This window comes from Terribacillus saccharophilus (assembly GCF_046592595.1).
GTDB classification, from domain to species: domain Bacteria; phylum Bacillota; class Bacilli; order Bacillales; family Amphibacillaceae; genus Terribacillus; species Terribacillus saccharophilus_C.
This window is the reverse complement of the sequence record NZ_JAWVPF010000003.1, coordinates 1-56788: the sequence shown is the minus strand read 5'-3', so window position 1 is coordinate 56788 and position 56788 is coordinate 1. Positions and strand designations below refer to the sequence as shown.

Below are 56788 nucleotides of genomic sequence, written 5' to 3'. Positions count from 1 at the left end.
CACGTATAACATTGTGAACCGTGCACTAGAATACTATTATGAGCATACAGCTCCAGAAGACGAAGACAAAAACGAATAATAGTATACCCAGAGAATCACCCCAATAAACGGGGTGATTCTTTTTTTTTCAACAAATTAATACTTGAATTTACACAACCTTTACATTCTGTTTATTTTTCCTTAACGAAGACAAGTTAACATTGTACTTGTAAGGCAAATGAACTAATCGAATCACGTAGGGGGAAAATTAAACATGAAGAAGATGAAACTATCTGTATTGCTTGCAATGTTCGCACTAGTCATCGGTGTACTTGCAGCATGTGGCGGTAACGCTGGCGGCACCGAATCAGAAGGAGACACAAGCGGGAACAGCAACAGCGGCGGTGGAGAAGCTTCTGAAACTTCCATCGTTGTAGCAGGTTCGAGTGCAATGCAGCCTCTAGTAGCAGCAGCAGCTGAACAGTACAAAGGTGAAAATGCTGATGCAGATATTCAGGTTCAAGCAGGTGGTTCAGGTGCTGGACTAAGCCAAGTTCAGGAAGGTTCTATCGACATCGGTAACTCTGACGTATTCGCTGAAGAGAAAGAAGGCATTGATGCTGGAACTCTTGTTGATCATCAAGTAGCAGTTGTTGGTATGACTGCAGCTATCAACCCTAACGCGGGTGTAGATGATCTTACTAAACAACAGCTAATCGATATCTTCACTGGTAAAGTGACGAACTGGTCTGAAGTAGGCGGAGAAGATCAAGAAATCACACTTGTTAACCGTCCTGATTCTTCAGGTACACGTGATACTTTCGTAAAATACGCACTTGATGGCGAAACGCCGGCTGAAGGTATTACAGAGGATTCCTCCAACACTGTTAAGCAAATCGTTGCTGATACAGACGGAGCGATTGGTTACTTGGCACTATCTTACTTCGATGATGAAAGTATCGTAAAAGCAAAAATCGATGGTGTTGAAGCAACAAATGAAACAATCGGATCTGGCGAATTCCCAATCTGGGCTTACCAGCACTCTTACACAAACGGAGAGCCTGAAGGCCTAGCGAAAGAATTCCTGGATTACATGCTAAGCGACGAAGTTCAAACTACAATCGTACCTGAACAAGGTTACGTTCCAATGACTGATATGCAGGTTGAGCGCGACGCAGAAGGCAACCTTACTGAAAAATAATATCTAAAACATAAGGTAGATGCAGTGTCATGCTGCATTTACCTTACTGTGGTTATAAATTAGCTATCACAGACAGCGGGAGGCCATTTTTCAGGGTGTTCCTTTCCGCTGTTTTTATGAGGAGTTGTACAAGTTGGCAAAAGCATCAGTATCTCCATCAGCCGAAGAAAGGCTGATCCTGACTAAGAAAAACAGAAGATGGGACGAAGTACGCGGACGTTCCCTCGTTACTATATGTGCAGTTATTATGATTGCAGCGACCATCGCTGTAACTGTATTCCTTGCTCAAAAAGGGCTGCAGTCATTTACTGTAAACAATATTAATCCAATTGCATATTTAACTAGCACGAACTGGAACCCTACAGGCGGCGAAAATGCTTCCTTTGGTATCTTTCCTTTTATTTTCGGCTCATTGGCAGTAACTTTCCTATCTGCATTGATTGCAGCACCGCTTGGTATTGGTGCCGCGATATTCATGTCGGAAATCGCACCGAAATTCGGTAAAAAAGTACTGCAGCCAGTTATTGAACTATTGGTAGGTATACCATCTGTTGTATATGGTTTCATCGGACTCGTCGTTCTTGTGCCATTATTAAGAGATCATTTTCCTGGTATCGGTTTTAGTTTGTTTGCAGGTGTTATTGTCCTGACTGTTATGATTCTCCCTACGGTTACTACTATAGCAACAGATGCCATGCGCTCATTGCCAAATAGCTTGCGGCAAGGTTCGCTCGCATTAGGTGCGACACGCTGGCAGACAATTCGCAAAGTATTGATTCCGGCTGCATTGCCTTCCTTACTTACAGCTATTGTATTGGGAATGGCACGCGCATTCGGAGAAGCACTTGCTGTGCAGATGGTTATCGGTAATACACGAGATATCCCTGGCAGCATTTTTGACACAGCTGGAACATTGACTACAATTGTTACGTTGAATATCGGACATACGACATATGGCAGCATCGAGAACAATACACTTTGGTCAATGGGTCTCATCCTGCTCATCATTTCTTTCGTATTCATCTTTATTGTCCGTTACTTGTCCGGTAGGAGGAAAATCTAATGAACAGCCGAATCACAGATCGTATCGCAACAGGTGTATTTTACACGATTGCAGCAATCATGGTTGCATTGCTGCTTTACCTATTCTATTTCATCTTATCCAATGGGTTGCCTCAGGTAACATGGGATTTCTTAACGTCTCCTTCCAGCTCCTATCAAGCTGGAGGTGGAATTCGTGATCAGCTGTTCAACTCCTTGTATATCCTGTTTATCACGATGATTATCACAGTGCCACTTGGTGTATGTGGCGGGATTTACATGGCAGAATACGCTAAACCGGGTAAAATTACAAATTTTATTCGTACGTGTATCGAGATGCTGGCTTCCTTGCCATCTATCGTTGTTGGATTATTTGGTCTTTTGATTTTCGTTAACATTACAGGCTGGGGTTACACCATCATCGGTGGTGCCTTGGCACTTACTATCTTCAACATTCCTGTAATGGTGCGTGTAACAGAAGACGCAATCCGCAGCGTGCCAAAGGAACAAAAAGAAGCAAGTTTGGCTTTAGGAATTACAAGATGGCATACAATTAAGACAGTCATACTTCCATATGCCTTCCCTGGTATTCTTACAGGTGCAATTTTAGCTTCCGGCCGTGTGTTCGGGGAAGCAGCGGCCCTGCTTTATACAGCAGGCCTTTCGACACCGACTCTTGATTATGGAAACTGGAATCCATTCGCAGAAAATTCTCCGCTGAACATATTCCGTCCAGCTGAAACACTTGCGGTTCACATCTGGTCTGTTAATACACAAGGGCTTATCCCAGATGTACGTGAAGTAGCCAATGGTGCTTCAGCGGTTCTAGTCATTGCTGTACTAGTGTTCAATCTCCTCGCTAGATGGTTGGGCAGTGTCATTCATAAGAAACTAACAGCAGGTAAATGATGAAGAGAGGAGTTCGTGACATGAACTATACAGCAGAAAAACCGGCAGAAACGAAAACAGAAGATTCAATGGCTGCATCCAATACGACAGCTTCCAAGAAAGAAGTTGTGCTGGATGTAAAGGATCTCAGTATTTTTTATGGTAATAATGAAGCGGTGAAACGGGCTAATATGGGTATTGAGAAGAACGCAGTAACAGCACTGATCGGTCCTTCCGGATGCGGAAAATCTACTTTCATCCGTTCCATTAATCGGATGAATGATTTGATCCCTTCCAGTCGTGCAGAAGGTGAAATCATTTATGAAGGAATAAATATCCTTCGTGATGATATTAATGTAGTTGCATTGCGTTCCGAAATCGGAATGGTGTTCCAAAAACCGAACCCATTCCCTAAATCCATCTACAACAATATTACACATGCATTGAAATACAATGGTCAGAAAAATAAGAAGGTCCTTGACGAAATCGTCGAAGAAAGCTTGCGTAAGGCTGCACTATGGGATGAAGTTAAGGATCGTCTGCATCAATCTGCTTTGTCATTATCCGGTGGCCAGCAGCAGCGTCTATGTATCGCACGTACGTTGGCAATGGAACCGCAGATCCTTCTATTAGACGAACCGGCATCAGCGCTCGACCCAGTATCCAATTCCAAGATTGAGGAACTTATACTCCAGCTGAAAGAAGATTATAGCATCGTTATCGTTACACACAACATGTCACAGGCATCCCGTGTTTCCGATAAGACCGCCTTCTTCTTAAGTGGGGATGTCGTGGAATACGATGATACGAAGAAAATCTTCACCAATCCTTCTGAAACGAAAACAGAAGAATATATTTCCGGTAGATTCGGGTAGGAGGCACAACATCATGCAAGTAGCAGCAGCGAAAGAGACAATTTTCCAAGTAAATGATCTGAACCTATGGTATGACGACTTCCACGCGCTGAAAGATGTTAGCCTGGAAGCATTGAATAACGAGATTTATGCTATTATCGGCCCTTCTGGCTGTGGTAAATCCACTTTCATCAAAACACTTAATCTAATGATTAATATGGAGCCAGGTGTTCGAATGACTGGTGAAATCAATTATAAAAACAAGAACATTCTTGATTCCAGAGTTGACTTGGTTGATTTGCGTCGTAAAGTGGGGATGATTTTCCAAAAAGGTAACCCTTTCCCGCAGTCAATTTACGATAACATCGTATACGGACCTAAGATTCATGGTGTGAAGAAAAAAAGTGAATTGGACGAAATAGTGGAAACAACTTTGAAAGATGTTGCGCTTTGGGATGAAGTGAAAGATCGTCTGAAGTCTTCTGCAATGGGACTTTCCGGCGGTCAGCAGCAGCGTTTGTGTATTGCGCGCGCACTTGCGACAAAACCAGATGTCGTCTTGATGGATGAACCAACATCTGCATTGGATCCGATTTCCACATTGAAAATCGAAGAGCTGATGACGGAGCTTAAGAAGAAATATTGCATCGTCATCGTGACACACAATATGCAGCAGGCTTCCCGTATTTCAGATAAGACAGCCTTCTTCCTGCATGGCCGTGTTGTGGAGTCCGCAGAAACGGGTAAGATATTCTCTAACCCGGAAGATAAACGGACAGAAGATTATATTAGCGGCCGTTTCGGTTAATTACGTATTGGAGGAGAATGTATGGTAGCGAGAGAGCAATTTTCAGCAGATTTGGAAGCAATTCAAAGATCAATCATTTCTTTTGCATATGAAGTAGACACAGCTTTAAAGCAGGCTATCGACGCATTATATGAGCGAGACAGTGATCTTGCTTATAAGGTAATTGAAAATGACGATATGTTGAATGAACGTGATCAGGAAATAAATGAGGCAACGATTCAGTTAATTGCAATGCAGCAGCCTGTTGCAACGGATTTGCGACGCTTGGTCGCTTTCCTTCGTGTATCCTCCGACTTGGAGCGAATGGGTGACCATGCTAAAAATATCGCGAAAAGCGTAAACCGATTGAATGTGTTAAGTCCGTATGACATTCCGCCAGCTATCCGTGATATGCAGGAAGTTGTCAGCAAAATGATTCATAGTGCTGTTCAAGCCTTTGAAGAAGAAGATATTACAAAAGCCAAAAAACTGGCTGATTTGGATAATGTGGTTGATAGTATGTACGGAGAACTGTTCCGTGACATGCTGGATGAGCGGAAGGCACAGTCAGGCAAGCATCAACAGACGATGCAGCTTGTTTTTGTCGGTCGCTTTGTCGAACGCGTAGGAGATCATATCACAAATATCGGAGAAAGTATCCTTTACCTTGTAAAAGGAACAGCAGTCGATCTAAACAAATAAAAAGCAGCGGTATATGCCGCTGCTTTTTATTTTGTCATCAATTTAGAAATGTCTTTGTATTCCATATCCGAACTCACATGATAAGTACCGACTTGGAGTGATTCACTTGCTTCTGTAATGTCCAGATATGTTCGGAATGCGGATGCATCCTCGATAATGTCTGCTTTCTCTAGTGCAGATGCCACATCTTCGCTGTTCATGCCGGACTCCAGCTTAAGAGTATATGTTTTAGGCTCCTCTTTTTCGGGTTTTTCTGGAGCCTTCTTTTGTGACTCTTTTAGCTTGTCATAGTCTTGATTAGACAGCACGTAAAAGTCGTTTTCTTCAAGCTCTTTTTTCATTTCATTGATACTTGGTTTCTCAGTTTCAACTGCAGCAGATGCTGTTTCTGTTTTTTCTGCTTTTGGAGTTCCTGTGAAATGAAAGGCCAACATGCAAGCACCAGCTAACAGGAGGGCCGTTGCAAAACCTTGGATGACTTGCTTCATAGCTGAACTCCTGCCTGTTTAGCAATGCGGTATACATCGTCCTCAGCTAAACTTGTTTGCTTGGAAATCTCCTTGATGCTATAACCCTGCTGTTGAAGCTTAATTATTTGCTGGAAGATAGCTGGTTTTTGGGATAGGTTATTCGTTTTTTGCTCATGCTGTACAGTTGGGAGCAGCTCTTCTTCAAGAATCTTGACTTTCTTATTCAACGTATATGTCTCCTGCATAGTTGAAAGGGTCAATTGTTCAATTTGTTGATCCATTTGTTTAAATTTATCTTGCATGAAGAACGAGAAAATCCATAATATGATTCCGGCTGCAAGAAAAGCGATAGCAGCAATTAACATGATAGTATAAACCTCCTACTTATTGCTAACTTAGTTATACCATACCAGGCAGCTGTCGGGTATATTGTTTTCGACAATTTTCACTTTTCTCCTGAAATAGTTTAGCGTTTATGGTTGATTACCTAACATTATTCTGCTATTATTAGATGGTCTGAAGATCGTTAAGTTTTCATACACTTATTTAAGATTGTTGGGAGGGATTATACATGCGTGTAAACATTACTCTCGCCTGCACAGAAACAGGAGATCGTAACTACATTACAACAAAAAATAAGCGTAAACACCCAGAACGTATGGAGCTTAGAAAATATAGCCCACGCTTGAAAAAGTATACGCTGCACCGCGAAACAAAATAAGTTCGACCAAAAAACTCCCCCATATTGGCGGGAGTTTTTTTACATAAGGAGGAGGCAGGGCGGCAGATGGAAGAAAAAGAAAAACTACGACAGGAAGGGCTTCGTTTGCTGAAAGAAATGACGGAAACGGATAAACTGTATATCGAGCATCGGCTGGCAGAGCATCTCTTTGCTTCCTCCCTTTGGAAAGATGCAAACAGCATCGGTCTTACGATGGCTCTTCCGCATGAGTGGGATACAACTAAAATAATCCAGCAAGCATGGCTTGAGCAAAAAAGAATATGTGTCCCGCGCACAATCGCGAACCGGGCTATGCAGTTTTACTACATCGAAAGTTATAATCAATTATCGGACGGAGCTTTCCGCATCAAAGAACCGATTGCAGATCGCTGCGAACCCGCCTCAAAGGATGAAATTGAGCTTCTTATTGTTCCTGGCCTTGTTTTTGATATGTCAGGTTACCGTATTGGATATGGCGGGGGCTACTATGATCGCTATTTATCCGTTTTTCATAATAAAACATTGTCCTTAGCTGGCAGACAGCAGATCAAGCAGTCGTTACCAGTGGACCCATTAGATCTTCCAGTTGATCATCTTCTGACAGATGATGGTTTTCTGTTTTAATCGAATAGGAACATTCGGCTTCGGGTTAAACTAGGCTTATCCCGGAGGAAAGGAAGGGTGCCGATGTGGAAATCCCTCATCACAACGTTAACGTTAGCAGCAAGTATTGTATTTTTGATACGGGAGCGGTATCGGGTGCTGAATGCACTTTTAGCCGTAACGGTTCTTCGTAAAGGTCTTATTCGGCTTTCAATGGGATTTGAGCCCCTGCGTTCCCGGATGCTGCCGATTTTATTTAAGCGCTCAGTGTAAACTGGGCGTTTTTCCATGACTTTTTTGATACACTGTAGGCAAGAGGGGGAGAGGTATGACCTACAACGAAGAGACGGCCTATTATAGGATGATCAATCGTTTGTTAGCCGTGCATGGTTTTACATTCGTGAGGGCTGAAGAAAACTTGCGAGTTAGTTGGCTCGAGAAGAAGCAAAATGGTATCACTCATGTTGTGAAACTTAATTATAAAACGTTTACTTGGGCTAATCATTTAAAGCAGGATATTTTAAAAACAGCTAATCAAATACAAAATATGAGTAAAGGAATACTTCCGAAAAAGACACGCATCTATAATGTCTATTTCGGAGAACAGGAACCAGCTGACAATTGGTCGAAGCTGAAGAAACCAATGATCATCAAAAGTAAGCGACCTATTCCAATGCAGCTTTATTATCTGGATGGCGGCTCTTATGAAAAGGAATCGGAGAAGCTATTCCGTCACTTGAAGCTGGATGACAAGTTTATGTTGACTTCAGCGGGTGAAGATGAACAGGAGCTGGAGATGGAAAAGAGCAGACTCCGAAGCTTGCTAACCCAGCAGCAGCAAGCAGATCAAGCGGTTTTCCATCGTAAAAAACCGCTGCTGGTCTACATTCTTATTGGAATCTGTGTCTTGATGTTCTTTCTTGAAACATTGTTTGGCGGCTCGACTAATACTGCTGTGCTCATTGAGCTTGGAGCGAAGTACAATCCATTGATTCTGGCAGAGAATGAATGGTGGAGAATCGTTTCCTCGATGTTCTTACATATCGGGGCGCTGCATCTTTTGACAAATATGCTGTCATTGTATTATCTCGGTACATTGACGGAGCAGATATTTGGTCATCGCCGTTTCTTCTTCATCTATATTTTAGGGGGAATCGTAGGCGGACTGGCAAGCTTTGCTTTCTCGGAAAATCTTAGTGCCGGTGCATCTGGTGCGATTTTCGGTATGTTCGGAGCGCTGATTTATTTTGGTGTTGTTTATCCGAAGCTGTTTTGGCGTACGATCGGTAACGGTTTGATCGTCATTTTACTTATTAACTTGGTGATCAGTTTCTCTGCTAGTCATGTGATAGATGTATTTGCGCATCTGGGCGGCTTGGCAGGAGGCTTTGCCAGTGCCCTGCTTGTCGGCTTGCCAGGCAAGAGAAATACAGGAGCGCGGCTCAGCGGTACCCTGTTATCAATCGCACTTATCACGGGTCTCATCTGGTATGGCTTGACTGGGCCAGTTAATGATACACTGCGCCAGGTTCTTAAAGTGGAAGATGCCGTTCAACAGAATGATTATTCTGCTGTCATTTCAAATGCAACGTTAGCTTTGGATGAACCGGATTCTGTTTATGAACCGATGCTCCTATTTAATCGTGGTTTGGCTTACTTCAAGACTGGCGATAGTGAAAAAAGTGCACAGGACTATGAGCGGCTGGTGGAACTGACGCCGGAGGATCACGCTGCCCACTATAATTTGGCACTTGTTCTGCAGACGGAAGGAAAGGAAAAAGAAGCATTGGAGCATGCTAAGAAAGCCGTAGAGCTTAAACCTGATGAAAGTCAATACGAACAGCTTCAGCAGGAACTTTCTCAATAATATTGCAGCAGTTCCCTATGCTGACCCGTCTCATCCTGATAGAGGACACGTAGATGCTTTCCGGATTTGTCAAACAGTAAAAGCGGGATGTACGTGGATACTGTGCCTTTTTCCACTGCAGGACCAATCGGCAATATATAATTTCGATACAGTCCTTCCCACAGCCGGCTGATGATTTCCTGACTTTTTTTATCTTCTGTTAGACCTGGAATAGTCGATAGGTCAGCAGTCGGAAGGGAATTGAGCGGTATTTCTGTATACTGACCGTCAGGGATAGCTAATTGCCGTTTCGCGTCGGTCCAGACTTGCTGCAGTGTCCGGCTTGTCTCTGTTTTGGCTATCTGCCGGGACTGCATCTCTTTTTCATTTTTGGGAAAGGAAAAAAGTTCGTACGTATCAGACGTGTAGGACCGAACACCTGTCATTTTGAATGTACTGGTGATGTGATCCTTATGAAGTTCAGCAAAATGAAATGAAACCGCATCAAGCTGCTTATTCGGCCGCAGGATATGTGTTTTTTCCTGTATAAGACGGCTTGCAGGATGCAGCCATTTATTCATCACTCCAACCAATTTGCCATTTTCGTATAATAGCCCTATATCCTGCCGTAAGTAAGCTTCCGTGTCGAGTGTACTTGTCAGACGCCAATGAATGCGCCGGAAATCAACTTTTTTCATCGAGGTGGCGGTGTCGGTGAAAGCGGCAGAGCTATCAAGTGGAAAATGCTGAATCACAGGCTGTGGCTGCTGCATGCGAATAATATAGGTGGCGCATAAGACGATGAAAAAAAAGACGCAGCCAAGTATAAGGCCTTTTCGCATTTGTTTTCCTCCTTATTGGACAAACTCTCGCTTATTGATACTATGTAATAGACCACAATGTTATGAAAGAGGGGATACGAATGAAGCAAATTGATCGAATATCAGAAACATTGGAAAACTTAGTCCATATCCCAAGTCCTTCCGGTTATACAAAACAAGCGATAGATTTTTGCAGCAGTATTGCGGATTCACTTGGATACCAATCAAAAGTGACGAATAAGGGAAGCCTGCTGATTACGGTACAAGGTAAAGATTCTACACGTCACCGTCTCCTGACTGCCCACGTTGACACACTAGGCGCCATGGTAAGAGGAATAAAAGCTGATGGTACATTGTCATTGGCAATGATCGGCGGTTTCCGCTGGAACAGTGTGGAAGGGGAATATTGCACGATACATAGCAAAGATAATGCATTCACTGGCACAATCCTTATGCACCAAACATCTGTTCATGTTTATAAGGATGCAGGAGAAGCAAAACGGGATGAAAAGAATATCGAAGTACGGATCGACGAACAGACAGCATCTCGTGACGAAACAGAAGCACTCGGCATTCGTGTCGGGGATTTTGTGTCATTTGAACCGCGTTTTGTCCGTACCGATTCAGGATTCATCAAATCCAGGCATTTGGATGACAAGGCAAGTGTTGCTATCCTGCTTGAGCTGCTTCGTGGTCTCAAGGAAGATAACCAGCAGCTGCCATACACCACGCATGTGCTTATATCCAATAATGAAGAAATAGGGTATGGAGGGAATTCGAGCATTCCATCGGAGGTAGTGGAATATATTGCAGTCGATATGGGCGCGATCGGGGACGGACAAGCTACTACAGAATATGATGTTTCTATCTGTGTGAAAGATTCGAGCGGTCCTTATCATTACGAATTAAAGGAACAGCTTGCCGAACTCGCTCAATCCGCAGGGCTTCCATATAAGCTGGACATATACCCGTATTACTCGTCAGACGCGTCCGCAGCGATTCGTGCAGGATATGATATCCGTCATGGACTCATCGGCCCCGGCATTGCTGCATCACATGCTTTTGAACGTACACATGAGAGTGCTTTGACAGCTACGTATGTGTTACTGGATGCTTATGTAAAAAGCAATATGTTTTAATTGTAAAGAATGGACCTGAAGTCAACAGACTTCAGGTTATTTTTTTTACATTAAGGCATATTGTTAAGAAGGTGTGAACGTAGTCTTAAATCATTTTCAATTTTAGGTGAAGGTTGTTATAATAACTTAGGTGATGTGTATGAAAACGGTTTATGATGTAATGCAGCTATTGAAGACGTACGGTATTTTCGTATACATCGGAGACCGCAAGCTCGATTTGGCGATGATGCTGGAAGAGCTGCGGGAGCTGTATGACAATAACCTATTGTCCTTAAAGGAATATGGACAAGCAAAAGTAATTCTTAGAAAAGAGATAAGTGCTTTATCGGATAGTCGAGAAGGAGCGGGAAACAATGAGTAAGGACGGATTAATGGTCGGCGTCGATATCGGCGGCACAACAATTAAGCTCGCCATTATCGATGAAACGAGCGAAATAGTGGAAAAATGGGAAATCAAGACGGATAAATTCGAGCAAGGTCTGCACATACCGAAGCAGATCTGGGAAACAATCCAAGCAAAGCTTGCTGAACTCGGCATAGCGAAGGATAAAATCCAAGGCATCGGTGTCGGTGCGCCGGGATTCGTGGTGCCTCGCAACGGTGTCATCGCTGAAGCAGTCAATGTCGGGTGGCGTGATTTTCCTCTTTCTGCCGAGCTAGGAGTACTATCCGGCTTGCCGGTTTTCATTGATAATGACGCTAACCTAGCTGCGCTTGGTGAAGTGTGGAAAGGTGCAGGAGCACAGCAAGGCAATATCATTGCCATCACTCTAGGCACCGGCGTAGGAGCAGGTATCATTGCTAATGGCCATATCGTGAATGGAATCAATGGTACGGCAGGAGAAATCGGCCATGTAACCGTTGAAGAAAATGGTGCTCCATGCAATTGCGGGCGAAAAGGCTGCTTGGAGACAATCTCTTCCGCAACAGGTATCAGCCGTTTGGCAACCGAAGCAGCCACTGTTCATCCAGAGAGTGGGCTAGGCAAACGGTTTGCCGAAAACGGACGCGTCTCTTCCAAGGACGTTTTCGAACTGGCTGCCGAAAATGATGCAGAAGCACAAAAGATTGTGGACAGAGCTACCAGCATCCTGGCACAAACCTTGGCGAATGCGGCTATCCTTACCAATCCTTCCCGGATCATTATCGGTGGCGGTGTATCAAAAGCAGGGGAAGCTTTGTTGGAACCTATCAGAAAAGCGTTCAAGAAAGCAGCCCTGCCGCGAACAACATATGAATGTGAAATCGTGCCGGCTCAACTCGGCAATGATGCAGGTGTCTACGGTGCTGCTTATTTAGTCAAACAGCACTTGGAAGAGACCGCAAAATAAATAAAGAAATGCGTGCATGGCAGCAGCGCAAGTTGCTGCCATCTGTTTTACGCTTGGTTCTATAATGAGGAGGATTTTTACTTGAAACGAACATTCACTGCACCATTATATATTTTGGCGACAGTTTTGTTTGGACTGAAGACGTATATCATTTATCGTTTCTTATTCAATATCAGTTTGGATAATGCGATGCAGGAGTTCATACTGCTATTGAATCCGTTTGTCAGTGCCTTTTTGGCTTTTGGTCTCAGCGTTTTATTCTCACGAAAATGGCAAATACGGTATATCCGGATAATCAGTCTCGTGGGTTCTATCATCTTGTACATCAACTTGATTTTTTACCGTCACTTCAGTGATTTCCTCACAGTGCCGGTCCTCATGCAAGGAAGCAATGCCGCAGACCTTGGCGGCAGTGTACTAAGCCTCATTTATCCACAGGACATTCTGCTGTTCTTGGATTTGGCTATCATCTGGTTCCTCAGCTATCGTTATAAAGAGAAAATGACGGTTGACTACCTTCGCAGAAAGAAAGTATCAACAATGGCGGCTATCGCAGCTGTTGTCGTCATAAACATCGGACTTGCGGAAGCAGAACGCCCGCAGCTGTTCACACGCGGATTCGACCGGGAATATCTGGTCAAGAATATCGGTTTGTTCAACTTCCATGTATATGATGCAGTCATGCAATCGAAAACGGAAGCGCAGCGCGTATTTGCTGACGGAAATGAACTTCCTGAGATCCTTTCTTATGTTAATGAAGAAGTGGAAACAGAGAAATCAGCTAAATTCGGGCAGGCAGAAGGAAAGAATGTCATCTTCATCTCCCTTGAATCCATGCAGAGCTTTTTGATCAACAACGAGCTCAATGGGGAAGAAGTAACGCCATTCCTCAATAGCCTGACAGAAGACAAAGATACGTATTACTTCGAGAACTTTTACCATCAGACAGAACAGGGAAAAACCTCTGATTCTGAATTCTTGGTTGAAAATTCCCTATATCCGCTGCCGCGGGGAGCAGTATTCTTCACCCACGGTCAAAATGAATATAACGGAACACCTGAAATTTTAGGACAGAGTGATTACACAACTGCTGTATTCCATTCCAATAACGCCAGCTTCTGGAACCGAGATGTTATGTACGACAGCCTTGGCTATGACACCTTCTATGATGAAAACAGCTATGATGTCATCACAGAAGGAGAAGACCAGAATACAGTTGGATGGGGCTTGATGGATAAGCCATTCTTCGAACAGTCCATTCCATATCTTCAGGAAATGGATAAACCGTATTATTCGAAGTTCATCACGTTGACGAACCACCATCCGTTCGATTTGCCGGAAGAAGATGCGACGATCGATCAATTCGATTCCAATTCCCAGACACTGAATAAGTATTTCCAAACAGCGCGTTACACAGACGAAGCAGTACAGGAATTCTTTGAGCAGTTGAAGGAATCTGGTGAATATGAAGACAGCATCATCGTGATGATGGGGGATCATTATGGTATCAGTGAATATCATAATAAAGCGATGAGCCAATACTTGGGCAAAGACATCACACCATACCAGCAAGTGCAGAATCAGCGCGTTCCGTTCTTCATCCACATTCCGGGTGACGGAAACGGACAGGTGATGGAAAAAGTAGCTGGTCAAATTGATGTGAAACCAACGATCCTGAGTTTGTTGGGAATCGAAGCTGAACATGACATCCAATTCGGGAATGATGTGTTCGCAGAAGACCGCAAAGACTTCACTGCCTTGCGAAATGGAGATTTCATCAGTGATGAGTATGTGTTTACCAATGATATGTGCTACGACAGGCTGACGGGTGAACCAGCTGAAGATATGGAAGGAGAAGAAGCAGAGATATCCGGTGAGACTGGTGAACAGATTGAAAGTGTCTGTGAACCGATTCAGGAACAAGTAACAAAAGAACTGAATTACTCTGATCGGATTATCTATGGCGACTTGCTCCGGTTCTACGATTTCCAAGAAGGTAAAGAAAAAGCAAGTTAACAAAAAAGGATCGCTGCAGATGCAGCGATCCTTTTTAATGAATTATAATAAGTTCGTAATGGAGACTAACGTGATGACGATCACAGATATGAAAGTAAAAATCGCCTTTTTCACTTGTCTTTTTTTACATTCAGTAACGAGTGTACAAACACAAAGAAATGCAATAAAAAACAAGATGATGGATAGAATCACTTGCTTGCCCTCCTATGAGCAAAATGGTATGTTTCCTGCTATACTTGTTATAAGGAAGCTTGGCAATTACCTTCTATATAGTAGTACACACACATATGCTTGTCGAGCCCTTTTTTAAAAGAATTCATAGGAAAGGAGCGGAACAGATAATGAAAATACATACACTTGGTCTTGGACCGATGGGAACAAATTGTTACATACTGGAATCAAAGAACGACTGCCTGGTTGTTGATCCCGGCGGAGATAGCGTCAAATTGATCGAATGGATAAAGCAAAGAGAGCTGCGACCGCAGGCAATACTGCTGACACATGCCCATTTCGATCATATCGGTGCAGTTGACGATGCACGGGATATTTACCATATTCCTGTTTATCTCCATGAAGAAGAAGCTGACTGGCTTGGTGATCCGGGAAAGAATGGTTCAAAGATGTTCCCGGTCAAACAGATAACTGCGAGAGACGCGGACGAAAAACTGGAGCCAGGTTCTATGAAGCTTGGTCATTTTGAATTTGAAGTACGTCACACACCAGGGCATTCACCTGGAAGTGTATCCCTAATATTCCACAAAGAAAAGTACGTGATCGTCGGAGATGCGTTGTTCCAGCGCGGTATAGGCAGAACGGATTTGTATCGTGGAGATTTGCCGACGTTGATGCAAAGCATAACGGATCAATTATTGACGCTGCCTGGTTTTTACGAAGTATATCCAGGTCATGGTCCGAAAACGACGATAGGGGAAGAGCAAGCAAAGAATCCTTTCCTTATATAAAAGAAGATCCCGCCTGTATGGCGGGATCTTTTTACTGGGCTAGCTGGATTCGAACCAACGATAACGGGACCAAAACCCGCTGCCTTACCGCTTGGCTATAGCCCATCGTACATAGACTATTTTGCACGAGATTGTCCGTCTTATACATCAAGAAGGATATTTTTTATAATAAATAATTGATTCTAGACTTTCATCTGTTTTGATTTCGTATCGTACAAGTGTCTGCTGGTCTTCTCTGTTGATCGTTATCTCAGCTTCTAAAGCATCGTTATGGATTTTGACGGTTTTATTTTCTCCTTGTTGTAAGTTCGGAAGGTAGTGGTTTTCAACTGTTTTGAAGGCGATTGATGCAGCTTGTTCTAATTTGTACTGTTCAAACAGCAGGTCAGTTGATTGTACTTTGGTTTGAAGCAGCAAAGTGCCTGAAGTGAGTAAGAGCAGAAAGAAAGCTGTCAGGAACAAAAGGAATGGATGAAGGAATCCTTTTTCATTCCAAAGCAATCCGTTTTTCATATAACTCTCCTTCTTTTCCTGTGACTGATATGTCTATAGAGCTGCTGTCTTGAGTGATTTTTAAATCCTCTATGTGGTGTAAATAAACTTCATGTCCTTTCTCCTCAACTTGTCTCCGTATCATATCTTTATATTGCTCAAAAACAGCAGTTCGACCTTGTTGATCCTGAATGTAGAGTCTATCTCCTGCAATATATACAGTACTGCCTTTATGCACTTCCATAGATATAAAATGAAGTGCTTGCCTGACAGACACCGCCTCTGATTTTGTGTCTTGAGTCAGGGGGGCCAGAAGGAGTGGGACCGAAGCAAGGATTAGCATCAATATACCCAGTGCAAATAATGCTTCAAGAAGCGTGAAGCCTTTATTGTTCGAGATAACCATATAAGCAACGCTTCTCCTCTCGCCTTTCTTCCCTTATCTCCAGGCAGCCCTTCTTAAGCCCATCCTCTTCACTGAATCTTAACGAGATAGTTAAATTACCCTCATTAAAATATTGATCTTTTGGTGAAGATTTTGCTAATTCATTTTGCAGAAGGCTGTAATACCATGATTTTTGCTCCTGGATATAATGTTCTTTTTTTACGTCAATACTTAATGGCAGCAGTAGCGTACATAACAGCAGGAACATGGCGAAACAGAAAAAAGCCTCGAGCATAAGGAACCCATCCTGATTATCCGCTGTCTTCATAGCGGCCTCTTCCTTTACCTAGTGGAAATACAAGCTTATCGGTTCCATTAGGAGTACGTATTGTGATATTTCCCGGAGCAAGTGCTGTACCTGTTTGATTGAAACCAAATGACATTGCTTGGGGGTAAATATCGATCGTATATCCTTCTGGAATCTCCTGTACTAAAAGAACTTTCTTCAATCTGCTCGAAAATATTTCATATTCGTCCTTCTCTAAGTAAAGCTTTGCTGACCTGTCAAATTGCGTGTATTGCTGCAAAAAAAGCAGGTCTTGTTCCAGTTGCTGTTTGAATTGTTTTGCTTTTGCTTCTACTAGTAAATGGTTGTATACTCCTGTGCCGATGCTAACCAGTAAAGAAGCAAGTCCGAGTACGATGATCAATTCAAGCAAACTAAAACCTTTATCTTTAAGAGCCGGATGCATTAGTCAAAGAAACCTCGCCTCCAGGACTTAGTACCAAGGAACGCTTACCACCCTGGCATGTAGTTTCAGTCAAGTAGCCGTCTTGAAGCTGCTCAATTGAAGTTGGAGCTGTGCCGTTATCTATCTTAAATGTTTGTACTTGGCTTTCCGCCAATTTTAAGAGGGCATCACAGCCCTGCGTTTGTACGCGGTCATTTTTGTCTGCTAGATTAGGTACAACAAGAATCATCAGCACAGAAATGACAAGCAAGACGATAAGCATTTCAATTAAAGTAAATCCTTTTTCATTTCGCATCAGATTACCTCTTTCTATAATGTATGGACCATTTGGAACATAGGGAGAAGCAAAGATAGATAGACAATGATGATACACAGTGCCATGATGCAGAGCAGAAAAGGTTGAAGCAAGTAGAGAGCGGTTTTTGTCCGTTCCTCCATTTTAGTCGTCACTAATTCCGCGTACATAAGCAAATCTTTCGATTGCGATGCTACATCATTTTGTTTGACCAAAATACTTTGAAGCTGGGCATCAAGCAGCGGAAAGCTGGTCAGACATTCATTCAATGAATAGCCGGAGGATAACTGAGATAGCAAGATGCTGCTATATAACTGAAGCATGTCATGATATTGCTGTTTGGATAAAAGCTGCAGACTTTGATACAGGGAAAGTCCCGCTGAAAGAAGATTGCCAAGCTGTATGGCGAACTGGAAACTTGTTCTTGTACGGGCTACAGTGCGAATGACAGGTACTCGTTCCAAGCAATAGCGTTTTTTTGCCGAGGGCCAGCGTTTTTTGAAATATTCCTGGAGAAAATATAGACTGAATCCCACAACACCTATAAGTAAGCCTGTATACAAAAGTAAATTAACCAAATTGGAGAAGAAATGGAGAAGGTTTGCGGAGTCTGCAGAATAGGCAAAAAGAGATAGAAAGGAAGGATAGACGTAAAGCTTGACGAACACCAGGAGCAGCAGAATGCTGAATAAAAGAAAAACAGGGTAACGAGTGACTTTCTTGAACTTGGCAAGCTGCTGCATCTGTTTTTGCATTGTAGTGTAGCTTCTCGCCAATGCATCTTCTAAGTTCCCGTCATGATGCGCCACATAAAAATGGATGACGATTGCAGGAGAGAAGCGAGCGTGTGAAAATGCCTCATCAAGACGCAACCCTTGCCGCAGACCTTCCTGTAATTTTTGAGTTGCTGCTCGCCACTTCGGCTGCCAATGCAGGAAATCAAGTGAGCGAGCCATATCATATCCTTGTGTTCTGAGTCGATGAAGCTGCTGGAGAAAAATCATTTGCTGTTCCATAGACAGCAGCTTGTCGTCCTTTCTGAACTTGAAAATTTTCTTTCGTGATAAAACCATATGCATAGGCTTTCCTCCTAAGTTTCTCAAAAGTCAGGAAAGATGTTTTTTTGGCTTGCATCATGCTGCTGATTTGCGCAGAGTCGGCAAGCTCCATAATGGCAGCGCGAGAAGGGCGGGGCTTTGTGATAGGAATAAGTTCCAGCGAGGCGACACCAATCAGCGTGTGCTCTAAATCAGCTGTGGGGATTCCCATCTCCTTCAAGCGGTGAATGGCTCCTGCTGCATTTTTGGCGTGCAGGGTACTGATGACGAGATGTCCGGTCCTTGCCGTTTCAAAGGCAAAGCTGGCTGTAGCTTCATCACGAATTTCCCCGATCATCAGAATATCTGGATCATGCCGCAGCGCTGCTTTTAAGCCTGCTTGATACGTAAGACCAGCCTTTTCATTCACTTGCACCTGCAGCATGTTTTCCATCCTTTTTTCGATCGGATCCTCCAATGTGATAGCCTGGCATGCTTTGATACGCAGCAAATCCTGCAGGATGCTATACATGGTCGTCGTTTTCCCGCTGCCTGTTGGACCTGTAAATAATAGAATTCCATTACTTTCCGTCAATATCCGCCGAAGTGAACTTATTTGGAAAGGGAACAAAAACAGCCGGTCGAGCAAGGGAGCTTCACTCTGGGGAAGTATACGAATTGCCAAGCTTTCTGTTTGCTTGAGCGGCAGAGTGGAGAGACGGAGAGAGTATTGCTTTTGCCCTTTAAATGAAAAGGGCATCGCCCCATCCTGAGGTTTTTGCATTTCTCCGATATCCATGCCGCTGACAAACTTAAAATAAGCAATCAGTTTGCGAAAGCTCGCAGTAGATAAGCGGCTGTGCAGAACACGTTTTCCGTGTATCCGGATAAATACACTTGTTTCATTTTCTTCCGGTGTAAAATGAATGTCAGATGCCTGCTGCTGTATTGCTTCTTCCATCAGTCGTGTAGCAAAGGCTGAAGGGCTATCCAGCACTACATCACCTCCTTTGCGGCTATAATACTACAAGTTCAGAACAGCAGTCATACAGTGAAAATGCAGAAATCAGCAATTCCTTTACGCAGAAAAATGATCTTTCTCTATTAAGGCAGCTATCTTGAAACAAATTGTATGGAAAGAAATGAAATTGGCTACGCTACAAGTAAAAGTAAGAGGGGCTGTAACATATGTCTTCGAATGATTATTTCCGATTCGTAACCCAGGAGCTGGTGAAAAAAATGGATGCGCCGAAACAGGAGAAAAAACAGAAGGAAAAAGAAAAACATCAGCTGCATGGAAAGTGGTTTGGCGTTTTGCCATTTGCTTTCAAGCTATTCTTCCGTAGTCGTAAAAAGTAAGAGGCCTGAACATGATTCAGGCCTCTTTTTTATGGATCAGTTTCCGGGCTGTCTCTTCAGAAAGATAGAAGATACCCGCATTGATTGTTTCCATTTGAATACTGGGTACCAGTCTTTTATGCACTGCATCCAGCTCGTTCTTATACAATGTTGCTCTTTCTTCGCGGATTTCTTCCTCTAACTCTTCCTGACCGCTTTGGTCGAAGAAATGCGCCAGTAATTCTTCTTCTTGTTTGAGCGTTTCTGCTGTTTCCTTCACCCAGCTATCATCGACAGTATCCAAATAAGACTGCATATAGCTGCTTATCCGCTGGTAGCCGCTTTGGTATCGGATGATAGGGGAGATGCAATAGCATTGATCGCTGATTTGCTGTTTGAATTCCACCTGGGAGAAGTTCTCCATCCAATCGGTTGCCAGCTGCCCATTCAATAGCTGTAATCCAACTGAATGCGTTTCTGTCCGTTTGCGTTTACCGGAAAAATGCACGCTTATATTGCGGATGAGCCAAGGATACAATGGTGTCCGGGAGGCTGTATCGACTTTTTCATAGAAGCGGCCAACTTGTGCGGAGTCACGAATTAGCCGGAAAATCTTATGGAGGCGAGGGCTGCCAAAATGAATGTGTTCGGCTTTATCGGCGGTCTCGTTAGGGTCGGTCAGAAGGGTCAGCTCCATAGGATCGCCTTCCTGGCCAAGTCTTTTCTTATAGCGCCAATAAAACGGGCGATTCATCAATTCCTCATCTAATTCTGGTGTCAGCAGGAACCGGAGCAGCCCCTCTTTTTCCTCTAGCAGCTGACAGCCATTGGATAGGAAGAATTTACGCAGAAACTGATGGAGTGTTTGTCTATCCATGTAATTTATCCCTTTCCAGCTGTTCGCCTGTCTCGGTAATAACCGCAGTCAGATTATCCAGTTTCACCTTTATTTCTCCGTCAGAACGGGAGTCAGCGAATATGCGTTTGATTTCTTTTTCCACATCAGAAACTTGCAGTTCGGCAAGGATATGATCGAGATTACCGATTACCCGCTCGAATAAGTTGATTTTCTTATAAAGCAATTCCAGAATATGTGCTTCGAGCGTGTTCCGCACAGCAAAATTATAGATCTGTACATCCTTTTGCTGCCCAAAACGATGGATCCGGCCAATGCGCTGCTCCAGCCGCATCGGGTTCCATGGCAAATCATAATTGATCATATTGCTGCAAAACTGGAGGTTGATACCTTCGCCGCCTGCTTCGGTCGCAATCAGCACTTGTGCGTGTTTTTCGAACAGCTCGCGCATCCAATCCTTTTTACCGGCCTTGAACCCGCCTCGGAATGGAACGGAGGATATGTCATGCTGCTTCAGCGTCCACTGCAAGTAAAATTGCGTAGCCCGATATTCGGTAAAAATGATGAACTTCTCTCCTGGTGGTGCCGCCTTGATCAGCTCGACCACTTTCAGTGCTTTGCTATGCTGCGGCAGCTTTTCAATATCTTTCATAACAGGCAAATAGACATTACCTGTTTCGGGATTTTCCTCTACCATCTTTTTCATAGACAAATATGCAGCTTCCCTGGAGCTGCACAGCTCACGGAGCAGCGTAATCTTTGCGAAGGTTGCTGCGGCACTGGTGGAATCCTGCATTTTCTCATATACTTGCCTTTCCTGTTCGGTAAAATCAATCCAAATCGTCTCCACTTTCCGCTTTGTCCATTGCAGTCCTGTTTCTTCCCGACGGTTGCGGACCATCACTTTGCGAATGAGCTCCTTTAAGTAATGATGCTCCTCAGCATCTCTGCGGTCATCTCCATATGTATCTTTGAACTGCTTATAGCTTCCTAAGTAGCCAGGTTTAAGCAAGGATACGAGATTATAAATATCACTCAGCTTGTTTTGTACAGGTGTTGCGGTCAGCAGCAGGCAATATTTCTTTTTAAGCGATTGGATGAACGCATAGTTTCTTGTCTTATTGTTTTTCAGTTTATGCGCCTCATCGATCAGCACAAAATCATAGTCCTGCTCCAAAATGATCTCCCGGTGAGGGGAGCGTTTTGCCAAGTCGATGGAGGAGACAATCACATCATAATGTTCCCATACATATTGCTTTCGCTGGGAGGCTGCAGGAATATGAAATTTTGAGTTCAATTCGTTCACCCATTGGTTCACTAAAGATGCCGGCACGAGCAGCAGTACCTTTTTCACCAAGCCTCGTATCATTAATTCTTTCAATACGAGACCCGCTTCAATCGTTTTCCCTAGACCAACTTCATCTGCCAGGATGGCACGGCCATTCATTTCCTCCACGACCCGCCTGCTTGCTTCAAGCTGATGAGGATGGAAGGTCATATGTGGCAGATACCCGGGTGCCACCAATCCGGTGAACGTATCGATATTCGTTTCCTTAGCCGCCGTGTAGGCCATTTTAAAATGCTCCCAAGATGCTGTTTCTCCTTCTTGCTGCAAAACATCTTCCATCATCTCGAGGAAAGGTTTATCATCCTTTATATGCATTTGCATAATGATTCCATCTCCTTATTCTTCGGAGTTTCAATTAAAAAGCTGAAAAAGATAGACACATTCTAAAATTGTTATGTTATAATGAGGCTGAAAACAGACATTATTAATATTTTTTATTAAAATGTTTGGATTTTGCTTTTTTATAGGTTGATTGTCTGTTAGTATGCCCGCGTTTTACAATTTCATAAACCGCGAGTGAATGTTGGAGGAGAGACCGCTGTCATGCGGCGCCGAAGGAGCAAATATTGAGTGAATCTCTCAGGCAAAAGAACTCCAGCACGACGCAACTCTGGAGAGTGCTTCCGTAGTAGAAGCCACCCAAGAAGCAACTATGGTCCAAGGACGATAAGAAACTTTCTGGTAAATGGACAGAGCCCCTCAAAGCTTTTTCGAGGTGGCTCTGTTTTTTGTTGCGAGGTACATAAGAGAGGAGCAAGATGATGAGTGAGTTGAGAAGAACCCCGCTTTATCCTGCTTATCAGGCTGACAGCAAGACGATCGATTTCGGCGGATGGGAACTGCCGGTCCATTTCAGCGGCATCCAGGAGGAGCACCATGCAGTGCGGCAGGCAGCTGGCTTGTTCGATGTTTCCCATATGGGGGAAATCCTGGTTGAAGGACCTGCGAGTAAAGACTATTTGCAGTTTGTCCTGACAAATGACATTGACCTGCTTGTTCCGAATAAAGCGCAGTACAGTGTGATGTGTTATGAAGATGGCGGAACTGTAGACGATTTGATCGTTTATATGCTCGAAGAGGACCGTTATCTGTTAGTTGTAAATGCGAGCAATACAGCGAAGGATCTGGAATGGCTTCTTTCCCATAAAAGAGAAGGCGTCAGCATCGACAATCAGTCTGAGGCGTATATGCAAGTTGCCCTGCAGGGACCTCATGCGGAACAGATTCTTCAGCAGCTGACAGATGAAAAATTGTCGGAAATTTCATTTTTCCGATTTGCTTATCCAGTGCAGCTGGATGGGGCGGAAGGGGACTTCCTTATTTCGCGCACAGGCTACACCGGTGAAGATGGCTTTGAAATTTATGGTCCTGCTGCAAGCGGTCAAGCAGTCTGGGAACTTTTACTGGAAAAAGGCCAAGCATATAATCTCCAGCCTGTGGGTTTGGGTGCTAGGGACACTTTGCGCTTTGAAGCGAATTTGCCGCTGTATGGCAATGAATTGACGAAGGACATTACGCCGATTGAGGCGGGTATTGGATTTGCGGTCAAAGCGAACAAATCTGCCGACTTTATCGGGAAAGAGACCTTAAAGAAGCAAAAAGAGAACGGAACGAAGCGGAAGCTCGTCGGTATTGAAATGCTGGATAAAGGAATACCGCGCCATGGCTATCCGGTCTTCAGCAATGGAACACAAATCGGTGAGGTGACGACAGGAACGAAGTCACCGACACTGGATAGCTATATCGGTCTTGCACTCGTTCAAGCGGATGCTGTCGAAGAAGGCAGTATCGTGGACGTGCAGATCCGAAAGAAACAGCTGCAAGCCAAGGTTGTCGCAACACCATTCTATAAACGGAAATAGAGGGAGGATACAGCATGGATTTCAGGTACTTACCGATGACAGAGCAAGACAAAGAAGAAATGCTTCAAACGATAGGCGTGAAAGACACCGAGGAGCTTTTCTCTGATATTCCGGAGGAAGTCCGCTTGAAGGGACCGCTCCAGATCAAGGAAGCGAAAAGTGAAGGAGAACTGAAAGCTGAACTGTCAGCTTTGGCAAGTCGGAATGTGACGACTAAGACACATGCTTCCTTCCTTGGAGCAGGTGTGTACGATCATTACATTCCTTCCATCGTGGATCATGTAATTTCCAGATCTGAATTCTATACTGCTTATACGCCATATCAGCCTGAAATTTCCCAAGGAGAGCTGCAGGCAATCTTTGAGTTCCAAACGATGATTGCTGAGCTGACTGGAATGGATGTAGCCAATAGCTCCATGTACGATGGCGGTACTGCATTGGCAGAAGCTGCGACACTGAGTGCTGGCCATACAAGAAAGAAAAAGATTATCGTATCCGAAGCAGTCCATCCTGAATCTCGTCAGGTGATTGATTCTTACGGAAGAGGACAGCATTTGGAGATTGTCACAGTCCCGCATAAGGATGGCTTGACAGATCTACAAGCGTTGGAAGAAGCAGTAGATGCGGATACGGCAAGTGTCATCGTGCAATATCCGAACTTCTTCGGCCAAGTCGAACCGCTAGCTGAAATTCGGAAGATCATTGATGCACAGCCGAAAGCGATGATGGTTGTCTCCAGTAATCCATTGGCTCTAGGACTCTTGACACCGCCAGGCAGCTTCGGAGCAGATATCGTCGTTGGTGATACACAGGTATTCGGCATTCCGGCACAATTCGGCGGACCTCACTGCGGCTATTTCGCAAGCTCAGCAAAATTGATGCGCAAGCTGCCGGGAAGACTTGTCGGTCAGACAAAGGATGAAGAAGGCAGACGTGGTTTTGTTCTGACACTCCAAGCACGTGAGCAGCATATCCGCCGGGACAAGGCAACATCTAATATTTGCTCCAATCAGGCATTGAATGCTTTGGCTTCTTCGGTGGCCATGAGTGCATTAGGGAAAAAAGGTGTAGCTGAGATGGCTCACTTGAATATTCAAAAAGCACAATATATGAAGAAGCAGCTTGAAGCACACGGGCTGCAAGTCGTCTTCCAAGGCGCCTTCTTTAATGAATTGGTAATTAAAGTAGAAGACGATGTGGATGCACTTAATGATCATCTGGTAACACAAGGGTTTATCGGGGGGTATCACTTGGGACGGACAGATGATCGTTTGAAGAACCACATACTTGTTGCTGTGACGGAGCAGCGCACAAAGGAACAGATTGATACATTCGTAAGAGAGGTGGCGGCAGTCCATGCAAAGCAATACTGATTTCCCATTGTTATTCGAACAAACGAAAGCAGGCAGGACAGGATACAGTTTGCCGCCGCTTGATGTTCCGGAAACGGATCTAACGGAAGTTTTTGAGTCAGATTATATTCGAAGTGAGCCAGCAGCGCTACCGGAATTGAGCGAGCTGCAAATCATTCGGCATTATACAGCTTTGTCCAGAAGAAATTACGGCGTCGATTCTGGATTCTATCCGCTAGGCTCCTGTACGATGAAATATAATCCAAAAATCAATGAAGATGTTATCCGGATGGACGGATTCAGCCATGTGCATCCATATCAGGATCCGAAAACAGCACAAGGTGCACTCGAGCTCATGTTTGATCTGCAGGAGCAGCTGAAGGAAATTACCGGCATGCACGAAGTTTCTTTGCAGCCTGCAGCAGGAGCTCACGGGGAATGGACTGGGCTGATGATGATCCGTGCCTTGCATGAGAAAAATGGCGAGACGCAGCGAACCAAGGTTATTGTTCCGGATTCAGCGCATGGTACGAATCCAGCTTCGGCAACAGTTGCTGGTTTCGAATCTGTCACGGTTAAATCCAATGAACAAGGACTAGTTGATTTAGATGATTTGCGTCGTGTCGTTGGAGAAGATACGGCAGCATTAATGCTTACGAATCCGAATACACTGGGTCTGTTTGAAAAGGATATTTTGGAAATGGCCAAAATCGTCCATGAAGCAGGCGGCAAATTGTATTATGACGGTGCCAATCTGAATGCCATCATGGGATACACAAGACCTGGGGATATGGGCTTTGATGTGGTGCACTTGAATTTGCATAAAACATTCACCGGTCCGCATGGCGGCGGGGGTCCAGGATCGGGTCCTGTCGGCGTTTCGAAGGAGCTTGCAGCCTTCCTGCCAAAGCCAGTCGTCCGCAGACAAGGAGAAGAAATCATCCTTGACGAAGACCGTCCCGATTCAATCGGACGGGTAAAACCTTATTACGGGAACTTTGGTATCAATGTCCGTGCGTACACGTATATCCGGACAATGGGACCAGAAGGATTGAAACGTGTAAGTGAATATGCCGTCCTGAACGCAAATTATATGATGCGCCGCTTGAGTGAAGCATTTGATTTGCCGTACACACAGCATTGTAAGCATGAATTTGTTCTTTCAGGTCGCAGACAGAAGAAGCTAGGTGTCCGTACACTTGATATCGCGAAACGATTGCTTGATTTCGGGTACCATCCACCTACCATCTACTTCCCGCTCAATGTGGAGGAAGCACTGATGATCGAGCCGACCGAAACAGAAGCAAAAGAAACATTGGATAGTTTCATTGATACAATGCTGGAAATTGCAGCGGATGCTGAAACGAATCCAGAGATTGTCCAGGAAGCGCCTCATACGACTGTAGTGAGCAGGATGGATGAAACGACTGCTGCTAGAAAACCGATTCTTCGTTATATACCAGAATGAAAAAAAGCTTTGCACATCATGTGCAAAGCTTTTTTTAGTCACCTTTTCGTTTGATCTTGCCACTCCAGGCTTTGAAGCCGCCTTTTAGCTGATTAAGATCCTGATAGCCTTTTTTATGCAGCATTGCTGCAGTACGAACAGTACGTGTACCGTTTTGATCATACATATAAACGGGCTTGTCCTTGCGGATTTCAGCCAAACGGTAGCGAAGCTGGGTAAGCGGGATATTACGAGCACCTAGAATGTGTCCGCCGTCGAATTCTTTCGGTTCACGAACATCAATGAGCTGTGCTTTGCGGTATCCAGCTTTGAATTCTTCCTCTGTGAGAGTTTTCAGGTGTTTCTTCTGAATGAAATAGCGGATCACACTATATGCGATGAATACAATAAGTGCAATTCCGATTACCAATACTGCTTCCATGTCATTTCCCCCATCTGCTGATACTCCAACTTACATTATAGCAAGCAAGCGCTTATTTTCAAAGATTTTTTATAGCTGTTCAAATAAGTGTAACACTTTTGACCTGCTTCAACTTTGTTGGCTTGTTTGTCCGATCGAAAAGGTGTATCATGTAAAGATGTAATAGTTGCAGTGGATTGAATGGAGGAATTTTATGCCTACACCGAGCATGGAAGATTATATTGAACAAATTTACATATTAATGGATCAAAAGGGATATGCCCGTGTGTCTGATATAGCAGAGAATCTGCAGGTGCATCCGTCTTCTGTTACGAAAATGGTACAGAAGCTGGACAAGGATGAATATCTGAAGTACGAAAAGTACCGTGGCTTGATTCTCACAGATAAAGGAGAGAAAGTCGGCAAACGGCTTGTCTACCGGCATGAACTTTTGGAAGACTTCCTTCGGATCATCGGTGTCGAGGAAGAGAATATCTATCAAGATGTAGAAGGTATCGAGCATCATATGAGCTGGAATTCCATTGAGCGGATCGGCAATCTTGTGCAGTACTTCCAAGAAGATAATGAACGGAAAGAAGCGCTGATTAAAATTCAGCAACAGCAGAAGTCTTAACGTAACCATCCATTTTGGATGGTTTTTTTGTTCTAAAAAAGCACTTCCATGATTAGGTATAATAAAAAGTCATCATGGAGCGTGCTTATGAAAATAGACGGCGTTTTCTCAGGTGGCGGGGTGAAAGCTTTTGCTTTCATCGGTGCTATACAGGCTGTGGAGAAGGAAAAATATGAGTTTGAAAATGTAGCTGGCACATCTGCCGGTGCCATTGTCGCCGGGTTGCTGGCAGCGGGGTACAGCGGAAAAGAAATGGAAGCATTGCTGCAGGAAACAGACATCAGTAAGTTCACAGATCCTATCAAAGTTACAAAATATATTCCTTTTGCCAACTGGCTGACGCTGTATTTCAAAATGGGACTTTACAAGGGAAATGCATTGGAAAGATGGCTTTATGAAGCATTGGCAAAGAAACAGGTATATACCTTTCAGGATTTGCAGCCAAAGACGCTGAAAGTAATTGCCGCAGATGTAACGTTGGGACGATTAATCGTATTTCCTGATGATTTGGCTGAGACATACGGAATCGATGGGGGAAGCTTTCCGGTGGCCCGGGCCATCAGGATGAGTGCGGGTATTCCATACATATTCATGCCGGCCAAACTTCTCTACAACAATCGGAAAAGAAGCCTTCTGCTCGATGGCGGAGTGCTGAGCAATTTCCCGCTTTGGACACTGGAAGGCGATGAGCGTCTAATGAGGCGCCCGATATTGGGCATGAAACTAAGTGAAGCTGTACAAAAAATACCGGTCCAGAAAGTTAATCAATCTTTTGATCTGTTTTATGCACTTTTCAAAACGATGAAGGTAGCACATGATATGCGCCATATAAATCAGGAAACAGCGAAGGATATCATATTCATACCAGTAGAGGATATAGGGATGGCAGATTTCAATATATCAGCTTTGGAAAAAGAGAAGCTTATAACTGTAGGCAGAGAGAAGGCAGCGCACTTCCTGAAACGCTGGCCATAAAAAAAGTCGGGCATCAGATGCTCGACTTTTTCCGTTTCTGTTTGTTTCCTTCGATGACACGAAGCTGCGGACCGCGAGACCGATCCTTGACCGTTCGTTTTTTCCTGGCGGCGGAAGCTTTCTTGATGCTGGCTGCTTGTTTGGCTGGTTTGTTGACAGGACGGGCTTTTGGCTGCTTGTATTTCTGTTTGGATTGCTTCACTGCTTTCTTATATTTCTGCATATCGCTGCTGCTGCCGCTCCCGGCTGCAGCCGTACGGCCACGCAAGCGTGTAAGTATGAAATAAAGCAAAGCACCGAAAAGAACGGCACCTCCGATCCAAACGAGCACATTTTGGAAGAATGCACCTGGATTTGTCACGAGCTGCATGCTGATACCGATAACAGCAAGGCCAATCAAAACAAAGACGATGATGGAAGACCCAGATCTACGCAACCCATTTTCCTCCTTTCCATGCCTTTATGGTGACATGGTTTCTTTATCTTACTATCTTTATACCACTATTCACCTGTACAGAATCATTTTCTAGCACTTTTTTGAAAGAAGCCAGTGCAACTTCGACTTGATCATCCTTTGGTTCTTTTGTCGTAACAAGCTGTAGCCAAAGACCTGGATAGCCGAGGAAGCGAAGAACAGGGATATCACGAACCTTGTTCGTCAGCTGAAGCACTTCAAAAGACAGCCCTATGACAAGGGGCAGAAGCAGGATACGGTTCACCATGCGCCACCATAGCGGATCGGTGGCAACGAACATATAGACAATCACGCCGACTATGACGGTGAACAGCATAAAACTCGAGCCGCATCGATAATGCAGACGGGATTGCTTCTGGACGTTCTCGACTGTAAGCGGCAGGCCGTTTTCATAACAGTTGATCACCTTATGTTCAGCGCCGTGATATTGGAACACACGCCTTATCAATGGTGTCAGGGAAACGAGATAAACATAAGCAAGTAGCAGGATGAGCTTCAGGAAGCCTTCCAGTGCAACCTGTTCGAATCTGGAAGGCAGCCACTTGTCGAAGAAATCCGCGACGAGTGCTGGAGTCAATGTGAAAATCAATTTCCCGAAAATGAAGGATAGAACTCCAACAGCTCCGATACCGATAATCATCGCCAGCTTCGATTTCTTCTCCTCCGGAACAATCTGTGCATCGTCCTCCGGATTGACCCCATAACGTTCTGAAGAAAAGTTCAGATGCTTTGTGCCATTGGCGCTGGCGTGTATGATTGCTGCGATCCCCCGCAGTATAGGTATCTTTTTCAGTTTTGATAATTTCGGATTGTCTTGGCGTTCGACGGTTAAGTAGTCAATGCTCTCGTCATTTCTGCGAACGGCAGTAACGAAGCTGTTTTTCCCCGCAAACATGACACCTTCAATGACGGCTTGCCCGCCATAGGTATTGGTTTGTTTATCTGACATAATTTCACCAGCCTCGTTTCGATTTCCTTCTATTTTACTAAAAAAATACAGATAACACTAGATGGCATCTGTGATTAAAATGGCATAATCAAGGCATGCTACGTAATGAGGTGAGTTTTATGCAGCAAAATCGGAAAACCGCATCACGTTTCAATAGAAGTGCAGTTGTAACTGGATTTGTCGGCGGTGTACTTTGGTCAGCAATCGCATGGGTAGCGTATTTCTTCCATTTTACCGACTTGTCTGTAGCTGATTTTGTCCTTCGTTCATGGGTTTGGATGCCTTGGGCGGAGACATGGGTAGCTGAGCTGATCAGCATTTTCATAGTTGGTATACTTTCCATCCTGATTGCCTACTTGTACTTCCTGTTTTTAAAGAAACAACAAGGAATCATTCCGAGCTTGCTATTCGGGGTGGTGCTCTGGGTTCTCATCCAGTTAGTTCTTGCACCAATCCTCCATGGAGTGGACAGTGCATTCCAGGCAGACCGAAATGCAAATATCACGACAATGTGCCTGTATTTGCTATATGCTGTATTTATCGGATACAGCATCAGTTTTGAATACCAGCAAAGCGAAGCATATCAAGAAAGTTAAGCATTTCGAATTTTCAATCACAAAGCTTCCGTCTTATGTTACACTATGTGAAAGTTAAAATAATGTAACCAAAGGATGAAGAACGTGAATCGCTTAATGTTGATCAATGGACCTAATTTAAATTTGCTCGGAACAAGGGAGCCTGGTATTTATGGAAGCCATACGCTGGCAGATGTAGTTGCTGAAGTGAAGCAGGTGACAGACAGCTTCGGGTATGAACTGGAAGACTTTCAGTCCAATCATGAGGGCGCTATGGTCGATAAAATCCAGGAGGCAGGGCGTACATGCAGCGGAATCATCCTGAATGCCGCAGCGTATACACATACAAGCATCGCGATCAGGGATGCGATTGCCAGTGTCCCGATTCCAGTTCTGGAAGTCCACATATCGAATATCCATACCCGTGAGGAATTCCGTCATCACTCCATGCTGGCATCCGTATGTAAGGGGCAGGTTGTCGGTCTAGGGATCAAAGGCTACCGGTATGCAGCATTAGCACTGCTGGAGAAGTAAAGGGAGAGGAAGAAACAGATGGAGAAACTAGAGAAACTACGCGCTTTAATGGAAAAAAAGAATTTGGATGCATTCATCGTAACGAGTGCCCAGAACCGCCGATACATATCAGGTTTTACCGGAAGTGCCGGACTGCTTATCATTACGAAATCCAAGCAGCTGTTCATCACTGATTTCCGCTATATCGAGCAGGCAACAGAACAAGCTCCTGATTTCGAAATCATCGAGCATAAACAGTCCATTATCCAGGAAGCAGCTGCACAGCTTCTTAAGGAAGGTGCGCAGCAAGCAGGATTTGAGCATGAAGATGTAACGTTCGCACTGTACCAGCAGTTCCAGAATGCAGTACATGCTGATCTGATTCCTGCATCAGGCTTGATTGAGGAACTGCGTCTGATTAAATCAGACGAAGAGCTTGCTATTATGAAGACTGCAGCGGAGATTGCCGATGCAGCATACACACATATCCTTACATTCGTGAAGCCGGGCATGAAAGAGATTGAAGTTTCCAACGAGCTTGAGTTCTTTATGCGCAAGCAGGGTGCGACGCAATCCAGTTTTGATACGATTGTCGCTTCCGGATATCGTTCAGCATTGCCGCATGGTGTTGCTTCAGATAAAGAAATCCAAAAGGGTGAATTGGTAACCCTTGATTATGGTGCTCTTTACAACGGATATTGCTCCGATATCACCCGTACTTTTGCAGTAGGTGAGATAAGTGACAAATTACGAGAGATTTATGATATAGTACTAGAGGCGAATCTTCGAGGAGTAGCGGGCGTGAAACCGGGTATTACTGGTAAGGAAGCCGATGCACTCACACGAGACTATATCACCGAAAAAGGCTATGGCCAGTATTTCGGACATTCTACCGGTCATGGACTTGGTATGGATGTACACGAATCGCCAGCTCTATCCTTCCGCTCCGATACGGTATTGAAGCCGGGAATGGTAGTGACAGTAGAGCCGGGGATCTACATACCGGAAGTAGGCGGATGCCGCATTGAGGATGATCTTGTGCTGACAGCTGATGGCAGTGAACGCCTGACGTTCTCCACTAAAGATTTAATTACTTTGTAACAGCCGTTTTTCGAAGGAGGAAAACAATGATTTCAGTAAACGATTTTCGTACGGGCCTTACAATTGAAGTAGATAATGGCCTATGGCAGGTTATCGACTTCCAGCACGTAAAACCAGGTAAAGGTGCTGCGTTCGTACGTTCTAAACTGCGTAATTTACGTAACGGTAACATCCAGGAAAAAACATTCCGTGCCGGTGAGAAAGTTTCTCGTGCACATATCGAACATAAAAAGATGCAATATCTTTATGCTTCAGGTGACACACATACTTTCATGGATACGGACACATATGATCAGCTGGAGCTTCAGACAGCACAGATCGAATACGAGCTGAAATTCCTGAAAGAAAACATGGAAATCAGTGTGATGACTTTCGGCGGTGAAACACTTGGTGTAGATCTACCGAATAACGTAGAATTGAAAGTAGTAGAAACAGAGCCAGGTATCAAAGGTGATACTGCGAGTGGCGGTACGAAACCAGCTGTCGTAGAAACTGGTTTGAGTGTCCAAGTACCTTTCTTCATCAATGAAGGCGATGTACTTATCATCAGCACATCTGACGGTAAATACGTATCACGTGCATAAGGTATCGAAAGAGCCTCTTCCCATATGGGAAAGAGGCTCTTTTTTTTGTGGCATAAACAATTCCTCCGCACATACATTACAGTATGGACAACATGTCCAATCGAAGTTAGAGGTGAGCAGGAGTGAAGGAAATCCAGAAATTGTTTCGACCGCCTTTACAAGAACTCTTGTCGGAAAAGGTAGGGGGACGATGGGATAAGCTGCAGGAGATTCGCTGCCGTACGAACCAGCAGCTTGAGTTATGCTTCGATGACAAAACCGAATGGATAGAAGCATCGCTGATGGAGGCTGGAGATGCACGGTTTATGCTGAATCAATTGAGTGATTTCTCTTTATATGCACTTGAAAATGAATTGCGGGAAGGTTATATCACCATTGCGGGAGGGCATCGAGTCGGTCTGAGCGGACAAGTCAATACAGAGGGCGGTGTCGTCAAAGCTCTCAAACACATCTCCTCCTTCAATATACGAATTGCGAAGGCCAGGCCAGGAGCAGCGAAGCAAATCATGTCTTCCTTGTACAACCCTGACGGCACTTGCCGCCACACACTAATAATTGGGCCGCCAAAGTCGGGTAAAACGACAATTCTTCGTGACATCGTCCGTTCTTTATCCTCTGGATGGCAGCAATATCAGCCGATAAAGACAGCCGTCGTAGACGAACGCTCCGAAATTGGTGGCAGTATCTATGGTGTTCCACAGCACGATCTTGGAAAAAGGACAGATATCATGGATGCCTGCCCGAAAGCCGAGGGATTGATGATGCTGATCCGGTCCATGTCACCTGATGTGATAGTGGCGGACGAAATAGGAAGCGAGCGTGATGTCCAGGCGCTGCTGGAAGCATTGCATGCCGGTGTGAAGATCGTATGCAGTGTTCACGGAGACAGTCTGGATTCCATCCGTCACCGTCCTTCCTTAAGGCCGCTGTTTGAACAGAAAGTTTTCGAGCGCATTGTCATTTTGAAAAAAGGTATGTCCCCTGGAGTAGTACAAGCTGTGTTAGAGACAGCCAAGCCAGCAGGTGCTAACGCATGAAGTGGATTGGAGCGTTACTTATACTTATTGCCGCAACTTGGGCTGGTTTTGAATTGTCCCGCAGACTCCAGCACCGTCCGAAGCAGATCCGCCAGCTGATCAGCAGTTTGCAGGTGATGGAGGCAGAAATCATATATAGTCAGACAAGCATCATTGAAACAAGTGATAATCTGGCAAAACAGATTCCACAGCCTGCCGCATCGTTTTTCCGCTCTTTATCTGATAAGCTGCAGCTGCATCCTGCAGGTCTGTATGACTGCTGGGAAGAGACGACAGAGACTTGGATAGATAAGACAGCATTGAAGCCTGCTGAGAAGGATGTGTGGCTGCAATTCGGCCGTACACTTGGCCAGCATGATTTCGAACAGCAGCAAAAGCATATCCAGCTAGCCAAAACCCACCTGGAACGGGTGCTGGAGGAGTCAGAAGAAGCAAATCAGCGTTATGGAAAAATGATTCGTAATCTTGGATTCCTGACAGGTTTGCTGATTGTACTACTGCTTATCTGAACGAGGTAGGAAAGGAGTCCGCTATGCTCGGAGAAGCAATGATTCTATTTCAAATAGCAGGTATCGGAATGATTGTCGCTATCATCCATACTGTACTGAAGCAAATGGGAAAGGAAGAGATTGCCCAATTTACAACACTGATGGGATTCATCCTCGTGCTGCTCATCGTCTTGGGCAAATTATCGGAACTGTTCCAGCAGATCAAGTCGGTGTTCTTATTCCAGGGATGAGGCGATTAAGATGGATATCATTATAATCGTATCCATTGGCATTGTAGCAAGTTTGCTTGCTTTGATTGTAAAAGAACAGAATTCGTCCATTGCATTTTTCGTTGTCGTAGTCACGGGCATCATCATTTTCCTGTTCATCCTGCAAAAGATCACAGGCATCTTGCTTCTGATAGAACAGCTGGGTGAACGGGCAAATGTGGAAGGTCTTTATATCAAGACGATCTTGAAAATCATCGGCATTGCTTACATTACGGAATTCGGAGCGCATTTGACCCGGGATGCCGGATTGTCGGCAATCGCTGCAAAAATAGAGCTTGCCGGGAAGATCATTATCATTACGGTGGCCATACCGATTTTGACAGCGGTCATCGAGACAATCATGAGTTTTATGCCGGGCGGATAAGGAGCTGGATACGTTGAAACGCTGCTTGGTAATTCTTTTAGCTTTGTTCGGTGTACTTGTGCTTCCATCAGCTGCCTGTGCAGAGACAGGTCCAGCAGAAGAACAGGAAGCTGCAATCGCTGCTTTTGATAGTCTCCCGACTGACGAACTCACTGGGTATTGGGAGCTTTTATCCGACAAGTATGGCCAGTTTATCCCGGAACTGGAAAAAGGCTCTTTGATTGAATTCATACAACAGCAAGGTGATATCAGCATACAATCATGGCTGAAGGGGCTGTTTGAATATCTGCTGTACGAGCTTTTGCTCAATGGAAAGCTGCTTGGTATTTTAATTCTCCTAACCCTATTCAGCAGTATCCTGCAGACAATCCAGACTGCTTTCAATAAGGGGTCGATCAGCAAAGTTGCTTATCTGATTGTTTGTATGGTTCTTCTCACACTTCTTTTAAACAGCTTCCGTTTGTCAGTGAACTATACGATGGAAGCTATCAATGGTATGAGTGATTTTATGCTGGCATTGATTCCGCTGCTGCTCGGTTTGATGGCTTCGTTTGGAAGTCTGTCTGCCGTCGCTTTCTTTCATCCGATCATCGTGTTTCTGATCCATGCCAGCGGGCTGCTGATCGCTAAGGTGATTATCCCATTATTCCTCATGAGTGCCCTCCTGCATCTGGTCAGTACAATCAACAAAGAATATCCAGTCACACAGCTTGCGGATTTATTGAAGAACATCGGGCTATGGCTATTGGGGATTTTCTTTTCTGTCTTTCTTGGAGTCATCTCTGTGCAGGGTGCCGTTACTGCTGTCCAGGATGGAGTTGCGATGAAGACTGCTAAATTCGTTACCGGAAATTTCATACCTGTCATTGGGCGTATGTTCACCGATGCTACTGATACTGTGCTTAGTGCTTCACTGCTTCTGAAGAATGCAATTGGAATTGTCGGGGTGCTGATCGTCTTGGCGATCTCCTTGTTCCCGGCAATTAAAATTCTCGCCATCGCACTTATCTATAAAATTGCCGCAGCCTTGCTGCAGCCGCTAGGTGACGGTCCGATTATCAAATCAATGCAAGTGATGAGTAAATATATCCTTTATATATTCGCTTGTTTGCTCGTTGTCGCGTTCATGTTTTTCATTGCTATTGTGATCATTGTCGCATCAAGCAACGTCACATTAATGCTGAGATAGGAGCTGATCACTTGGAAGCCTTGCAATCATGGGTGATGCAGATCATTCTGTTCATCCTTCTCGCTTTTGTACTGGATATGGTTTTACCCGACACAGATATACGCAAATACGTCAAGCTGGTCATGGGGCTTATGCTGCTCCTGTTATTCCTTAAACCAGTTTTCGCATTATTCCAGGTAGATTCAACGAGAGCAGTACAAGAAGCAATGGAAGGGTTTGCTGCCCTTACAGACGCTCCCTCGATAGAAAATTCAATCGAAGAGAAGAAAAGTGAAATAGATTCCGTACAGCTCGCATATATTGAGGAACAGATGGCTGTCCAATTGAAGGACCAAGCAAATCCAACGCTGCAAGAGAAGTTTCATATGCAAATTACAGACATCGCAGTGGCCTTTAAGGAGGGAGAGGGTGAGGAAACGACAGAAGCAATCGATTCCATCCAAGTAACGGTGCAGAATACCGACCAGGAATTACCGGAAGGCGAAATCAGCGATGTCGTCATCGACAGTTCCCGTCCAATCGAAGCAAATGAACAGACTGGGGACATGGAGAGAGTGAAATCCCATCTGGCCGAAATCTGGGAGCTGGAGGATCTGCCGCTTGAGGTCACCCAAAAAGGGGGGACAGGATGAAAAAATTACTAGACAAGCTTTCTGAACAGTGGAAGCTGAAAGATTCCCAGAATAAGAAACCGACTAAGCTTGGTTATCTGGTCATTGTCGGACTGCTCGGTGCATTGCTTTTACTCGTAAGCGGCTTATTCACGGAACAAAAGGAGCCGGATGGACAAAACACCCAGCAGACTCAAAATCAAAATCAAACAGCGTCAGAAACGGAAGAGACTTTCGCCAAGAAAGAAAACGACTCTTCTTCTTCCACTACGGATTTGGAAGCAGCATATGAGCAAGACCTGGTCGGCCTGCTGGAGAAAATCAGAGGTGTTTCTGAAGTGGAGGTCATGGTCAATTTGAACAGCACCCATCAGAAAATCTATGAAAAGAATCTGATCATCGGTCAGCAGACATCCGAAGAAACCGACCAAAATGGCGGCGAACGGGTGGTGGAGGATGAAAATGAGGAACAGCAGGTTGTGCTTGTCAGACAAGGAGATCAAGAGGTTCCGCTGCTGGTGGAAACCAGAAAACCAGAAGTAAGAGGGGTGCTTGTTGTTGCAAAAGGAGCAGAACAAGCGACAGTCCAGGAATGGGTTGTGGAGGCAGTTTCACGCGTGCTGGATGTACCGACACATCGAATTTCGGTCATGCCTAAAAATTAAGGGGGAATTGGGATGTTGAAGAAACAAACAGTATGGCTATTGACAATGCTGAGCTTGCTTATCGTATTGAGTGTCTATTATATGACTTCTCCGAATGGGGACGAACTGGCTTTTATAAATGACAAAGCGGAAGAAAATGGGACAAGCACAACTGCTGGCGACTCTGGGGAAACTGGTTCCAAAGAAGAAGGGGAAGCAGACGTTACGACGGAACCGGCTAATGTCGATGAACTATTTGCCAGCATCCGCATGCAGACGATGGATCAGAGAAGCGAAGCAAAAACGAGACTGGAAGAAATCGTAGCAAGCTCTTCCACTAGCACAGAAGAAAAGAATGAAGCAGTAAGTCAAATTGAACTGATGGAGCAGTTTGCGTCAAAAGAGTCCATCCTGGAAGAATCCATCATTGCAGAAAAGGGCTATGAAGAAGTATTGGTTCGGGCAGAAGATGGACATGTGCAGATTACTGTAAAAGCGGATGAAATGTCCGCACAAGAAGCAAACAGCATCATGCAGATGGCGGCTGATGAATTTGCTGGTGCCAATGTAGATGTGAAATATATTCCACAGAAATAAGCAGGGAGGGGCATTCATGGAATGCTCCTTTTTCTATGGAGGGTGTTTAGTACGATTTTGTTTGAAGTGGTGGTATGCTAGGGTATGATTAGCAGCAGGCTATACATAAGCAGGGAGAAGGCGTAAGCAGTGAAGACAGTATTCAGTTATCTTAAACCTTATTGGCTCATTATCGTAACTTCATTGGTTTTTATCATGATGGAGCTTTCCGTTGAACTTGTGCAGCCATTTCTTTTGCAAAAGCTCATTGATGACGGAATTGCCGCTGGAAATAATGGACTTGTGATCGAGATTGGTCTGGGAATGGCAGCCATTGCGATTGTCGGATTCGCAGCTGGGATCATCAATATTTTCTTTGCCGATCATCTTGGTCAAAGTATTGGGAAAGAGCTGCGGGATAAGATGTATGAAAAGGTCCAGCAAGCAGAGCTGCAGAAAATCCAGAGCTTTGGCACCAGCACACTCTTAACCAGACTGACAAATGATGTGAATCAAATTCAGCTGACGCTTGTCATGTTTTTCCGTTTCATGATCAGGGCGCCTTTTTTGATTATCGGCGGGACCGTCATGGCGTTTGTAGTGAATGCGAAGATTGCACTTATTTTATTGATCGTTATTCCTATATTACTGATTTTTCTACGTTTCATCATGAAAAAGAGCATCCGTTATTTCGGAACTGTGCAGCGCAGTGTCGATAAAGTCAATCATGTAATGCGGGAAAACCTAGTTGGACTTCGACTTATCAGGATATTCGTCCGAGAGGAGCATGAACAGAAGCGGTTTGAGCAGACCAGCGATGAACTGCGGCAAAATATGCTGAAAGCATTCCGGTATACAGAATTGTCGGTGCCTCTTCTCACTTTAGTGATGAATATCGCTATACTGGCAATTTTATATATTGGCGGGATCCAGCAGCAGACGAATGTTGGAGATATAGTCGCAATCGTTAACTATGCAACAAGGATTACTGGTGCATTGAGTGTGGTCGGCATGCTGATCACGTTTTATGCACGGGCAAAAGCATCCAGCACTCGGATTGCTGATGTTCTGAAACTGGATACACCAGCAGAAGATGAGGGGACAGAACCAGAAGCTTTCCGCGGAAAAATAAAGTTGGATAACGTAACCTACCTCTATCCAAATGGCAAGATACCGGTTATTGAGGATTTTTCTATGGAAGTCAATCCTGGAGAGCGAATTGCTATTTTAGGGGAAACAGGCTCAGGCAAGTCTACTTTATTACACTTGATGATTGGCCTGTACAAACCTGATAGAGGTCAAGTATTGGCAGACGATAGGCTTTTATCGACGATGAACAGCAAGTCTTTTCGCCAGCAAGTCGGATTTGTCTCCCAGGATGTGCAGTTGTTCTCCGGTACAATCCGGGAGAACATTGCCTGGGGTGTACCTGATGCAAGCGAGGAAGCAATTATTCGTGCTGCAAAGGATGCGCAGATTTATGATACGATTCACAAATTGCCAGATAAACTGGATACAAGACTCGGGCAAAATGGGATCAATCTTTCAGGCGGACAAAAACAGCGGCTTACAATTGCGAGAGCATTGTTGTTACAGCCGTCACTTTTGCTCCTGGATGATAGTACAAGTGCGCTCGATTTGCAGACTGAACGCAAACTATTGGAGGCGCTCAGGCGGTATGAATGTACGACAGTGCTTGTTACACAGAAGCTTAGTACGGCGATGCAATGTGACCGGATCTTAATCGTAGAAGAAGGAAAACGCACAGCATATGGTACATCGGATGAGCTTCTTGAACAATCAGAGCTGTTCCGAGCAATACAAGCTTCTCAGCTGCAGAAGGGGGCGACATCATGAAAAAGTTAACCGATGCGTTCCGCTACAAGCGCCCGGCGTACAAGGCAAGTGCACGTAAGCAGACAGCAAAAGTGGAAAATCCGAAAGGCACATTGCGAAGGATTTGGCGATATATGCTCCTGGAAAGACGGCTGCTTTTCAGCACGCTTGGAATGATTATAATCAGCTCTATACTAGCGCTGGTCGGCCCTGTCATTCTTGGACATATAGTTGACCGGTTTGTAAGCGGGGACTACACAGCGGGATATCTCCTGCAGCAATTAAGCTGGCTGCTGCTGATTTATGCCGCTGCAGCAGTCATGACCTTTTTGCAGGGATACTGGATGATCACTATCTCGCAAACTGCAGTATATTCGATCAGAAAAGATCTTTTTGTTCATCTCCAGAAATTGAAGCTTGCCTTTTTCGATAAACGGCAGCATGGGGAACTGATGAGCAGAATGACGAATGATGTGGATAATATTTCGACGACGCTGAATACGTCGTTGGTTCAAATCGTTTCCAGCATCATCACCTTTATCGGTATACTGGCTGTCATGGTGATGCTTAGTCCTATACTTACCATCATTACACTGGTTGTAGTGCCGATCATGTTCTCCGGCATCAAATGGATCACCAACCGTACCCGGCATGCTTTCAGAACCCAGCAGCAAGCTGTCAGCAGTGTGAACGGGTATGCAGAAGAAAGTATATCCGGCCAAGCGGTCATCAAAGCATATGCGCAAGAAAGCAAAGTCATCGGCACTTTCCGCAGCAAAACAACACAACTGCAGCAAGCTGGATTTTGGGCTCAAACGTTTTCGGGTTTTATACCAAAGTGGATGAATATGCTGAATAATATTAGTTTTGCAGTCATTGCCGGCGTTGGTGCTCTCTTGATCGGGTATGGCCGTGCTGGCATTACGGTTGGGACGATTGTGATTTTCTTGGAATATTCAAGACAGTTCACTCGCCCGCTGAACGACCTGGCAAACCAATTCAACTCCTTGTTTTCGGCACTTGCCGGAGCAGAACGAGTTTTTGGGATTTTGGACGAGCAGGAAGAACACGAAGAGACGGCGAAACAAACAATAACAAAACTTCGAGGAGACATTGACTTCAAAAACATAACATTCACTTATGAAGGAGAACCAGCTCTGAAGGATATTAGTTTCTCTGTCCAAGCCGGTCAAATGGCAGCTTTTGTTGGCCCGACAGGATCTGGGAAAACAACGATTATGAATCTCATTGCGGGATTTTATCAGCCTGACCATGGACAGATCACGATTGATGATATGCCGCTTTCCGAGCTTGATTTGAGCAGCTACCGCAATCGAATCGGGGTAGTGCTGCAGCAGGATTTCCTGTTCAGGGGTACAATTATGGAGAATATCCGTTATGGCAAACTGGATGCTGCGGATGAGGAAGTGATAGAAGCTGCCATTGCTGCAAATGCGCACCGGTTCATCACAAGACTGCCTGATGGGTATAATACGATAGTCGGACAAGATGGCGGCGGTCTCAGTCACGGGCAGCGTCAGCTCCTATCCATCGCCAAAGCCTTGTTAAAAGATCCCGATATCCTCTTGCTGGATGAAGCGACTTCCAGCATCGATACGATTACTGAATTAAGGATCCAGCAAGCCATGAAAGTCTTGATGGAGGGCCGCACAAGTATTGTGGTGGCTCATCGCCTCAATACGATAGAACAGGCAGATAAGATATTTGTGCTGCGGGATGGCGAAATAAAAGAACAAGGCAGCCATCAGGAGCTGATGCAGCAAAAAGGCTTCTATTCTGCACTGCAGAATGAAAAAATACAGCATAGCTCGACCAGTTGATTTATCCGGGCTAATCGTTAGGTGTTGCGATTTTTTTGACGTTTGCGTAAAATATGTTAGTGATTAATTCTGTAGGAACCATTTTGCAGGACCATTGTAAAGGAGTGCCAATATGCTTAAATTAGAAGAATTGAAAGAACTTATTACCTTAATTGACCAATCTTCAATAGATGAATTCGATTATGAAACAGAAGGGGAAAAAGTCTCCCTTCGCAAAAACAAAGAAGTTGTACAAGTAGCAGCGGCACCAGCGCCAGTTCAGCAAGCTGTGAGTGCGCCACAGGCTCCAGTATCTGCTGCACAGCCTGAGCCAGCAGCGCAAGCTCCAGAAGCAGCTGCAAAGAATTATGATTATGAAATCACATCATTGATGGTTGGTACTTTCTACAGCAAACCAAATCCAGATTCTGATGTATTCGTAAGTGTCGGTGAGCGTGTAGAGAAAGACACAGTTGTATGTATCGTGGAAGCGATGAAACTATTCAATGAAATCACTGCAGATGTATCTGGTGAAATCGTCGAAGTACTAGTGGAAAACGGAGAGCTTGTTGAATATGGACAACCTCTGTTCAGAGTGAAGGCTAACTAAGGGGTTGACTCGTTGTGATTAAGAAACTACTGATTGCCAATCGAGGTGAGATTGCTGTCCGGATAATCCGTGCCTGCAAAGAGATGGATATCGAAACGGTGGCAATCTATTCGGAAGCAGACAAAGAAGCATTGCATGTACAGCTGGCTGACGAAGCATATTGTGTCGGTCCGGCACCAAGTAAAGAAAGTTATTTGAATTTCTCGAATATCATCAGTGTAGCGACACTGACTGGTGTCGATGCAATTCACCCGGGGTATGGATTCCTCGCAGAGAATCCGGATTTTGCAGAGCTATGTGCCGAATGTAACATCACGTTCGTCGGTCCTAGTGCATATGCAATCAATAAAATGGGAACAAAAGACGTTGCTCGTGAGACGATGCGCGAAGCTGGTGTTCCAGTCGTACCCGGTTCAAATGGTATCGTTGCAGACGCCGAAGAAGGCAAGCAAGTCGCAGAAGAGATCGGCTATCCAGTAATTATCAAAGCGACAGCAGGCGGCGGCGGTAAAGGTATCCGGATCGCCCGCACAGAAGAAGAGCTTGTAAAAGGAATCAGCGTAACACAGCAGGAAGCGGCAACAGCTTTCGGTAATCCTGGTGTCTATTTAGAGAAGTACATAGAAGATTTCCGTCATGTGGAAATCCAGGTGCTTGCGGATAACCATGGCAATGCGATTCATCTTGGCGAACGTGACTGTACAGTACAGCGCCGAATGCAAAAGCTGATCGAAGAATCTCCTTCGCCGGCAGTTTCACCGGAGATCCGTGCAAAAATGGGTGAAGCAGCAGTGAAAGCAGCACTTGCGGTTGATTATTCCGGTGCTGGTACAATCGAATTCATTTTTGACCGAAAAGATCACACATTCTATTTCATGGAAATGAATACACGTATTCAAGTGGAGCACCCAGTTACGGAGCTAGTGACAGGTGTCGACTTGATAAAGGAACAAATCCATATTGCCAATAATGAGCCATTGCATTATGCGCAGGAAGATATCACGTTCAACGGATGGGCTATGGAATGCCGTATCAACGCAGAGAATCCATTCAAAAACTTCATGCCTTCACCAGGTAAGATTGATCTTTACCTTGCACCAGGCGGTTTAGGTGTACGTGTGGACGGTGCTGCTTATCAGGGCTATGCTATTCCGCCATTCTATGACAGTATGGTTGCGAAGCTGATCACGTACGGTAAAACACGTGAGGAAGCAATTGCCCGCATGAAGCGCGCTTTAAGTGAATTTGCAGTGGAAGGTGTGCATACGACGATTCCGTTCCATTCCCGTATGATGGAGCATCCGGTATTTGTAGAAGGGGACTTCAACACGAATTTCCTTGAGAACTACACAATAATGGAGTAAATAACCGAAAGGATGTGAGATCTTTGCAAGAGCAATCCTTTGTATCGATCGGTCATAAAGGAGCACTTGGCAATGTCATGCTTTCACCTGCTGTAATTGAGGTGATAGCAGGAATTGCAGCAAGTGAAGTGAAGGGTGTTATGGCAATGCGGGGCGGATTTGCCACGGGTGTGGCAGAGAAGCTTGGCAAGAAGGCACACGGCAAAGGCGTAAAGGTTGAACTTACGGAACAGGGAGTGGCAATCGACGTTTTTATCACAGTCAGTGCCGATTGCAGAATGCCCGAGGTAGCCAAAGATATCCAGCAGCATATCCGCCAGGCGCTGCAGACGATGACCGCACTTGCGACCAAAGAGATCAATGTCCATATAGTAGGTATACAACTCGATCAAAAAGCGGACACTGTCGAGTAGATTGTTTTCGCTGGAAAAGACCTTGGCTGGTTCGGCCCTGAGGTCTTTTCTTTTGTTCAAAGATAGATTTAAGCCTATATATCATGTTATGATTTGATGAGATGAGTTAAAAGGAGATAGAATATGAAACGACGTACGGCACGGGAAACTGCCTTCCAAGTCCTCTTCCAGATGGACATGAATGATATTCAGCCAGAAGAGGCTGTGGAAAATGTATTAGGAGAGCCGTTGCAGAATGCTTTTTTGGCTAGTCTTATCAATGGCGTAATCGAGCATAAAGCTGCAATCGATGCAAAAATTGCCGAGCATTTGGAGAATTGGTCATTCGATCGGCTAGCAAGTGTGGAGAAGACTGCATTGCGAATCGCAGTTTATGAGCTTCTCCATCACTCAGATGTACCACAAGGCGTAGTCATCAACGAAGCAATCGAGATTTCGAATCTTTTCGGGGATGAAAAATCGGGCAAATTCGTTAACGGCGTACTATCAAGAATAATTAAAAAATAAGGGAGCGGATGAGCATGACAGCAGAATTAATCTACGGAAAAGAACTTGCAGCAACGATTCGGGAAGAACTGAAACAAGAAGCAGCAGCACTGAAAGAACAAGATATTCTGCCTCATCTGACCGTTGTCTTAGTCGGAGACGATCCTGCCTCCAGATCATATGTTAAAGGGAAAGAAAAAGCTTCAGCTGAAATTGGTATCAGTTCCGATTTGATTGAGCTGCCAAGTGCGACGACCCAGACAGAGCTTTTGGACCTTATTCAGCGGCTGAACTTGGATGCAAGTGTAAATGGCATCCTTGTCCAATTGCCTCTTCCTGCTCATATCGACGAACAAGCTGTCATCAACAGCATTGATCCGGAAAAAGATGTAGATGGCTTCCATCCGGCCAATGTTGGGAAAATGATGCTTGGTGAAGATACATACTATCCATGTACACCGTACGGAATCATTCAAATGCTAAAGTCGAAAGATGTTGAGATTGCAGGTAAAACCGCTGTCATCGTCGGCCGGAGCAATATTGTCGGCAAGCCGATCGGTCAGCTGCTTTTGAATGAGCATGCAACAGTTATCCATACACATTCCCGCACTACGGATCTTAGAAGCTTCACGAAGCAAGCTGATATCCTTGTTGTGGCTGTTGGACGTGAGCATATGATCAAAGCCGAGGATATCAAAGAAGGCGCCATCGTGATTGATGTAGGTGTGAACAGGAATGCGGCAGGCAAGCTGACAGGAGATGTCGATTTTGAACATGCAAAGGAAGTTGCCTCCATCATCACACCAGTGCCGGGCGGTGTAGGCCCAATGACAATTACCATGCTGATGCTTAATACGATCAAAGCAGCCAGACGCCAAGCAGCAGCGGTTGTGTAAGGAGCAGGACAAGTATGAGTGACGACCGTTATTTGACCGTGACTGCTTTGACCCGCTATATGAAGCGCAAGCTGGAAACGGACAAGCATTTGAAGGATATTTGGCTGCGAGCTGAAATATCAAACTTCAAGCATCACAGTCGCGGTCATATGTATATGACGTTAAAGGATGACGGAGCACGGATCCAGTCCGTTATGTTCTCAAGTCAAAATAAAGGAATGAAATTTGTCCCTGAGAATGGGATGACCGTTTTGATCCGCGGAGAAATCGGCTTATATGAGCCCCAGGGCCAATATCAGCTTTATATTCAGCATATGGAGCCAGATGGAGTAGGGGCGCTGTATCAAGCTTATGAACAGCTGAAAGAGAAGCTGGAAAGAGAAGGTTTATTTTCACAAGCCCATAAGAAACCGCTCCCGGCATATCCGGAGCATATAGGTGTCATCACATCCCCGACCGGTGCTGCCGTAAGGGATATTCTGACGACGATCAGAAGGCGTTATCCGATAGTAAAAGTGACGGTCCTGCCTGTCTCGGTTCAAGGTGATCGTTCAGCTCCTTCACTTGTACAGGCTCTCTCTTATGCGGAAGAACATGATTTTGACGTGCTGATTATCGGAAGGGGCGGCGGCTCGATCGAAGAGCTGTGGAGCTTCAATGAAGAAATCGTGGCACGTGCTATCCACAGGGTAAGCATCCCGATCATTTCCGCAGTCGGCCATGAAACGGACTTTACCATCAGTGATTTCGTTGCCGATGTCAGAGCAGCTACTCCGACCGGTGCAGCTGAATTGGCCGTTCCAGCCCGTGAAGAACTGCTGCATCGTTTAGCGCAGCTCTCAAACAGGATGCATTATGTTGTCCGTCAGGGCTACAGTCAAGAAGCAAACCGATTGGCCAAGCTCCGTAATTCTTATGCGTTCCGCTACCCAGAGCAGCTTCTCAGGCAGAAGGAAATAGAGCTGGATAAGCTTTCCGACCGACTAAGCAGAGCAGGGACTGCAGCTGTGGCAGCAAGACAGCAGCAATTCACCTCATTGGTCAACCGCCTTGCCCTAGTTCATCCAGGAAAACAAGTGCAAAATCACAGTCAGCAGCTGACTGCTTTGCAAGCCAGACTGAAGCAAGCGATGGAGAAGAAACATGAGAGAGAACAGCAGAAGTTTCACCATCAGATCAATAAGCTTTCTTTATTGAATCCATTGGAAACGATGAAGCGGGGATATAGTATCTCATACAAACAAGATACCCTTCTTAAGAGCGTGAATCAGGTTACTAAGGGCGATGATGTGCAAATCCATCTGGAGGATGGCACGTTAGACTGTATCGTCAAGGAAGTAAAGGAGGATACAAATGGCTGAGGAGAAAAAACAGAGCTTTGAAGAAGCGATGCAGCAGCTGGAGGAAATAGTGAACAAGCTCGAGCAAGGGGATGTACCGCTTGAGCAAGCGATCGGCTATTACCAAGAAGGTATGAAGCTTTCCAAGATCTGCGGCGATAAGCTCGAACAAGTCGAAAAGCAAATGGTGGAAATCGTGAATAATGCCGGCGAAACCGAGCCATTCACTGTACAGGAGGAAGAATAAGTGAGTGAATCGTTGCAGGAATATTTGAAAGCAGAGCAGCAGCAGCTGAATGCGTACATGATGCGTATGCTAGAAAATGACAACATGCTCCCAGACTCCTTGGCAGAATCTGTTTTATACAGCATGCGAGCGGGAGGCAAGCGGCTGCGTCCGATCCTTATGCGGGCAGCATTCGAATCTTTCGGCGGAAGTGGTGACAAAGTCCTTCCAGTCGCTGCTGCGCTTGAAATGGTACACACCTACTCTTTGATTCATGATGATCTGCCTGCGATGGATGATGATGATTACCGCCGCGGGCAGTTGACAAACCATAAGAAATTTGGGGAAGCAACAGCGATACTTGCGGGTGATGCACTTCTTACAAGAAGTTTCTCCGTAATCGGTCAAGCCCCTGGGATGGAGCCGGAAGATAAGGTCTATCTGATGTCTTATTTGTCGGAGGCTGCAGGGCCGGCTGGCATGATTGCTGGACAAGCTCTGGATATGGAAGCAGAAGACAAAGAAAGTACGCTTCATGAATTAGAGCAAATACATAATCTAAAAACGGGTAAGTTATTAACATATGCAATAGTCGCCGGTGCCTATTTAGCTGGGGTGAAGCCGGAGACGCTGGAGCTGATGAAACAGTTCGGCACCTACATCGGTCTGATTTTCCAGGTGCAGGATGATATTCTGGATGTCACAGGGGACGCATCTGTCCTCGGAAAACCGGTCGGCAGTGATGAAGAAAATAAGAAAAGCACATATCCAAAGCTGCTTGGACTTGACGGAGCGAAGGCGCAGATGGACAAATACGTCAACCTCGCACACCAATGTCTGGAACAGGCAGAAATCAAGGATTCCAGATTGCATGAGCTTACCGTTTATCTGAGCAGAAGGACGAGCTGACTGTTATTGATTGTAAGCTGCTAGCCAACTGTGATATATTGCTACTAGGAATATAGGACAGAACTGATACGTACGAACATAGAAAACGCCGTTATCACATATGTGCTAGCGGCTCTTTTTAAATAGGCTCCTGCACGGCCGAAGTGCAGAAATTGTCTGAAATTGATGTAGGAGAGATAGAAACAGGGTATAAACCTACAGGATTGATTTCTTCGTCCGGCGCAGAAATGTACCTATTCATACTATGCTGTCAGGCTGATCAGGCCGGTGACAAAAGGGGAAGGTTATATGGATTTAACAGCAATTAAGAACCCGGCATTCTTAAAGGAAATGTCTAATAAGGAGCTAAACGAACTTGCAGCTGGCATCCGGACATTTCTGATTGAAAAGCTGTCCGTCACAGGAGGACATCTTGGAGCGAACCTAGGTGTCGTGGAACTCACGCTAGCACTGCATAAAGCTTTCAATAGTCCGCAGGATAAATTTATCTGGGATGTAGGGCATCAAGCTTATATTCACAAGATATTGACCGGCAGAACCGCTGACTTTGAAACACTGCGCCAATATAAAGGCATGTGCGGCTTCCCGAAACGGATCGAGAGTGAGCATGATGTATGGGAGACAGGACACAGTTCAACGTCACTTTCTGCTGCAATGGGAATGGCAGCGGCTCGGGATATGTTGGAAGAGGATTATGAGGTCCTGCCAATCATTGGGGATGGCGCCCTCACAGGCGGGATGGCATTGGAAGCGCTGAATAATATCGGCGATGAGAAAAAGAACATCACCGTCATCCTTAATGACAATGAAATGTCTATCGCGAATAACGTCGGTGCGCTGCATCATGTTTTGGGGAGAATGCGCAGTGCGGGTAAATACAAGCGTGCGAAAGATGAAATGGAAACGCTGCTCAAAAAAATTCCTGCTGTAGGCGGTAAACTTGCTACTGCTGCGGAACGAATGAAGGACAGCATGAAGTATTTCATGGTCCCTGGAATGTTCTTCGAAGAACTTGGCTTCACCTATTTCGGTCCTGTTGACGGCCATAACTTCCAAGATCTTGAAGAAGCAATCAACTATGCTAAAAAGACAAAAGGACCGAAGATCATCCATGTTGTTACCCAAAAAGGAAAAGGGTATCATCCCGCTGAAAGTGATAAAACTGACAATTGGCATGGTGTTGGACCATATAAGATCGAATCCGGAGAAAAGATCAAAAGTTCTGCTACCGCACCTGCTTGGAGTAAGGTTATCAGTGAAGCAGTTCTTGAGAAAGCGCGTACGGATAAACGGATTGCAGTCATTACACCGGCCATGATCCTCGGTTCGAAGCTGGAAAACTTCAAACAAGAAATGCCAGATCGTCTATTTGATGTCGGGATAGCAGAACAGCACGCCACAACCATGGCCGCCGGTATGGCAACACAAGGTGTAAAACCTTTCCTGGCCATTTATTCCACTTTCCTGCAGCGTGCTTACGATCAGCTGCTTCATGACATAGCAAGACAAAACCTCAATGTCTTTGTCGGAATTGACCGTGCAGGTTTTGTAGGAGCTGATGGAGAGACGCATCAAGGTGTGTACGATATCTCATTCCTGCGAGCAATGCCTAATTTCACGATCATGATGCCCAAAGATGAAAATGAAGCGCAGCACATGGTTCATACTGCTTTGGCGCACGAAGACGGTCCGATTGCTTTGCGTTATCCTCGCGGAAATGCACTCGGTGTTCCTGTGGATGAGGAAACGTATGCATTGCCGATCGGCAGCTGGGAAGTGCTAAAAGAAGGTACGGATGCTGTCATCCTGACATTTGGGACGACAATTCCGCTTGCAATGGATGCAAGTGAGTCACTTGCTGCGGATGGTATTTCTGTCCGTGTTGTAAATGCGCGTTTTATCAAACCAATGGATGAAGCGATGCTGCATGACATCTTTGCTTCCGATTTGCCGATTCTGACAATAGAAGAAGCAGCATTGAAGGGCGGTTTCGGCAGCGGAGTAATGGAATTCGCAGAGGAAAATGGCTATGATGCGGCTTCAGTCAAACGGATGGGTATACCTGACTACTTCGTTGAACATGGCAGTGTGTCGGAACAGATGGAGGAAGTTGGATTAACAAAAGATAATGCAATCGACAGAATCCGTAAAATAGTTAGAATGAATGAAGAGCAAAGGGCTTGAGTGGATGGCAAAAGTGAGATTGGATGTGCTCCTCGTAGAGAGGGGACTTATAGAAACAAGAGAAAAAGCAAAACGGACGATCATGGCCGGCCTAGTATATTCCGGTCAGGATCGTCTTGATAAACCTGGTATGAAGGTTGACGAAACTGCTGATCTTACTGTGAAAGGCAAAGTCATTCCTTATGTAGGTCGCGGCGGCTTGAAGTTGGAGAAAGCCTTGGATTATTTCGAAATCGATGTCGAAGGCCGGACCATGGTTGATATTGGCTCCTCGACTGGCGGATTTACTGATTGTGCCTTGCAGCGTGGTGCGGCTCGCAGTTATGCAATCGACGTTGGGTATAATCAGCTCGATTGGAAGCTTCGGAATGATCCGCGTGTCGTTGTAATGGAAAGGACAAACTTCCGTTATGTCACGCCTGATATGATGACAGAAGGACTGCCGAATTTTGCGTCAATCGATGTGTCTTTCATTTCTCTGCGATTAATTTTGCCTGCGTTGAAGGAAATATTGGCACCAGTAAGCGATGTTGTCGCGCTGATTAAACCGCAGTTCGAAGCAGGACGTGAGCAAGTAGGCAGGAAAGGAATCGTACGAGATCGGAAAGTACATTTTGAAGTACTGGAGGATACACTGAAATTCAGTGAATCACTCGGTTTTCAGTATGAAGGACTGACTTTTTCGCCAATAACAGGAGGAGACGGCAATATCGAATTCCTGGCTCATTTAGCTTGGGGCAAAGATACTGCTGCGGATTTCCCTGATACGGAAGCGATTAAATCAGTCGTCGACGATGCGCATCAGCAATTAAGTGCGAAAAAAGGCGTGTCGGAGGAAGCGATGGAGGAAGACAATGAGTAAAATTCAACGTCATATCAAAATTCGTGAGTTAATCACAAACAACGATATTGAAACACAGGACGAGCTGGTGGATCATCTGAAGGATTTAGGGTTCAATGTGACACAGGCTACCGTTTCCCGTGATATCAAGGAATTGCACCTTGTCAAAGTTCCTACCTTTGAAGGAGCTTACAAATACAGCTTGCCTGCAGACAATCGATTCAATCCGCTTGAAAAACTAAAGCGTCTTATCATGGATGCTTTTGTGAGTATCGATACGACAAGTCACTTTATTGTACTTAAAACACTCCCAGGTAATGGCAACGCGCTTGCTGTACTTTTGGATAACCTGGATTGGGATGAAATTCTCGGTACAATCAGTGGGGATGACACGATTCTGATCATTTGCCGTACAGAGGCTGATACAGAATTTGTGAAAGATAAACTGCTGGCCATGCTGTAAACGGAAGTGAAATGAGGGGATACCATGCTTACAGAACTTTCGATTAAGGATTTTGCAATTATTGACCATATACGGATTCATTTTAAAGAAGGGCTTACTGTGCTGACTGGAGAAACAGGAGCAGGTAAGTCTATTGTCATCGATGCAGTCCAGCTGCTGAGCGGAGGAAGAGGTTCAGTTGAATTCATCCGACACGGTCAGAAAAAAGCAGAGCTGGAAGGTCTTTTTATCATTGATTCAACCGATCACCCTATTTATGCTGTTGGTGAGCAATTTGGTGTGGAAATCGATGATGGAATGGTAGTGATGGAGCGTACCATGACGACAAGCGGGAAAAGTATCTGCCGTGTGAATGGCAAGCTCGTGACTTTAGCTATATTGCGTGAATTCGGAAAAACATTGATCGATATCCATACACAGCACGAAACCCAATCCTTGATGGATGCGGATAAGCATATCGAGTTATTGGATTTGTACGATGCAGAAGCGATCGGCAAGGCAAAAGAAGCCTATACACTTCAATTCAAAGAACTTCAAAAATTGAAGAAACGTTATAAAGAATGGAATACGAATGAACAGGAAATGGCCCAGCGTCTTGATCTGCTTAAATTTCAATACAACGAATTGAAAGAAGCGGCGCTTCAGCCTGGTGAAGACGAACAGCTTACAGAAGAGCGCACAAAACTGATGAATTACGAACGGATTTATCAAGCGCTCCATGATGCTTATAACGCGCTTTACGGCGAGCAGAAAGGCTTGGACTGGGTAGGTCATGCTTTGGCTAGTCTTGAATCAGCTAGTTCTTATGATGAGGATATCCAAAAGCATCATCAGATGGTCAGTGAACAATATTATCTGATGGAGGATCTTACATTCCAGCTGAGCAGCCAGCTTGATTCGCTTTCTTATAATCCAGAACGATTGAATGAAATTGAAATGCGATTGAATGAAATAAACAGATTGAAAAAGAAATACGGACAATCGGTAGAAGAGATTTTGGAATATGCAGCAAGTATAGAGGATGAGATCGATCAGATTCAAAACCGCGACTCCCATATCCATCAATTGGAGCAGCAGATTGCGGATCTTGGTGAAGATACAATGCTGGAGGCAAAACAGCTTCATGATTTGCGTGTGCAAGCTGCAGTCCAGCTAACAGAGGCTATTCATGATGAGTTGAAGGATCTGTATTTGGAGAAAGCTCGTTTCCATGTGGATGTGCAGCTAAAGGCTGGTAATTCTGGTGATCCGGAATTGAATGGCAAGCCTGTCCAGTTGACTGCGGATGGTTTTGACGCAATCACATTTCATATCTCCACCAACCCGGGAGAGCCTTTGAAGGAGCTGCATAAAGTGGCTTCAGGAGGGGAATTATCTCGTATCATGCTAGCGCTGAAGCGTATTTTCTCAAGGCATCAAGGAGTGACCAGTGTCATTTTTGATGAAGTGGATACTGGCGTCAGCGGCCGTGTTGCCCAGGCGATAGGAGAGAAGATTTATGGTATCTCTGTAGGGTCACAGGTATTGTGTATTACGCATTTGCCGCAGGTGGCTTCCATGGCGGATACACATTTGTTAATTGAGAAGCATGTAGAAAACAACAGTACGCACACCTCGGTGACAGAGCTTGGCCAGGACACTGCAGTAGAGGAAATCAGCAGAATGATGACCGGGACTGTACTTACTGAAAAGACCAAAGAACATGCAAGGGAACTGATAACACTTGCTGGGCAATACAAACAATCATGATCCTGCCATACGCGGCAGGATTTTTTATTTATAAATAAGGAAAAGATAGGCGCTTTTTCTGATGTTTTCTGGGTTTAAAAAGCCCTCGTGAAAGTCAAACTAGAAGTACATAAACAAGCATGAACTGCTGTGGGGTAGGACTTCTAGGAGATGAGAAAATGAAGAATAAGGTAGCAGCACTGCGCATCGCCATTGGTCTTTGTCTGCTGGCTCTAGTATTAGCCGCACCATTGACAAATCCAGTACAGTCCTTTTTGAGCATACCCAAAACATTGACTTTGTTTTCAAATAACGATCCTTCTGATGCTCTCCCGGCCTTTGGTGACAGAGAGGCTGTTGAAGCCATTGACCAAGACGCTTTTAAGGGCCAGTCAACAGGCAAGCAAGACCTTGTCTATACGGTAGGCAGTATACCTGTCAAAAAGGTATCTGTTGATGTATTGTCAGATATCCGTATTGTTCCTGGAGGACATTCAGTTGGAGTAAAGCTTCATACATTAGGTGTTCTTGTAGTCGGTCATCACCAAGTTAGAACTGCAGAAGCAAGTGTATCTCCTGGAGAAGATGCGGCTATCTATACTGGGGATATTCTCTTGAAAATCGATGAGAAAGAAATCCACAGGATGGAAGAAGTTGCTCCGTTGATCGAAAAAGCTGGTAAAGCAGGTAAGCCTGTCAGCATTGAAGTGAAACGCGGCAGCCAAGTTTTGACTACTGAGCTTAACCCTGCACTGGATGATAAGGATAAACAGTATCGTATGGGTCTCTATATCCGTGATTCAGCAGCTGGTATCGGTACGATGACATTTTATGATCCAGCATCAAAGAACTACGGTGCATTGGGCCATGTCATATCAGATATGGATACCCAAAAGCCAATTGAGATTCATGATGGTACAATCGTCAGATCTAATGTTACGAGCATTCAAAAAGGAAACAACGGCAAACCTGGGGAAAAACTCGCTGAATTCAGTATGAACCGCAATCATATCGGAAACATCACGAAAAACAGCCCTTTTGGTATTTTTGGCAAACTGGAAAGTGATATGCGTCAAAATGAGGAAGAAAAAGCACTGCCAATTGCTTTAAGTGAGGATGTTAAAAAAGGACCGGCAGTTATTCGTACTGTTGTGGATGGCGAAAAGATTGAAGAGTTCGATGTGGAAATCGTCAACAGCGTTCCGCAGGATCATCCCGCAACTAAAGGCATGATCATCAAGGTTACAGACAAGCGGCTGCTTGCTAAAACTGGTGGTATCGTCCAAGGGATGAGCGGAAGTCCGATCATCCAGGATGGCAAGCTAATTGGTGCCGTTACACACGTATTCGTCAATGATCCGACGTCAGGCTATGGTGTGCACATCGAATGGATGCTTCAGGAAGCAGGCATCGACATTTACAAAAGCGATAAAAAAGCAAGCTGATAAAGGCAATTCCTGTTCGTTTACGAATAGGATTGTCTTTTTCTTTTTCAAGTCATACGGTATACTGTAAAGACAAGAAACACTTGTTCGGAACGCGACGAGTCGTATGCTGTCGAATGATGGGCAGGATTTCATCGTCTGGAAATAAAAGCGAGGTTTTTTTCAATTTGGCAGGAATTGACCTTGATGTGTCGAAACTATAACGTGGAATCATAAGGGATATTAAGGGAGGAAGCTGGGAATGGATAAGATAAAAGCAGTTTTGGTCGATGACAATCGAGAGCTAGTGCAGCTTATGGAGGAATATTTTGAAGACCAATCCGATATAGAGGTAATAGGAACAGCTTATAATGGAAAAGATTGTTTAGATATGCTGGAAGATATCCAGCCGGATGTCGTCGTACTCGACATCATCATGCCACATGTCGATGGATTGGCGGTTCTTCGTACATTAAGAGAGAGAACAACCGCACCGATGCCGCATGTGATCATGCTGACGGCTTTCGGTCAGGAAGAAGTAACAAAGAAAGCAGTCGACCTTGGTGCTGCTTATTTCATCCTTAAGCCCTTCGATCTTGAGAACCTGGCAGCACAGATACGTCAGGTAAGCGGACACGGTGGAAGCTACGAGTCAAGTCCAATTCGCGTAACAAAAGAGAAAAAACGCGATAAAAAACCGAATCTGGAAGCGAGTATCACCAATATCATCCACGAAATCGGTGTGCCGGCACACATCAAGGGTTATATGTACCTGCGTGAAGCAATTACAATGGTCTATAATGATATTGACTTGCTCGGCTCCATTACCAAGGTTCTTTATCCAGACATTGCTAAAACGTACAATACAACAGCATCACGAGTGGAAAGAGCAATCCGCCATGCTATCGAAGTAGCTTGGAACCGTGGAAATATGGATAGCATTTCCTCCCTGTTCGGTTACACAGTCAGCATTTCCAAAGCGAAGCCGACAAACTCCGAGTTCATTGCTATGGTGGCAGATCGCCTGCGGCTTGAGCACCGTGCCAGTTGATGCTGAATTGGATTGATCGTAATATCCAGCAGACCGAAGTTAGGTTTGCTTAACTTCTTTTAATTCAATATCTGCAGGTTTAACGCTTCTGTTTATCGATCGCCGATAAGCGAGGCGTTTTTTATTTTGTGTTATACTACCTGCGATGCTTGACTAACAGCTATTCCAAGGGTATACAATAGGACTATCATCAAGGAGAGGAAGATACATACGAAGAACAAGTGCTGCAACACACTGCCTCCTCCTTATTTTGTCAGAAAAAGTGATAAAATAATTTTCTTGAGGAGTAAAAATTTATGATTACTGCATTAATAGGAATTTTAATTGGTACGGGACTATCATTTCAAACAGCTGTGAATTCGCAGTTGAGAAAGTTTGTTATCTCTCCGTATCTGGCTTCCATGATCTCGTTCGTGATTGGGGCTCTATCTTTAGCCGTTATAACGTTGTTAACAGGTTCTCCGCTTGGATTATCATGGGGATTCATCTCTCAACAGCCAGCTTGGATTTGGCTTGGTGGTGTTCTTGGTGTCATTTTTCTGACTGTCAACATTTTGTTATTCCCTAAATTGGGGAGTGTTCAAACTGCCATAATGCCGATTCTAGGACAAATTATCATGGGAATGCTGATTGATAATTTTGGATGGTTCCATTCTATGAAGGAACCATTTGATATGTATCGGGTAATAGGAATAGCTTTAGTCATAATTGGTGTTTTTCTTGCAATTGCTATACAGGAAGTTAGACTAAGACGAGAAAAAACGAGTGAAAAGAATCTTAATTTATGGATTTGGCGTCTAGTCGGAATAGGGTCAGGGATGCTGATGTCAACACAAGTTGCGATTAATGGCCAGTTGGGCATTGTTTTACAATCCTCTTTACAAGCGGCTTTTGTCTCTTTCTTCATCGGCGCACTGACATTGATTATTGTAGTCGCCTTAAAAGAACGAACTTTTATAGGTATAAGAAATCCGATAAAGCAGCATGCACCATGGTGGGTCTGGCTAGGTGGCTTTTTAGGGGCAGCATATGTCCTGATTAACATTTATTTAGTAGGACAAGTGGGAACAGGGCAAACGGTTGTCTTAGTCTTGTTTGGACAGATTGCAGGAAGCTTGCTAATTCAGCGTCTGGGATTGATGGGTTCTTATAAAGCTCAGATTGATTTTATACAAATAGTTGGTCTTGTACTGATCTTGGCAGGCGTAATTTTAATTAGGATGTTTTAATGCAAGAGAAATTGTCA

General features: G+C 44.7%; 66 protein-coding genes, 1 tRNA gene and 1 riboswitch (1 of these 68 cut by a window edge). Of the genes, 51 read left to right on the top strand and 16 right to left on the bottom strand.

The features are described from left to right. The 7 genes from SFC25_RS05255 to phoU form a co-directional block, all read left to right on the top strand. A protein-coding gene (locus SFC25_RS05255) for a peptidoglycan D,D-transpeptidase FtsI family protein (protein WP_411214270.1) crosses the window boundary here: on the top strand, positions 1 to 79 show its end. Its footprint begins 1988 nt before the window's first position; the window shows 79 of its 2067 coding nt (coding positions 1989–2067); its start codon lies off the left edge, out of view; its stop codon occupies positions 77 to 79. 174 nt (positions 80 to 253) lie between these two features. Next, positions 254 to 1180, top strand: coding sequence for a phosphate ABC transporter substrate-binding protein PstS family protein (locus SFC25_RS05250; protein WP_411214269.1), 927 nt, complete (start codon positions 254 to 256; stop codon positions 1178 to 1180). A 133-nt stretch (positions 1181 to 1313) separates the two neighbouring features. Further along, positions 1314 to 2243, top strand: coding sequence for a phosphate ABC transporter permease subunit PstC (gene pstC / locus SFC25_RS05245; RefSeq protein ID WP_411214268.1), 930 nt, complete (start codon positions 1314 to 1316; stop codon positions 2241 to 2243). Then, positions 2243 to 3130 (top strand): phosphate ABC transporter permease PstA, encoded by an 888-nt coding sequence (pstA, locus tag SFC25_RS05240; protein ID WP_038561341.1) that lies wholly within the window; start codon positions 2243 to 2245, stop codon positions 3128 to 3130. Before pstC ends, pstA begins: the two co-directional genes overlap by 1 nt. 68 nt (positions 3131 to 3198) lie before the next feature. Next, positions 3199 to 3984, top strand: a complete 786-nt coding sequence (gene pstB, locus SFC25_RS05235) for a phosphate ABC transporter ATP-binding protein PstB (RefSeq protein WP_411214589.1) — start codon at positions 3199 to 3201, stop codon at positions 3982 to 3984. Positions 3985 to 3994: 10 nt separating this feature from the next. Then, on the top strand, positions 3995 to 4771 hold the full coding sequence (gene pstB, locus SFC25_RS05230) for a phosphate ABC transporter ATP-binding protein PstB (RefSeq protein ID WP_411214588.1): 777 nt from the start codon (positions 3995 to 3997) through the stop codon (positions 4769 to 4771). Between the two features lie 21 nt (positions 4772 to 4792). Further along, entirely contained in the window at positions 4793 to 5452 is a 660-nt protein-coding gene (gene phoU, locus SFC25_RS05225) for a phosphate signaling complex protein PhoU (protein ID WP_411214267.1), read from the top strand. A 26-nt stretch (positions 5453 to 5478) separates the two neighbouring features. On the opposite strand, the gene SFC25_RS05220 is transcribed toward phoU, so the two are convergent. Then, complete coding sequence (locus SFC25_RS05220) at positions 5479 to 5940, bottom strand: endolytic transglycosylase MltG (protein ID WP_411214266.1); 462 nt, start codon at positions 5938 to 5940, stop codon at positions 5479 to 5481. Continuing rightward, positions 5937 to 6287, bottom strand: a complete 351-nt coding sequence (locus SFC25_RS05215) for a hypothetical protein (RefSeq protein ID WP_411214265.1) — start codon at positions 6285 to 6287, stop codon at positions 5937 to 5939. The genes SFC25_RS05220 and SFC25_RS05215 overlap by 4 nt, the downstream gene beginning before the upstream one ends. A gap of 206 nt (positions 6288 to 6493) precedes the next feature. Here SFC25_RS05215 and rpmG point away from each other — a divergent pair, with 206 nt between their 5' ends. The 4 genes from rpmG (at position 6494) to SFC25_RS05195 (ending at position 9113) form a co-directional block, all read left to right on the top strand. Beyond that, positions 6494 to 6643: a 50S ribosomal protein L33 gene (gene rpmG / locus SFC25_RS05210; protein WP_038561326.1), complete on the top strand. Its 150-nt coding sequence runs from the start codon at positions 6494 to 6496 to the stop codon at positions 6641 to 6643. Between the two features lie 66 nt (positions 6644 to 6709). Beyond that, positions 6710 to 7267: a 5-formyltetrahydrofolate cyclo-ligase gene (locus SFC25_RS05205; protein WP_411214264.1), complete on the top strand. Its 558-nt coding sequence runs from the start codon at positions 6710 to 6712 to the stop codon at positions 7265 to 7267. A 63-nt stretch (positions 7268 to 7330) separates the two neighbouring features. Continuing rightward, the gene (locus SFC25_RS05200) at positions 7331 to 7519 is read left to right on the top strand and encodes a hypothetical protein (RefSeq protein ID WP_411214263.1); all 189 of its coding nucleotides are present in this window, start codon (positions 7331 to 7333) and stop codon (positions 7517 to 7519) included. Positions 7520 to 7574: 55 nt separating this feature from the next. Further along, a complete protein-coding gene (locus SFC25_RS05195) occupies positions 7575 to 9113 on the top strand; it encodes a rhomboid family intramembrane serine protease (RefSeq protein ID WP_411214262.1) in 1539 nt (512 codons plus the stop codon). Here SFC25_RS05195 and SFC25_RS05190 read toward each other — a convergent pair. Further along, on the bottom strand, positions 9107 to 9934 hold the full coding sequence (locus SFC25_RS05190) for a hypothetical protein (protein ID WP_411214261.1): 828 nt from the start codon (positions 9932 to 9934) through the stop codon (positions 9107 to 9109). The genes SFC25_RS05195 and SFC25_RS05190 overlap by 7 nt on opposite strands. 80 nt (positions 9935 to 10014) lie before the next feature. On the opposite strand from SFC25_RS05190, the gene SFC25_RS05185 reads away from it, so the two are divergent. The 5 genes from SFC25_RS05185 to SFC25_RS05165 all read left to right on the top strand — a co-directional run bounded on the left by SFC25_RS05185 (position 10015) and on the right by SFC25_RS05165 (position 15361). After that, positions 10015 to 11052, top strand: a complete 1038-nt coding sequence (locus SFC25_RS05185) for a M42 family metallopeptidase (RefSeq protein ID WP_411214260.1) — start codon at positions 10015 to 10017, stop codon at positions 11050 to 11052. A 139-nt stretch (positions 11053 to 11191) separates the two neighbouring features. Next, on the top strand, positions 11192 to 11413 hold the full coding sequence (locus SFC25_RS05180) for a YqgQ family protein (protein ID WP_411214259.1): 222 nt from the start codon (positions 11192 to 11194) through the stop codon (positions 11411 to 11413). Beyond that, a complete protein-coding gene (locus tag SFC25_RS05175) occupies positions 11406 to 12383 on the top strand; it encodes an ROK family glucokinase (protein ID WP_411214258.1) in 978 nt (325 codons plus the stop codon). The genes SFC25_RS05180 and SFC25_RS05175 overlap by 8 nt, the downstream gene beginning before the upstream one ends. An 81-nt stretch (positions 12384 to 12464) precedes the next feature. Beyond that, positions 12465 to 14399 (top strand): LTA synthase family protein, encoded by a 1935-nt coding sequence (locus SFC25_RS05170; RefSeq protein ID WP_411214257.1) that lies wholly within the window; start codon positions 12465 to 12467, stop codon positions 14397 to 14399. 341 nt (positions 14400 to 14740) lie between these two features. Next, the gene (locus SFC25_RS05165) at positions 14741 to 15361 is read left to right on the top strand and encodes an MBL fold metallo-hydrolase (protein WP_411214256.1); all 621 of its coding nucleotides are present in this window, start codon (positions 14741 to 14743) and stop codon (positions 15359 to 15361) included. A 34-nt stretch (positions 15362 to 15395) separates the two neighbouring features. Here SFC25_RS05165 and SFC25_RS05160 read toward each other — a convergent pair. The 8 genes from SFC25_RS05160 to comGA form a co-directional block, all read right to left on the bottom strand. Continuing rightward, positions 15396 to 15466, bottom strand: a tRNA-Gln gene (locus tag SFC25_RS05160). 42 nt (positions 15467 to 15508) lie between these two features. Next, entirely contained in the window at positions 15509 to 15874 is a 366-nt protein-coding gene (locus SFC25_RS05155) for a hypothetical protein (protein WP_411214255.1), read from the bottom strand. Continuing rightward, positions 15849 to 16259, bottom strand: coding sequence for a competence type IV pilus minor pilin ComGF (comGF, locus tag SFC25_RS05150; protein WP_411214254.1), 411 nt, complete (start codon positions 16257 to 16259; stop codon positions 15849 to 15851). Before comGF ends, SFC25_RS05155 begins: the two co-directional genes overlap by 26 nt. Further along, on the bottom strand, positions 16240 to 16566 hold the full coding sequence (locus tag SFC25_RS05145) for a hypothetical protein (RefSeq protein ID WP_411214253.1): 327 nt from the start codon (positions 16564 to 16566) through the stop codon (positions 16240 to 16242). The genes comGF and SFC25_RS05145 overlap by 20 nt, the downstream gene beginning before the upstream one ends. Further along, on the bottom strand, positions 16550 to 16990 hold the full coding sequence (locus tag SFC25_RS05140) for a prepilin-type N-terminal cleavage/methylation domain-containing protein (RefSeq protein ID WP_411214252.1): 441 nt from the start codon (positions 16988 to 16990) through the stop codon (positions 16550 to 16552). Before SFC25_RS05140 ends, SFC25_RS05145 begins: the two co-directional genes overlap by 17 nt. Further along, positions 16974 to 17285: a competence type IV pilus major pilin ComGC gene (gene comGC / locus SFC25_RS05135; protein ID WP_411214251.1), complete on the bottom strand. Its 312-nt coding sequence runs from the start codon at positions 17283 to 17285 to the stop codon at positions 16974 to 16976. Before comGC ends, SFC25_RS05140 begins: the two co-directional genes overlap by 17 nt. 14 nt (positions 17286 to 17299) lie before the next feature. Continuing rightward, a complete protein-coding gene (locus tag SFC25_RS05130) occupies positions 17300 to 18241 on the bottom strand; it encodes a type II secretion system F family protein (protein ID WP_411214250.1) in 942 nt (313 codons plus the stop codon). A gap of 1 nt (position 18242) precedes the next feature. Next, a complete protein-coding gene (gene comGA / locus SFC25_RS05125; RefSeq protein WP_411214249.1) occupies positions 18243 to 19319 on the bottom strand; it encodes a competence type IV pilus ATPase ComGA in 1077 nt (358 codons plus the stop codon). 191 nt (positions 19320 to 19510) lie between these two features. Between comGA and SFC25_RS05120 the strand changes: the two genes are divergently transcribed. Continuing rightward, positions 19511 to 19681, top strand: coding sequence for a YqzE family protein (locus SFC25_RS05120; RefSeq protein ID WP_084160700.1), 171 nt, complete (start codon positions 19511 to 19513; stop codon positions 19679 to 19681). A 16-nt stretch (positions 19682 to 19697) separates the two neighbouring features. Here the strand turns inward: SFC25_RS05120 and SFC25_RS05115 are convergent, their stop codons facing one another. After that, on the bottom strand, positions 19698 to 20537 hold the full coding sequence (locus tag SFC25_RS05115; RefSeq protein WP_411214248.1) for a YqhG family protein: 840 nt from the start codon (positions 20535 to 20537) through the stop codon (positions 19698 to 19700). Next, a complete protein-coding gene (locus SFC25_RS05110; protein WP_411214247.1) occupies positions 20530 to 22185 on the bottom strand; it encodes a DEAD/DEAH box helicase in 1656 nt (551 codons plus the stop codon). Before SFC25_RS05110 ends, SFC25_RS05115 begins: the two co-directional genes overlap by 8 nt. Positions 22186 to 22380: 195 nt before the next feature. Then, positions 22381 to 22469, top strand: a riboswitch (glycine riboswitch). A gap of 156 nt (positions 22470 to 22625) precedes the next feature. On the opposite strand from SFC25_RS05110, the gene gcvT reads away from it, so the two are divergent. The 3 genes from gcvT to gcvPB are packed head-to-tail and all read left to right on the top strand — an operon-like array spanning position 22626 to position 26546. Then, the gene (gene gcvT, locus SFC25_RS05105) at positions 22626 to 23726 is read left to right on the top strand and encodes a glycine cleavage system aminomethyltransferase GcvT (protein WP_411214587.1); all 1101 of its coding nucleotides are present in this window, start codon (positions 22626 to 22628) and stop codon (positions 23724 to 23726) included. A 14-nt stretch (positions 23727 to 23740) separates the two neighbouring features. After that, a complete protein-coding gene (gcvPA, locus tag SFC25_RS05100) occupies positions 23741 to 25099 on the top strand; it encodes an aminomethyl-transferring glycine dehydrogenase subunit GcvPA (RefSeq protein WP_411214246.1) in 1359 nt (452 codons plus the stop codon). Continuing rightward, entirely contained in the window at positions 25083 to 26546 is a 1464-nt protein-coding gene (gcvPB, locus tag SFC25_RS05095) for an aminomethyl-transferring glycine dehydrogenase subunit GcvPB (protein ID WP_411214245.1), read from the top strand. Before gcvPA ends, gcvPB begins: the two co-directional genes overlap by 17 nt. A 34-nt stretch (positions 26547 to 26580) precedes the next feature. On the opposite strand, the gene SFC25_RS05090 is transcribed toward gcvPB, so the two are convergent. Then, positions 26581 to 26967, bottom strand: a complete 387-nt coding sequence (locus SFC25_RS05090; protein ID WP_411214244.1) for a rhodanese-like domain-containing protein — start codon at positions 26965 to 26967, stop codon at positions 26581 to 26583. 193 nt (positions 26968 to 27160) lie between these two features. On the opposite strand from SFC25_RS05090, the gene mntR reads away from it, so the two are divergent. Together mntR and SFC25_RS05080 are read left to right on the top strand one after the other, a co-directional pair. Further along, on the top strand, positions 27161 to 27580 hold the full coding sequence (gene mntR, locus SFC25_RS05085; RefSeq protein ID WP_411214243.1) for a transcriptional regulator MntR: 420 nt from the start codon (positions 27161 to 27163) through the stop codon (positions 27578 to 27580). 87 nt (positions 27581 to 27667) lie between these two features. Next, positions 27668 to 28555 (top strand): patatin-like phospholipase family protein, encoded by an 888-nt coding sequence (locus SFC25_RS05080; protein WP_411214242.1) that lies wholly within the window; start codon positions 27668 to 27670, stop codon positions 28553 to 28555. Positions 28556 to 28568: 13 nt separating this feature from the next. On the opposite strand, the gene SFC25_RS05075 is transcribed toward SFC25_RS05080, so the two are convergent. Next, on the bottom strand, positions 28569 to 28991 hold the full coding sequence (locus SFC25_RS05075) for an SA1362 family protein (protein WP_411214241.1): 423 nt from the start codon (positions 28989 to 28991) through the stop codon (positions 28569 to 28571). A 43-nt stretch (positions 28992 to 29034) separates the two neighbouring features. Then, complete coding sequence (locus SFC25_RS05070; RefSeq protein WP_095222547.1) at positions 29035 to 29979, bottom strand: DUF1385 domain-containing protein; 945 nt, start codon at positions 29977 to 29979, stop codon at positions 29035 to 29037. Between the two features lie 119 nt (positions 29980 to 30098). On the opposite strand from SFC25_RS05070, the gene SFC25_RS05065 reads away from it, so the two are divergent. From SFC25_RS05065 to SFC25_RS04925, 29 genes are all read left to right on the top strand, one after another. Next, positions 30099 to 30575, top strand: a complete 477-nt coding sequence (locus SFC25_RS05065; RefSeq protein ID WP_411214240.1) for a YqhR family membrane protein — start codon at positions 30099 to 30101, stop codon at positions 30573 to 30575. A gap of 84 nt (positions 30576 to 30659) precedes the next feature. Next, positions 30660 to 31088: a type II 3-dehydroquinate dehydratase gene (aroQ, locus tag SFC25_RS05060; RefSeq protein ID WP_411214239.1), complete on the top strand. Its 429-nt coding sequence runs from the start codon at positions 30660 to 30662 to the stop codon at positions 31086 to 31088. A gap of 18 nt (positions 31089 to 31106) precedes the next feature. After that, positions 31107 to 32168, top strand: coding sequence for a M24 family metallopeptidase (locus tag SFC25_RS05055; RefSeq protein WP_411214238.1), 1062 nt, complete (start codon positions 31107 to 31109; stop codon positions 32166 to 32168). 26 nt (positions 32169 to 32194) lie between these two features. Then, on the top strand, positions 32195 to 32752 hold the full coding sequence (efp, locus tag SFC25_RS05050) for an elongation factor P (protein ID WP_411214237.1): 558 nt from the start codon (positions 32195 to 32197) through the stop codon (positions 32750 to 32752). A gap of 122 nt (positions 32753 to 32874) precedes the next feature. Next, positions 32875 to 33789 carry a stage III sporulation protein AA gene (gene spoIIIAA / locus SFC25_RS05045; RefSeq protein ID WP_411214236.1) on the top strand — a complete coding sequence of 305 codons (915 nt, stop codon included), beginning with the start codon at positions 32875 to 32877 and terminating at the stop codon, positions 33787 to 33789. After that, on the top strand, positions 33786 to 34298 hold the full coding sequence (gene spoIIIAB / locus SFC25_RS05040; RefSeq protein ID WP_411214235.1) for a stage III sporulation protein SpoIIIAB: 513 nt from the start codon (positions 33786 to 33788) through the stop codon (positions 34296 to 34298). The genes spoIIIAA and spoIIIAB overlap by 4 nt, the downstream gene beginning before the upstream one ends. Before the next feature lie 23 nt (positions 34299 to 34321). Further along, positions 34322 to 34528, top strand: coding sequence for a stage III sporulation protein AC (gene spoIIIAC / locus SFC25_RS05035; protein ID WP_038561221.1), 207 nt, complete (start codon positions 34322 to 34324; stop codon positions 34526 to 34528). A gap of 4 nt (positions 34529 to 34532) precedes the next feature. Next, positions 34533 to 34931, top strand: a complete 399-nt coding sequence (gene spoIIIAD, locus SFC25_RS05030) for a stage III sporulation protein AD (RefSeq protein WP_245609722.1) — start codon at positions 34533 to 34535, stop codon at positions 34929 to 34931. A gap of 13 nt (positions 34932 to 34944) precedes the next feature. Next, on the top strand, positions 34945 to 36120 hold the full coding sequence (spoIIIAE, locus tag SFC25_RS05025; RefSeq protein WP_411214234.1) for a stage III sporulation protein AE: 1176 nt from the start codon (positions 34945 to 34947) through the stop codon (positions 36118 to 36120). 11 nt (positions 36121 to 36131) lie between these two features. After that, entirely contained in the window at positions 36132 to 36752 is a 621-nt protein-coding gene (gene spoIIIAF, locus SFC25_RS05020; protein WP_411214233.1) for a stage III sporulation protein AF, read from the top strand. Then, entirely contained in the window at positions 36749 to 37396 is a 648-nt protein-coding gene (gene spoIIIAG, locus SFC25_RS05015) for a stage III sporulation protein AG (protein WP_411214232.1), read from the top strand. The genes spoIIIAF and spoIIIAG overlap by 4 nt, the downstream gene beginning before the upstream one ends. Positions 37397 to 37408: 12 nt before the next feature. Then, on the top strand, positions 37409 to 37972 hold the full coding sequence (locus tag SFC25_RS05010; RefSeq protein WP_411214231.1) for a SpoIIIAH-like family protein: 564 nt from the start codon (positions 37409 to 37411) through the stop codon (positions 37970 to 37972). 129 nt (positions 37973 to 38101) lie between these two features. Next, positions 38102 to 39808, top strand: a complete 1707-nt coding sequence (locus tag SFC25_RS05005; RefSeq protein WP_411214230.1) for an ABC transporter ATP-binding protein — start codon at positions 38102 to 38104, stop codon at positions 39806 to 39808. After that, positions 39802 to 41628: an ABC transporter ATP-binding protein gene (locus SFC25_RS05000; protein ID WP_411214586.1), complete on the top strand. Its 1827-nt coding sequence runs from the start codon at positions 39802 to 39804 to the stop codon at positions 41626 to 41628. The genes SFC25_RS05005 and SFC25_RS05000 overlap by 7 nt, the downstream gene beginning before the upstream one ends. A 112-nt stretch (positions 41629 to 41740) precedes the next feature. After that, complete coding sequence (accB, locus tag SFC25_RS04995; protein ID WP_411214229.1) at positions 41741 to 42217, top strand: acetyl-CoA carboxylase biotin carboxyl carrier protein; 477 nt, start codon at positions 41741 to 41743, stop codon at positions 42215 to 42217. Between the two features lie 14 nt (positions 42218 to 42231). After that, complete coding sequence (accC, locus tag SFC25_RS04990) at positions 42232 to 43581, top strand: acetyl-CoA carboxylase biotin carboxylase subunit (protein WP_411214228.1); 1350 nt, start codon at positions 42232 to 42234, stop codon at positions 43579 to 43581. A gap of 23 nt (positions 43582 to 43604) precedes the next feature. Continuing rightward, positions 43605 to 43994 carry an Asp23/Gls24 family envelope stress response protein gene (locus tag SFC25_RS04985; RefSeq protein WP_174416613.1) on the top strand — a complete coding sequence of 130 codons (390 nt, stop codon included), beginning with the start codon at positions 43605 to 43607 and terminating at the stop codon, positions 43992 to 43994. Positions 43995 to 44117: 123 nt separating this feature from the next. Then, positions 44118 to 44501 (top strand): transcription antitermination factor NusB, encoded by a 384-nt coding sequence (gene nusB / locus SFC25_RS04980; RefSeq protein WP_038561192.1) that lies wholly within the window; start codon positions 44118 to 44120, stop codon positions 44499 to 44501. A gap of 14 nt (positions 44502 to 44515) precedes the next feature. Beyond that, positions 44516 to 45376 (top strand): bifunctional methylenetetrahydrofolate dehydrogenase/methenyltetrahydrofolate cyclohydrolase FolD, encoded by an 861-nt coding sequence (gene folD, locus SFC25_RS04975; protein WP_411214227.1) that lies wholly within the window; start codon positions 44516 to 44518, stop codon positions 45374 to 45376. 14 nt (positions 45377 to 45390) lie between these two features. After that, positions 45391 to 46737: an exodeoxyribonuclease VII large subunit gene (gene xseA / locus SFC25_RS04970; RefSeq protein ID WP_411214226.1), complete on the top strand. Its 1347-nt coding sequence runs from the start codon at positions 45391 to 45393 to the stop codon at positions 46735 to 46737. Then, positions 46730 to 46963 carry an exodeoxyribonuclease VII small subunit gene (locus SFC25_RS04965; protein WP_411214225.1) on the top strand — a complete coding sequence of 78 codons (234 nt, stop codon included), beginning with the start codon at positions 46730 to 46732 and terminating at the stop codon, positions 46961 to 46963. Before xseA ends, SFC25_RS04965 begins: the two co-directional genes overlap by 8 nt. After that, entirely contained in the window at positions 46964 to 47851 is an 888-nt protein-coding gene (locus tag SFC25_RS04960; protein ID WP_411214224.1) for a polyprenyl synthetase family protein, read from the top strand. It begins immediately after the preceding gene. Between the two features lie 288 nt (positions 47852 to 48139). Further along, the gene (gene dxs / locus SFC25_RS04955; protein ID WP_411214223.1) at positions 48140 to 50035 is read left to right on the top strand and encodes a 1-deoxy-D-xylulose-5-phosphate synthase; all 1896 of its coding nucleotides are present in this window, start codon (positions 48140 to 48142) and stop codon (positions 50033 to 50035) included. 4 nt (positions 50036 to 50039) lie between these two features. Next, complete coding sequence (locus SFC25_RS04950) at positions 50040 to 50897, top strand: TlyA family RNA methyltransferase (RefSeq protein WP_411214222.1); 858 nt, start codon at positions 50040 to 50042, stop codon at positions 50895 to 50897. Beyond that, positions 50890 to 51339 carry a transcriptional regulator AhrC/ArgR gene (gene ahrC, locus SFC25_RS04945; protein ID WP_038561172.1) on the top strand — a complete coding sequence of 150 codons (450 nt, stop codon included), beginning with the start codon at positions 50890 to 50892 and terminating at the stop codon, positions 51337 to 51339. The genes SFC25_RS04950 and ahrC overlap by 8 nt, the downstream gene beginning before the upstream one ends. A gap of 24 nt (positions 51340 to 51363) precedes the next feature. Continuing rightward, the gene (recN, locus tag SFC25_RS04940; RefSeq protein ID WP_411214221.1) at positions 51364 to 53088 is read left to right on the top strand and encodes a DNA repair protein RecN; all 1725 of its coding nucleotides are present in this window, start codon (positions 51364 to 51366) and stop codon (positions 53086 to 53088) included. Between the two features lie 158 nt (positions 53089 to 53246). Next, complete coding sequence (gene spoIVB, locus SFC25_RS04935; protein WP_411214220.1) at positions 53247 to 54512, top strand: SpoIVB peptidase; 1266 nt, start codon at positions 53247 to 53249, stop codon at positions 54510 to 54512. Positions 54513 to 54753: 241 nt separating this feature from the next. Next, positions 54754 to 55542 (top strand): sporulation transcription factor Spo0A, encoded by a 789-nt coding sequence (gene spo0A / locus SFC25_RS04930; protein WP_411214219.1) that lies wholly within the window; start codon positions 54754 to 54756, stop codon positions 55540 to 55542. A gap of 296 nt (positions 55543 to 55838) precedes the next feature. Beyond that, positions 55839 to 56771, top strand: coding sequence for a DMT family transporter (locus SFC25_RS04925; protein ID WP_411214218.1), 933 nt, complete (start codon positions 55839 to 55841; stop codon positions 56769 to 56771). Positions 56772 to 56788: the final 17 nt, after the last annotated feature.

Excerpts from the sequence above, each read along its gene's own strand:
- mntR (WP_411214243.1), top strand. The coding sequence starts at position 27,161 with ATGCCTACACCGAGCATGGAAGATTATATTGAACAAATTTACATATTA.
- SFC25_RS05145 (WP_411214253.1), bottom strand. The coding sequence starts at position 16,566 with ATGAAGACAGCGGATAATCAGGATGGGTTCCTTATGCTCGAGGCTTTT.
- SFC25_RS05155 (WP_411214255.1), bottom strand. The coding sequence starts at position 15,874 with ATGAAAAACGGATTGCTTTGGAATGAAAAAGGATTCCTTCATCCATTC.
- nusB (WP_038561192.1), top strand. The coding sequence starts at position 44,118 with ATGAAACGACGTACGGCACGGGAAACTGCCTTCCAAGTCCTCTTCCAG.
- spo0A (WP_411214219.1), top strand. The coding sequence starts at position 54,754 with ATGGATAAGATAAAAGCAGTTTTGGTCGATGACAATCGAGAGCTAGTG.
- SFC25_RS05140 (WP_411214252.1), bottom strand. The coding sequence starts at position 16,990 with ATGCATCCGGCTCTTAAAGATAAAGGTTTTAGTTTGCTTGAATTGATC.
- SFC25_RS05055 (WP_411214238.1), top strand. The coding sequence starts at position 31,107 with ATGGAGAAACTAGAGAAACTACGCGCTTTAATGGAAAAAAAGAATTTG.
- SFC25_RS05190 (WP_411214261.1), bottom strand. The coding sequence starts at position 9,934 with ATGCGAAAAGGCCTTATACTTGGCTGCGTCTTTTTTTTCATCGTCTTA.
- ahrC (WP_038561172.1), top strand. The coding sequence starts at position 50,890 with ATGAGTAAAATTCAACGTCATATCAAAATTCGTGAGTTAATCACAAAC.
- SFC25_RS05220 (WP_411214266.1), bottom strand. The coding sequence starts at position 5,940 with ATGAAGCAAGTCATCCAAGGTTTTGCAACGGCCCTCCTGTTAGCTGGT.
- recN (WP_411214221.1), top strand. The coding sequence starts at position 51,364 with ATGCTTACAGAACTTTCGATTAAGGATTTTGCAATTATTGACCATATA.
- spoIIIAB (WP_411214235.1), top strand. The coding sequence starts at position 33,786 with ATGAAGTGGATTGGAGCGTTACTTATACTTATTGCCGCAACTTGGGCT.
- spoIIIAC (WP_038561221.1), top strand. The coding sequence starts at position 34,322 with ATGCTCGGAGAAGCAATGATTCTATTTCAAATAGCAGGTATCGGAATG.
- efp (WP_411214237.1), top strand. The coding sequence starts at position 32,195 with ATGATTTCAGTAAACGATTTTCGTACGGGCCTTACAATTGAAGTAGAT.
- dxs (WP_411214223.1), top strand. The coding sequence starts at position 48,140 with ATGGATTTAACAGCAATTAAGAACCCGGCATTCTTAAAGGAAATGTCT.
- SFC25_RS05250 (WP_411214269.1), top strand. The coding sequence starts at position 254 with ATGAAGAAGATGAAACTATCTGTATTGCTTGCAATGTTCGCACTAGTC.
- gcvT (WP_411214587.1), top strand. The coding sequence starts at position 22,626 with ATGAGTGAGTTGAGAAGAACCCCGCTTTATCCTGCTTATCAGGCTGAC.
- SFC25_RS05205 (WP_411214264.1), top strand. The coding sequence starts at position 6,710 with ATGGAAGAAAAAGAAAAACTACGACAGGAAGGGCTTCGTTTGCTGAAA.
- SFC25_RS05130 (WP_411214250.1), bottom strand. The coding sequence starts at position 18,241 with ATGGCTCGCTCACTTGATTTCCTGCATTGGCAGCCGAAGTGGCGAGCA.
- pstA (WP_038561341.1), top strand. The coding sequence starts at position 2,243 with ATGAACAGCCGAATCACAGATCGTATCGCAACAGGTGTATTTTACACG.
- SFC25_RS04965 (WP_411214225.1), top strand. The coding sequence starts at position 46,730 with ATGGCTGAGGAGAAAAAACAGAGCTTTGAAGAAGCGATGCAGCAGCTG.
- comGF (WP_411214254.1), bottom strand. The coding sequence starts at position 16,259 with ATGGTTATCTCGAACAATAAAGGCTTCACGCTTCTTGAAGCATTATTT.
- folD (WP_411214227.1), top strand. The coding sequence starts at position 44,516 with ATGACAGCAGAATTAATCTACGGAAAAGAACTTGCAGCAACGATTCGG.
- SFC25_RS05090 (WP_411214244.1), bottom strand. The coding sequence starts at position 26,967 with ATGGAAGCAGTATTGGTAATCGGAATTGCACTTATTGTATTCATCGCA.
- SFC25_RS05010 (WP_411214231.1), top strand. The coding sequence starts at position 37,409 with ATGTTGAAGAAACAAACAGTATGGCTATTGACAATGCTGAGCTTGCTT.
- SFC25_RS05120 (WP_084160700.1), top strand. The coding sequence starts at position 19,511 with ATGTCTTCGAATGATTATTTCCGATTCGTAACCCAGGAGCTGGTGAAA.
- spoIVB (WP_411214220.1), top strand. The coding sequence starts at position 53,247 with ATGAAGAATAAGGTAGCAGCACTGCGCATCGCCATTGGTCTTTGTCTG.
- SFC25_RS05165 (WP_411214256.1), top strand. The coding sequence starts at position 14,741 with ATGAAAATACATACACTTGGTCTTGGACCGATGGGAACAAATTGTTAC.
- gcvPA (WP_411214246.1), top strand. The coding sequence starts at position 23,741 with ATGGATTTCAGGTACTTACCGATGACAGAGCAAGACAAAGAAGAAATG.
- pstB (WP_411214589.1), top strand. The coding sequence starts at position 3,199 with ATGGCTGCATCCAATACGACAGCTTCCAAGAAAGAAGTTGTGCTGGAT.
- SFC25_RS05175 (WP_411214258.1), top strand. The coding sequence starts at position 11,406 with ATGAGTAAGGACGGATTAATGGTCGGCGTCGATATCGGCGGCACAACA.
- spoIIIAG (WP_411214232.1), top strand. The coding sequence starts at position 36,749 with ATGAAAAAATTACTAGACAAGCTTTCTGAACAGTGGAAGCTGAAAGAT.
- phoU (WP_411214267.1), top strand. The coding sequence starts at position 4,793 with ATGGTAGCGAGAGAGCAATTTTCAGCAGATTTGGAAGCAATTCAAAGA.
- gcvPB (WP_411214245.1), top strand. The coding sequence starts at position 25,083 with ATGCAAAGCAATACTGATTTCCCATTGTTATTCGAACAAACGAAAGCA.
- SFC25_RS05185 (WP_411214260.1), top strand. The coding sequence starts at position 10,015 with ATGAAGCAAATTGATCGAATATCAGAAACATTGGAAAACTTAGTCCAT.
- SFC25_RS04950 (WP_411214222.1), top strand. The coding sequence starts at position 50,040 with ATGGCAAAAGTGAGATTGGATGTGCTCCTCGTAGAGAGGGGACTTATA.
- accB (WP_411214229.1), top strand. The coding sequence starts at position 41,741 with ATGCTTAAATTAGAAGAATTGAAAGAACTTATTACCTTAATTGACCAA.
- SFC25_RS05215 (WP_411214265.1), bottom strand. The coding sequence starts at position 6,287 with ATGTTAATTGCTGCTATCGCTTTTCTTGCAGCCGGAATCATATTATGG.
- xseA (WP_411214226.1), top strand. The coding sequence starts at position 45,391 with ATGAGTGACGACCGTTATTTGACCGTGACTGCTTTGACCCGCTATATG.
- SFC25_RS05200 (WP_411214263.1), top strand. The coding sequence starts at position 7,331 with ATGTGGAAATCCCTCATCACAACGTTAACGTTAGCAGCAAGTATTGTA.
- SFC25_RS05070 (WP_095222547.1), bottom strand. The coding sequence starts at position 29,979 with ATGTCAGATAAACAAACCAATACCTATGGCGGGCAAGCCGTCATTGAA.
- SFC25_RS05110 (WP_411214247.1), bottom strand. The coding sequence starts at position 22,185 with ATGCAAATGCATATAAAGGATGATAAACCTTTCCTCGAGATGATGGAA.
- SFC25_RS05115 (WP_411214248.1), bottom strand. The coding sequence starts at position 20,537 with ATGGATAGACAAACACTCCATCAGTTTCTGCGTAAATTCTTCCTATCC.
- SFC25_RS04925 (WP_411214218.1), top strand. The coding sequence starts at position 55,839 with ATGATTACTGCATTAATAGGAATTTTAATTGGTACGGGACTATCATTT.
- comGC (WP_411214251.1), bottom strand. The coding sequence starts at position 17,285 with ATGCGAAATGAAAAAGGATTTACTTTAATTGAAATGCTTATCGTCTTG.
- SFC25_RS05065 (WP_411214240.1), top strand. The coding sequence starts at position 30,099 with ATGCAGCAAAATCGGAAAACCGCATCACGTTTCAATAGAAGTGCAGTT.
- SFC25_RS05195 (WP_411214262.1), top strand. The coding sequence starts at position 7,575 with ATGACCTACAACGAAGAGACGGCCTATTATAGGATGATCAATCGTTTG.
- rpmG (WP_038561326.1), top strand. The coding sequence starts at position 6,494 with ATGCGTGTAAACATTACTCTCGCCTGCACAGAAACAGGAGATCGTAAC.
- SFC25_RS05080 (WP_411214242.1), top strand. The coding sequence starts at position 27,668 with ATGAAAATAGACGGCGTTTTCTCAGGTGGCGGGGTGAAAGCTTTTGCT.
- SFC25_RS05180 (WP_411214259.1), top strand. The coding sequence starts at position 11,192 with ATGAAAACGGTTTATGATGTAATGCAGCTATTGAAGACGTACGGTATT.